The sequence below is a fragment of the Bacteroides gallinarum DSM 18171 = JCM 13658 genome (assembly GCF_000374365.1).
Lineage (GTDB): Bacteria > Bacteroidota > Bacteroidia > Bacteroidales > Bacteroidaceae > Bacteroides > Bacteroides gallinarum.
The window spans coordinates 1-42,514 of sequence record NZ_KB894150.1 but is presented as its reverse complement, the minus strand read 5'-3'; the positions used below and the strand labels follow the sequence as shown (position 1 = coordinate 42,514).

The 42,514-nt window shown below is 45.2% G+C and carries 41 protein-coding genes; 6 read left to right on the top strand and 35 right to left on the bottom strand.

All coding sequences use genetic code 11. The features are described from left to right. Positions 1-479 precede the first annotated feature (479 nt). The 19 genes from C233_RS0116675 to tsaD all read right to left on the bottom strand — a co-directional run bounded on the left by C233_RS0116675 (position 480) and on the right by tsaD (position 17,581). Entirely contained in the window at positions 480-1,610 is a 1,131-nt protein-coding gene (locus C233_RS0116675) for a universal stress protein (protein WP_018668693.1), read from the bottom strand. Positions 1,611-1,696: 86 nt separating this feature from the next. Beyond that, positions 1,697-1,978: a hypothetical protein gene (locus C233_RS0116670; RefSeq protein WP_018668692.1), complete on the bottom strand. Its 282-nt coding sequence runs from the start codon at positions 1,976-1,978 to the stop codon at positions 1,697-1,699. A gap of 199 nt (positions 1,979-2,177) precedes the next feature. Further along, positions 2,178-3,023 carry a tetratricopeptide repeat protein gene (locus C233_RS0116665; RefSeq protein ID WP_025069021.1) on the bottom strand — a complete coding sequence of 282 codons (846 nt, stop codon included), beginning with the start codon at positions 3,021-3,023 and terminating at the stop codon, positions 2,178-2,180. Between the two features lie 13 nt (positions 3,024-3,036). Next, entirely contained in the window at positions 3,037-4,878 is a 1,842-nt protein-coding gene (locus C233_RS0116660) for a BatD family protein (RefSeq protein WP_018668690.1), read from the bottom strand. Between the two features lie 22 nt (positions 4,879-4,900). Beyond that, the gene (locus C233_RS0116655; RefSeq protein ID WP_026314895.1) at positions 4,901-5,617 is read right to left on the bottom strand and encodes a tetratricopeptide repeat protein; all 717 of its coding nucleotides are present in this window, start codon (positions 5,615-5,617) and stop codon (positions 4,901-4,903) included. After that, positions 5,614-6,642, bottom strand: a complete 1,029-nt coding sequence (locus C233_RS0116650) for a VWA domain-containing protein (RefSeq protein ID WP_018668688.1) — start codon at positions 6,640-6,642, stop codon at positions 5,614-5,616. Before C233_RS0116650 ends, C233_RS0116655 begins: the two co-directional genes overlap by 4 nt. A gap of 87 nt (positions 6,643-6,729) precedes the next feature. Beyond that, complete coding sequence (locus tag C233_RS0116645; RefSeq protein WP_018668687.1) at positions 6,730-7,713, bottom strand: vWA domain-containing protein; 984 nt, start codon at positions 7,711-7,713, stop codon at positions 6,730-6,732. A 53-nt stretch (positions 7,714-7,766) separates the two neighbouring features. Then, positions 7,767-8,840, bottom strand: a complete 1,074-nt coding sequence (locus C233_RS0116640) for a BatD family protein (protein ID WP_018668686.1) — start codon at positions 8,838-8,840, stop codon at positions 7,767-7,769. Between the two features lie 7 nt (positions 8,841-8,847). Further along, positions 8,848-9,717, bottom strand: a complete 870-nt coding sequence (locus C233_RS0116635) for a DUF58 domain-containing protein (RefSeq protein ID WP_018668685.1) — start codon at positions 9,715-9,717, stop codon at positions 8,848-8,850. A gap of 179 nt (positions 9,718-9,896) precedes the next feature. Beyond that, a complete protein-coding gene (locus tag C233_RS0116630; protein WP_018668684.1) occupies positions 9,897-10,892 on the bottom strand; it encodes an AAA family ATPase in 996 nt (331 codons plus the stop codon). A 191-nt stretch (positions 10,893-11,083) separates the two neighbouring features. Continuing rightward, positions 11,084-12,514 (bottom strand): HU family DNA-binding protein, encoded by a 1,431-nt coding sequence (locus C233_RS0116625; RefSeq protein WP_018668683.1) that lies wholly within the window; start codon positions 12,512-12,514, stop codon positions 11,084-11,086. A 26-nt stretch (positions 12,515-12,540) separates the two neighbouring features. Then, positions 12,541-12,813: an HU family DNA-binding protein gene (locus tag C233_RS0116620; RefSeq protein WP_025069020.1), complete on the bottom strand. Its 273-nt coding sequence runs from the start codon at positions 12,811-12,813 to the stop codon at positions 12,541-12,543. 80 nt (positions 12,814-12,893) lie between these two features. Continuing rightward, the gene (gene rimO, locus C233_RS0116615; protein ID WP_018668680.1) at positions 12,894-14,192 is read right to left on the bottom strand and encodes a 30S ribosomal protein S12 methylthiotransferase RimO; all 1,299 of its coding nucleotides are present in this window, start codon (positions 14,190-14,192) and stop codon (positions 12,894-12,896) included. After that, on the bottom strand, positions 14,189-15,148 hold the full coding sequence (ftsY, locus tag C233_RS0116610; RefSeq protein WP_018668679.1) for a signal recognition particle-docking protein FtsY: 960 nt from the start codon (positions 15,146-15,148) through the stop codon (positions 14,189-14,191). The genes rimO and ftsY overlap by 4 nt, the downstream gene beginning before the upstream one ends. Positions 15,149-15,310: 162 nt before the next feature. Then, entirely contained in the window at positions 15,311-15,469 is a 159-nt protein-coding gene (locus C233_RS23760; protein ID WP_005777897.1) for a DUF4295 domain-containing protein, read from the bottom strand. Between the two features lie 13 nt (positions 15,470-15,482). Continuing rightward, complete coding sequence (gene rpmG, locus C233_RS0116600; RefSeq protein ID WP_002560155.1) at positions 15,483-15,671, bottom strand: 50S ribosomal protein L33; 189 nt, start codon at positions 15,669-15,671, stop codon at positions 15,483-15,485. 22 nt (positions 15,672-15,693) lie between these two features. Then, the gene (gene rpmB, locus C233_RS0116595; protein WP_004291052.1) at positions 15,694-15,954 is read right to left on the bottom strand and encodes a 50S ribosomal protein L28; all 261 of its coding nucleotides are present in this window, start codon (positions 15,952-15,954) and stop codon (positions 15,694-15,696) included. Between the two features lie 121 nt (positions 15,955-16,075). After that, positions 16,076-16,543, bottom strand: coding sequence for a CinA family protein (locus C233_RS0116590; protein ID WP_018668678.1), 468 nt, complete (start codon positions 16,541-16,543; stop codon positions 16,076-16,078). 18 nt (positions 16,544-16,561) lie between these two features. Continuing rightward, a complete protein-coding gene (tsaD, locus tag C233_RS0116585; RefSeq protein ID WP_018668677.1) occupies positions 16,562-17,581 on the bottom strand; it encodes a tRNA (adenosine(37)-N6)-threonylcarbamoyltransferase complex transferase subunit TsaD in 1,020 nt (339 codons plus the stop codon). A gap of 203 nt (positions 17,582-17,784) precedes the next feature. Here tsaD and C233_RS22805 point away from each other — a divergent pair, with 203 nt between their 5' ends. Next, the gene (locus C233_RS22805; RefSeq protein WP_051089653.1) at positions 17,785-22,242 is read left to right on the top strand and encodes a translocation/assembly module TamB domain-containing protein; all 4,458 of its coding nucleotides are present in this window, start codon (positions 17,785-17,787) and stop codon (positions 22,240-22,242) included. Between the two features lie 24 nt (positions 22,243-22,266). Here C233_RS22805 and C233_RS0116575 read toward each other — a convergent pair whose 3' ends face one another. The 4 genes from C233_RS0116575 to C233_RS0116560 form a co-directional block, all read right to left on the bottom strand. Beyond that, positions 22,267-23,184 carry a Ppx/GppA phosphatase family protein gene (locus C233_RS0116575; protein WP_018668675.1) on the bottom strand — a complete coding sequence of 306 codons (918 nt, stop codon included), beginning with the start codon at positions 23,182-23,184 and terminating at the stop codon, positions 22,267-22,269. 26 nt (positions 23,185-23,210) lie between these two features. After that, the gene (locus C233_RS0116570) at positions 23,211-25,259 is read right to left on the bottom strand and encodes an RNA degradosome polyphosphate kinase (RefSeq protein ID WP_018668674.1); all 2,049 of its coding nucleotides are present in this window, start codon (positions 25,257-25,259) and stop codon (positions 23,211-23,213) included. 47 nt (positions 25,260-25,306) lie between these two features. Then, positions 25,307-26,446, bottom strand: coding sequence for a glycosyltransferase family protein (locus tag C233_RS0116565; RefSeq protein WP_018668673.1), 1,140 nt, complete (start codon positions 26,444-26,446; stop codon positions 25,307-25,309). 214 nt (positions 26,447-26,660) lie between these two features. Beyond that, positions 26,661-26,843, bottom strand: coding sequence for a type II toxin-antitoxin system HicB family antitoxin (locus tag C233_RS0116560; RefSeq protein ID WP_018668672.1), 183 nt, complete (start codon positions 26,841-26,843; stop codon positions 26,661-26,663). Positions 26,844-27,759: 916 nt separating this feature from the next. Between C233_RS0116560 and C233_RS25180 the strand changes: the two genes are divergently transcribed. Further along, positions 27,760-27,879: a DUF6680 family protein gene (locus C233_RS25180; RefSeq protein WP_425248235.1), complete on the top strand. Its 120-nt coding sequence runs from the start codon at positions 27,760-27,762 to the stop codon at positions 27,877-27,879. A gap of 21 nt (positions 27,880-27,900) precedes the next feature. After that, the gene (locus tag C233_RS22800; RefSeq protein ID WP_018668670.1) at positions 27,901-28,299 is read left to right on the top strand and encodes a DUF6680 family protein; all 399 of its coding nucleotides are present in this window, start codon (positions 27,901-27,903) and stop codon (positions 28,297-28,299) included. 130 nt (positions 28,300-28,429) lie between these two features. Here the strand turns inward: C233_RS22800 and C233_RS24230 are convergent, their stop codons facing one another. Then, positions 28,430-28,606 (bottom strand): hypothetical protein, encoded by a 177-nt coding sequence (locus C233_RS24230; RefSeq protein WP_018668669.1) that lies wholly within the window; start codon positions 28,604-28,606, stop codon positions 28,430-28,432. Positions 28,607-28,790: 184 nt separating this feature from the next. Here C233_RS24230 and C233_RS24985 point away from each other — a divergent pair, with 184 nt between their 5' ends. Continuing rightward, a complete protein-coding gene (locus C233_RS24985; RefSeq protein ID WP_018668668.1) occupies positions 28,791-28,916 on the top strand; it encodes a hypothetical protein in 126 nt (41 codons plus the stop codon). Between the two features lie 123 nt (positions 28,917-29,039). Beyond that, entirely contained in the window at positions 29,040-29,987 is a 948-nt protein-coding gene (locus tag C233_RS0116540) for a hypothetical protein (protein WP_025069018.1), read from the top strand. Between the two features lie 677 nt (positions 29,988-30,664). On the opposite strand, the gene C233_RS0116530 is transcribed toward C233_RS0116540, so the two are convergent. The 11 genes from C233_RS0116530 to C233_RS0116475 form a co-directional block, all read right to left on the bottom strand. After that, on the bottom strand, positions 30,665-31,489 hold the full coding sequence (locus C233_RS0116530) for a helix-turn-helix domain-containing protein (protein WP_018668665.1): 825 nt from the start codon (positions 31,487-31,489) through the stop codon (positions 30,665-30,667). Between the two features lie 28 nt (positions 31,490-31,517). Next, positions 31,518-32,732, bottom strand: coding sequence for an ankyrin repeat domain-containing protein (locus C233_RS0116525; protein WP_018668664.1), 1,215 nt, complete (start codon positions 32,730-32,732; stop codon positions 31,518-31,520). Positions 32,733-32,854: 122 nt separating this feature from the next. Continuing rightward, complete coding sequence (locus tag C233_RS0116520; RefSeq protein WP_128081962.1) at positions 32,855-33,361, bottom strand: DUF6714 family protein; 507 nt, start codon at positions 33,359-33,361, stop codon at positions 32,855-32,857. 10 nt (positions 33,362-33,371) lie between these two features. Next, positions 33,372-34,142, bottom strand: coding sequence for a hypothetical protein (locus C233_RS0116515; RefSeq protein WP_025069016.1), 771 nt, complete (start codon positions 34,140-34,142; stop codon positions 33,372-33,374). Positions 34,143-34,160: 18 nt separating this feature from the next. After that, the gene (locus tag C233_RS0116510; protein ID WP_018668661.1) at positions 34,161-35,702 is read right to left on the bottom strand and encodes a hypothetical protein; all 1,542 of its coding nucleotides are present in this window, start codon (positions 35,700-35,702) and stop codon (positions 34,161-34,163) included. Between the two features lie 12 nt (positions 35,703-35,714). Further along, positions 35,715-35,984: a hypothetical protein gene (locus C233_RS24225; RefSeq protein ID WP_034778168.1), complete on the bottom strand. Its 270-nt coding sequence runs from the start codon at positions 35,982-35,984 to the stop codon at positions 35,715-35,717. Positions 35,985-36,068: 84 nt separating this feature from the next. Then, complete coding sequence (locus C233_RS0116500) at positions 36,069-36,575, bottom strand: hypothetical protein (protein ID WP_018668660.1); 507 nt, start codon at positions 36,573-36,575, stop codon at positions 36,069-36,071. A 158-nt stretch (positions 36,576-36,733) separates the two neighbouring features. Beyond that, positions 36,734-37,333: a TetR/AcrR family transcriptional regulator gene (locus C233_RS0116495; protein ID WP_018668659.1), complete on the bottom strand. Its 600-nt coding sequence runs from the start codon at positions 37,331-37,333 to the stop codon at positions 36,734-36,736. Between the two features lie 573 nt (positions 37,334-37,906). Next, complete coding sequence (locus tag C233_RS0116490; protein WP_025069014.1) at positions 37,907-38,980, bottom strand: alpha/beta hydrolase; 1,074 nt, start codon at positions 38,978-38,980, stop codon at positions 37,907-37,909. Between the two features lie 718 nt (positions 38,981-39,698). After that, complete coding sequence (gene proS, locus C233_RS0116480) at positions 39,699-41,192, bottom strand: proline--tRNA ligase (RefSeq protein WP_018668655.1); 1,494 nt, start codon at positions 41,190-41,192, stop codon at positions 39,699-39,701. A 302-nt stretch (positions 41,193-41,494) separates the two neighbouring features. After that, positions 41,495-42,055 (bottom strand): flavin reductase family protein, encoded by a 561-nt coding sequence (locus tag C233_RS0116475; protein ID WP_018668654.1) that lies wholly within the window; start codon positions 42,053-42,055, stop codon positions 41,495-41,497. A 231-nt stretch (positions 42,056-42,286) separates the two neighbouring features. Between C233_RS0116475 and C233_RS0116470 the strand changes: the two genes are divergently transcribed. Beyond that, positions 42,287-42,514: helix-turn-helix domain-containing protein (locus C233_RS0116470; protein ID WP_018667924.1), on the top strand; the 228-nt coding region annotated here is incomplete at its 3' end.

Below are 42,514 nucleotides of genomic sequence, written 5' to 3'. Positions count from 1 at the left end.
TCTTTGGAATACATACGGCAAATGCCGTACTGATGATAGACAAGATCAGGAACAGGACGGTGAAAGCGGCATGATATGATTTTACAGGCAGAGGCAGAAGATGTCTTCAGACTTCTTCCCGAGCGTCATGTCTTGTAGGGTAAGATTGTGTGAGAAATTACAGGAATAGGACTATAAAAATGGCATATGAAGTGAGTATGCTCTATCATCTTCATATGCCATCTTGATTTTTAGGGACATTTACTGAATATCCCTATATATCCTCAAAGCTTGAAGTTTATTAGTAATAGTTCAGGTACATTATACCGAAACTCAATTAGGGCATCCATAAATAACCGATAACAGTGTATCAGAATAGAAAATCATCTACCTCTAAAAGGAAAGAGTAGAGTTATATACTTTAAATGCGCTTATTATATTAAACATAATTTGCATATTATCAAAAGCAACTAAAAGAGCTAACAACCTTATACCGAAACTCAATTTGGGCGTCCATAAATAACCAATAACGGTGTATCGGAATGGAAAATCATCTTTCTGGCGATTCCGGGATTAAACAAACGGGAAAATATATTCCGTTTATATGATGTCAAAGTAATAATATCTATGTGATTGGTTTTAATATAATTATCCAAACTATTCAGAAAATCATCATTTTCCACAACATCGTAATGAATCTCTAATTGTGGATACTGTTTCTGGAAATACTCTTTAATACCACCTAATTTTATCTCGTTCCAAGTATCTTTTACATCGGCAAGATGAATTAAGGACACAGAGAAATGAAATGGTTTTAAGCTGTTTATCAAAGAATCGAAAGCAATTAAATCTCGCTGGTCAAAGTTCGTAATGAATGCAATACGTTTAACCTCACTGAACTGCTTGAACGGCGTATTCTCCGGAATAGCCAAGACGGGGATGCGGCTACGTTCGATAACCTCGGCCGTCACACTACCAATCAAGTCAATGTCCTTTTGGTTCTTGCCACGTGTTCCCATTACAATAATCCTCGGACGAACCTCTTTGGAATAGCGCAATATCTCCTCTTCCGGAATACCTTCCCTCAATACACAAGTATATTTTACATCAGGAAACTCCCCGGAAACCACTTTAGCTTTTACTTTATCGGATAAAGCATTTAAATCGGAATGCACCTTCTGCAATATATTCCTTACATTTTCCTCATCACTCAACTGATAGTTGAAAACATCACCGTAAGGCAATGACGTAGCATAAATAGGTGTAAAATACACATGCAGCAAAACAACCTCGGCATCTATATTTTTTGCGAAGTTGAAGCCGAATTCGCACGCTTTCAACGAGTAATTCGAAAAATCGACAGGAACTATAACCTTGTTACTCCCCTTCTCTATTTCCGGCGCCTTCCCCCCTACTACCTCTTCCGACAACCATGCCGAACTTTCGGTAATTTTCAAGGCATGAGGTAAATCACTTTCCTTAATACGGACACGCACACCGGAAGATACAACCGGCTGTATTTGATTTACATTATGAATGTAAGTCTCAATTCCTTCATTTTCGAGAACATTCTTCAGTATCTGTGCTTTTGCATACGTCAGAATCGCTAATGTCACTAATTTATCTTCCATACGAGTACCTAATTTATACGTTTATAAAAACAAACAAGAAATCCCAATTGTTTCTCGGCAATTGGGATTCTTTTTACTCTCTTTTCTTAAGCTCGAGCGGGTTCTGCAGGCTCACCCGCCATTTCGTCTAAAATCTTTAAAGCCCGGTCGAGCACCGTAGTATCGTCAATCATAACCAAACCGCCGTCCGGACCGGGTTCCAGGTGAATCCCTACGCTTTTGCCTTCCTTAAAGTTATGGCCACCGAAAAAATTTCTTACTGTGTCAACGTTAAGTCCGAGTTCGTCGGCTATTCTATGCATACTACCACTTGGTAATGAGTCTTTAATCTTACGAAGTTCATTAAATGTTATTGTTCTCATATTCATAAATTTAATGGTTAATACTCTGGATTCTCTTATCACGCTATAAACTTAAGGAAAAAAAAAGATAAAACAAACTATTTGCCGGTATTTTTCTACCGGATGTTTAACATTTCATAAATACCCAAAGAGCCCGTATGAATATGCGAGGACACCGGTTCTCCTCACATCTCATACGGGCTTCGTATTCAGTATTAAACTATTCTTAAATCACCTCGATTGCAGAAGTGGGAACCCACCCTACCTTACCGTCCTCCAAACGAATTTCTTTCCATTCGCGCATGGAATTATCCTTAATCTCTATTTTATGTCCTTCATGCAAGATAAACAAGCTCGTACCGCTCTCGCTCGGAGTACTCCGTACCGTGACACTAGGAGACAAGATAATGGCCTCGTTCCGATTCATCAGCTTACTTTTCTGCTCCGAAGCAAAAACATTGCTCACCACAACCAGAACCAGGCATATGAGTCCTGCTATAAACCCGCTTTTCTTCCACATAATCTGCTTGGAGAAGAAGAAAAAAGAAAAAGATACGAGCAAAAGAATAAAAAATGCCACTCCCAATTTAGCCCAGGCATCTACACTCAAGCAATTTATCAACGACTTAGTCCATGCAACAAAGAAGATATCAGGCACAGACACCACTTTGTCTATCGTTTTAGAACGCGCAATCTCTAAATTGGCACGAATGTCCGCATTACCCGGTTGTAACAACAAGGCACGCTCATAATTAAGAATCGCCTTGGCTATATCACCGGCCTTATAATAACTATTGCCCAAATTATAATAAACTTCGGCAGCCTCGCCCTTCTTCAACAAACTCTCGTAAATTTGAATGGCAGAAGCATAATCATTACGCACATATGCACTGTCGCCCTCCGCCTTCGTTACATTGTCATCCGACGATTTCGCCGCAGAAAACTCCGTATGCGAACCTATGGAAACAGAGTCTCCGGCAGTCCGGTTCAGGGAATCCGCACCAGCACCCTGCCCCCAGACAGCCACCGCCATTAACAGTACCAATGTAAAGGATATTATTTTCTTCATCATTATGTCCTCCCAATTAATGTTTTATAGAGTTTTCCATTTTACTGATTACCTCCAAAGAATCCGAATAAACCCTATCCATAGCCTGGTTATCATCTCCCGGAGCAAAACGGGCGAACTCACAGTTATTCAATGCATCGAGGAAATCCTTTATCAGCACATCATCCACACCGTAATTGCGAAGCGCCTCCTCTACATTATCCTTAGACAAACGGGAAACCGGAATATTCAGTTTATCGCTGATATACCCCCAAAGAGCCTTCAAGACTTCATCGTAGAATGCATCTTTCTTATTCTCCGCCAAAAGCTTACCCGCCAACTTCATACGTTTCACAGCTACCTTATTCGCCTTCTTCGTACGCATCCTGGCTACATTGGCATTGGCGGCAATCTGCTTGCGGTAGATGATAAAAAACAAAACAAATGCAACACCCGGTACAATATAGAACAACCAACAGAGCAAAGAACCGAAGAAGAAATCACCCTTCCGGGAAAGAATCACCTCATTCTGCTTGATATAGCGAATATCCTCATTCAGCACCTTCAAATCTTCCTTGTTGGTGAAGTTGGCAATGGTCTGTGCGGCATTACCGCTTCCCTTTTCCACACGAAGCACATATTCCTCCGTGGTTAAAGTCTTATACGTACGGGACTTGATATCGAAATAACTGAAATTCACCGCAGGAATCTTGTATGTTCCCGCATTGCGGGGAATAGCGAGATACTCGATTACCTGGCTACCGGAAAGCCCGGCATTCGTCAGTCGGAACTTATTATCCACTTTCGGGTCGTAGATTTCAAAATCCTCCGGAAATTTGACTTCCGGAGTAGAAATCAGCTTCAGATTACCCGTACCGGAAATGACGAGCTTCAACGTGACGGCATCGTTCGTCTTGACATCCGTACTGTTTATGGAAGAAGAAATGCTGAACTCTCCCACTCCGCCGGAGAACCCCGCAGGTTTACCCTCCGGCAATGCCTTCACATTGACCGTTAACTGAGGAGTAACCAGGGTTTTCTTTACCTCCACATAATTATTACCCCCATTGAAAAACGCCTCAAAAGGGTCGGCCACTTGGGTTACCCTGGCGATAGACGCATCGAAACGTGCCGCATCAATCGTCAGCTTTCCCGACTGTTGCGGAAACAGCACGAACTGGCGGTACACGGTTGTCTGGTAATTTCTCCCTTTGTAATGCTCAAGACTCCACTTGCGGTCATTAGGCAGCTCGACTTCCTGTGAATGAAACCCTTTGAAATCCGGAAGTTTCACATTATCGAAGCCACGCAAATCGACCAAGGTATATATCTTGTAAGTCAGCAAGAAAGCCTCCTGTTCGTACAAAGTAGTTTTATTGGCCGTAGCAGTAATAAACAAGTCGCTGTTCGAAACCGACGTCCCCGACGAAGCACGACTTGCCGAGCCGCCCCGTCTTCCATTGTTGCCGGAAGCCCCTCCGCTTGCCTGGTCTGCCGGGAGCACATTGACATGTACGGAATTGGAAACCATTTGATTACCCTCAGCCGTGATAGTAGCCCCGGGAATAGTAAAACTACCTTCGGCAGTAGCCATTAGGATATACGTAAATGTTATACTGCTGGTAGAAGTCGTTTGCCCGTTAATAATCTGCACGCTATTCTGCTGCGAACGGCTGGGCCCCATAAGCACGTCAAACCCTTTTATGGAAGGAGCCCGGAAATCCCTCACCTTCTGCGTAGTCACCGTATACGACAGCCTGAACTGGTCACCTACCGCCACGGCATCGGGGGCAGATGCAGTAAACGACACCTTGTCGTCCGCAAAGGCATGCATGCCCACTGCTATCAGCGCTATCCATAAGAAAATTATTTTTCTCATATATTATTTCCTATTATATTTGTTACCAATCCTTTTCCAGGCGACCGCCCTGGATAACCTGCAGTTTCTTCACCTTGTCCTGCACATCCTTCTCATCCTGCATTACAGAATTCAAAAGCTGCTCCGCATTCTCCTTAGACATCTCATTGTCTTTTTTCTGCTGCTGAGGAGGTTGTTGCTGTTCCTGGTTCTGTTGCTGGTCTTGATTTTGGTCTTTCTTATCCTGCTGCTCCTTGTCCTGCTGCTGTTGGTCATCCTGGTTCTGCTGCTGGTTCTGCTGATTTTGTTGCTGGTCTTTCAGCATTTTCTGGGCTAAGGCCAGGTTATAACGCGTTTCATCATCTTTCGGGTTGTTGCGCAATGACTGCTTGTATGCCTCCACCGCCTTCGCATAATCTTTCTGCGACTGGAAAATAACCCCCATATTATGATAAATCTGTGCCAGTCCGTCCTTGTCCTTCTCTATCTTCGTGGCAGCAACATACTGTTCCATAGCCTCCTGCAACTTATTTTGCTGCGCCAGCGTATTTCCGAGATTAAACATAGAAATCGTAAACTTGGGATTTACCTCCAGCGCCTTACGGTAATTCACCTCCGCATCCACATACACACTATCCTTGAAAAAACGGTTTCCCTTACGGATGAAATCGCGTTCGGCCTTCTGCGCCGAAACCGTAACCGCCGCCATTAGCAGCAATAAAACCATTCCTATATATTTCTTCTGTAACATACGCATCATTTCTTATTAGAAAACAAATGAATATTACGGAACAAAGGATTCTTGCGTTCCAATACCAGCATCTCGGCCAGCAACAGCAACAAAATAATCCATGCTACGGCCTGGAACTGCTCGTTGAACTCCGTATATACCTGTGTCTCCACATCCGCTTTCGCCATTTTATTGATTTCCTGGCTGATTGCCTTCTGAGCGGCATTCGTATTATCCACACGCACATAAATACCGTTGCCTGCCTTGGCGATTTCCTGGCACATCTGCTCGTTCAGACGGGTCACGATAACATTGCCGTCGCGGTCGCGGCGGTAATCATTGGTTCCTTCCGCCGGAATAGGCGCCCCCTCGGGCATACCCACACCGAGCACATTCACCTGGATGCCTTTCTCGGCGGCAGCCTTAGCCGCCTCTACCGCACCACCCTCATGGTTCTCACCGTCGGTTATGACAATGACCGCACGCCCCACACCCTCCTGCGGAGTAAAGCTGCGGGAAGCCAGGTTGACGGCCGCCCCGATTGCCGTACCCTGCTTGGAAATCAAGGAAGGGTCGATAGACTCCAGGAACATCTTTGCCGATATATAATCGCTCGTAATAGGAAGTTGCGTAAAGGCATCGCCCGCAAACACAATCATGCCCACCTTGTCATTCTCCATTTTATCCACTAACTGCGCCACCAGCCTTTTCGCCTTCTGCAAACGGCTAGGCTGTACATCCTGCGCCAGCATGGAGTTCGAAATATCCAGTGCAATCATCACTTCCACCCCCTGGCGCTTCACCGTTTCCAGCTTAGAGCCGAACTGGGGACGCGCCAACAGTACAGCAAACAGCCCGATAGCGGCAAATACCATCCAAAACTTCACATCCGGGCGATACCTGGATACATCCGGCATCAACTGTGCCATTAGTACCGGGTCGCCGAACTTGCGGATATCCCTCCGCCTCCGGTAATTGGAATACAAGTAGAAGGCCGCCAATAGAGGCAGCAACAGCAACAAGTACAAATATGCAGGTTCTTCAAATCGGAACATCTCTTTATTTACTATTTTACGATTTACTATTTACTATATCCGTGCGCGACAAGGCACATCCGGGAAAACACCCCGCACAATGGCGTATTACGGTATTTTCTTCAATACCGAGTTACGCAACAACACCTCTAACAGCACACACAAGAAAGCCGCCAAGGCAAACCAACGGTACTCTTCCTGGCGCTTGCTGTACTCCTTCACACTCAGTTTCGTTTTCTCCAGCTTGTCTATCTCGCCATACACCTCTTTCAGCTTCGAAGTACTCGTAGCACGGAAATAATTACCTTCTGTCGTTCCGGCAATCTGTGTCAGGGTCTTTTCGTCGATTTCCACCGGCATGCTTACATATTGCACCGTTCCGCCTACCGGATACGGATATGGAGCCATACCGTTAGTACCTACACCGATAGTATAGACACGGATACCGAAACTTTTCGCTATCTCGGCAGCCGTCAGCGGAGAAATATCTCCCCTGTTATTCGTACCGTCCGTCAAGAGGATAATTACCTTCGATTTTGCCTTACTGTCTTTCAACCGGGTAACCGCATTGGCAATACCCATACCCACCGCCGTACCGTCCTCGATAAGACCACACTTTACATCCTTTATCAAATTCAGAAGGACGGCGTGGTCTACCGTCAGCGGGCATTGCGTGAAGCTCTCCCCGGCAAACAGTGTGATACCGATATTATCATTCGGGCGTCCGTTAATGAACTCCGCCGCCACATCCTTAGCCGCTTCCAACCGGTTAGGTTTCAGGTCTTCGGCAAGCATACTGGTAGAAACGTCTATGGCAAGCATTATATCGATACCCTCAATCTCACTATTCTGCCAGCTATTGGTAGTTTGCGGCCGGGCTAAAACAAGGATAACCAGCGCCAGGGCGATAACCCGCAGTGCAAACGGTACATGCAGCAAATAGTTCTTATAGCTCTTTGGGGTATGCGCATACACACGGGCGTCCGAAATCTGAAGCGTAGCTTCGCTGTTCTTCCGCTTCATGATATACCATACTATATAAGGTATAAGCAACAGCAGCAAAAATAAATATTCAATATTGGCAAAAACCATGATATCTACAATTTTACGATTTACGATTTATGATTGAAGCGCACCTCCTGTCATCAGGCAAAATAGTTGTACAGCTCCAAACCTATATACACCAACGAGCCGATAAGAGCCGCCGCCAAAGCTGCGATTCCGGCACCGAGCAGTATCTTGGTACGCAAAGAGCGCTTCTCGATAATGGTAATCTCGGTGGGTTGCGGCTTGGCATTCTCGTCTTCCTTCTCCTTGGTATCATTGATAAAGTCGATTGCATTAATCAGATTGGCGTCATTCTCGTTCATCAGCGGGTTATGCTTGGCAAACTTCACCAAATCCGCAGTCTGGAACAAGGTACGCAAATCGGCTATCGCCTCCTTATCGTTCATTTCCAACAAATTATCAATAATTTCGGAGGAGGTCATTTCCAGTGCATTGAACCCGAAACGGTCTTTTATATACGTACGAATAGTATCCGTCAATTCCGTATAATATTCCTTCGGCTGTCCTTTCTGCCAAACCTTCTCGCTCTTGATACGCTCTATCTCCTGCATGGCCAACTGGTGCGGAGGCAGCTTGGGCTCCACCTTCACCTTGCGGATAATCGGCTTGTTATCGCGGATACGTTTCACGAGATAGATAAGCAGCAAGAGGAACGGCACGAACAGCACAGCGCAAGAGATAGACATATACCAGTCCTCCCATGCAAAGGGAGCCTTCATTACGGGCTTCGGGCCGAAAAACAAATCGGGATGCAGCGTATCTACCGGCATAGAATATACCTTCAAAGCCAAAGCCTTGGAGCGGTATGCCTTGTTATCGACAAGCACCTCCATGGGCGGCAAATAATAAAGCGCCGAGTCAAAAGAAGTAATGGTGTACTCCTGGGTTATCAACGACCGCCTGCCGTCGTTCAGCATCTGCGTATCCGGCTTGGCAATATCGATAATCTCCACTCCGCGTACCAGGGTGTCGGCATAGGCAGGAAAAATGGCACGCTTATCAGCGTCCAGCGACACCTGGAGCTTAATTTTTGCCTGCTCTCCGATAAGGATTTGCAAGGAGTCGATTGTAGCATCCACCGTCACCGACTGGGCGGTTGCCCTACCTGCCAGTGCTGCCAGCAGCGTTATCAGAAATAAATATCTTTTCATTTTCCGATTAATTTCGTTTCGCAAACAAATTCATCAATGCCTTTACATAATCCTGATCGGTACGTACCGACACGTTATCGACATTGCTTTTGGTAAACGTTTCGTTCAGTTCCGCCTGCTTGTCCACCCACCAGTCATGGTGAGCGCGGCGCACGGCGCGGGAAGAAGTGTCAATCCACTGCTCATGCCCGGTTTCCGCATCCTTTATCTTCATCAGGCCTACGGCAGGCAATTCCTCCACACGGCGGTCATAAACCTGTATCGCCACCACATCATGCTTGCGGTTGGCAATGGTCATGGCATTTTTAAAGCTCTCCCGGTCGATGAAGTCCGACAGGACGAAAGCGGTACAACGGCGCTTCATAACATTCGTAAGATACTCCAGGCCGAGGCGGATATTAGTCCGGCGGCTTTCCGGATGAAAGTCAATCAACTCACGGATGATGTACAATATATGCTTACGCCCCTTCTTGGGCGGGATAAACTTCTCTATCCGGTCTGAAAAGAAGATGACACCGATTTTATCATTATTCTGTATGGCGGAAAAAGCCAGCGTAGCGGCAATTTCCGTCACCATATCTTTCTTCATCTGCTTCACCGTACCGAATTCCAAACTGCCGGAAACATCTACCAGCAACATCACGGTCAGTTCGCGTTCTTCCTCGAACACTTTCACAAAGGGTTTGTGGAAACGCGCCGTCACATTCCAGTCTATATCACGTATATCGTCGCCAAACTGATATTCGCGCACTTCGGAAAATGCCATACCCCTACCCTTGAAAGCCGAATGATACTGGCCTGCAAAGATATTATTGGATAATCCGCGCGTCTTGATTTCAATCTGACGGACTTTTTTTAATAAATCAGTAGTTTCCATTCAGTGATACATGCATGTTTAATAAACAATTACTCAGCGCCCGCAAAAACGTTTTACTAAATCTTTCCCGCCCTTTTACTAAAACTCCGGTACAGATTTAGTAAATCTCTTCCTGCGTTTCAGTAAAAGGCAGGCACATCGTTCCACTATCGTTTTCCGGTACGATATTAACCGGACGGTTAAGGCACTTCGACCTTATTCAGTATCCTGCTGACGATTTCGTCCGAGGTCATATTGCTTGCTTCCGCCTCGTAGGTCAGGCCGATACGGTGGCGTAACACATCGTGTGCCACAGCGCGTACGTCCTCAGGAATAACGTAGCCGCGACGCTTGATAAAGGCGTAGCTGCGGGCTGCCAATGCCAGATTGATAGAAGCACGGGGAGAACCACCAAATCCAATCATGTCTTTCAGCTCTTTCAAATCGTACTTCTCCGGATAACGGGTGGCGAATACGATATCGACAATGTATTTCTCAATCTTCTCGTCCAGATATACCTGGCGCACGACCTTGCGCGCCTCGATAATCTCATCGGCTTTCAAGATAGGCTTCACATTCAATTTCTCGCCGTTTATATTCTGGCGTATAATTAGCTTTTCTTCTTCCAGCTTGGGATAATCGATAACCACTTTCAGCATGAAACGGTCTACCTGCGCTTCCGGCAACGGATACGTACCTTCCTGCTCGATAGGGTTCTGGGTTGCAAGTACCAGGAAAGGTTCGGGCAGCTTGAATGTCTCCTTGCCTATCGTGACCTGGCGCTCCTGCATGGCTTCCAGCAAGGCGCTCTGAACTTTCGCCGGAGCACGGTTTATTTCGTCCGCCAATACGAAATTAGCGAATATGGGGCCTTTCTTTACCTGGAAACTCTCGTCTTTCTGGCTGTAAACCATCGTACCGATAACGTCGGCAGGCAGCAAGTCCGGCGTAAACTGAATGCGGCTGTATTGCGCATCAATCAATGAAGCCAGCGTCTTGATAGCCAGGGTCTTTGCCAAACCGGGCACACCTTCCAGCAATACGTGTCCGTCGGACAGCAAACCGATTAACAACGACTCTACCAGGTGCTTTTGTCCTACAATAACCTGGTCCATGCCCGTAGTAAGATTGGTAACGAAAGCACTTTGTCTTTCAATCCGCTCGTTCAGTTCGCGGATATCAATTGTTTCAGCCATAAATCAATATATTTTTAATGTTCAATTTTCATGTTAACCCGGTCGGATACCGGCAATTATGTTTTCGCTCCCAAAAGTACGGGAATAAATTAACCATAGCAACTAATTTTTATTAAAAAACTATGCGAAACCTTTAGATTAAACTACTTTCATAGAGTTTAGTATTTAACAAAAAAAGAAGCAGTAATATTTTACTGCTTCTTTACTAATTTCGGTATCTTTATCGTCGTACCTGCGGGTACGTTATTCGGTTTCTTGATAATATCCCGGTTATGCTTTACGATATACGGATAAAGCGCCTTTGTGCCATAGAAGCGAAGGGAAACCCTGGTCAGTGTCTCTCCCGGCTTAATCGTGTATTTCGTCTCCGTTCCCGTAATCGTATAACTGGTAGAATCGGGCACGTATGCGGCTTCAACCTGTTTCCGGGGACGGGACGCCGGTGCGGTATGAGCCGGAACGGGAGCAGGTTGCTTGGCAACGGCAGGCGCATCCGGTTTCTTTGCCACGGGTTCGGCAACGGTTTTCTTCGACACCGTATCTGCCTTGGCAATAGCTGTGGTATCTTTGGCAGCGGTAGTATCGGCTGCAACCGTATTATTTACCGGTTTATCCGGCATGGCAGCGGCCACTTCTTTCTTTACAGGGGGCTCGGAAGATAGATTATCGAATAAATCCGGACAATATAAATAGGTCACGGCTCCCGCGCATAACAGTACCACGAACACGACGATACTTATGAAATATTTCATTGTGGAAGAATCGGCGGGCGGCGGTACGTCTGCCTTCTCCGGTTTTGCTTCTCCCGAAGGCGTTATTTCTTTTTCCAGGGGTTCCGCCTCTTTCGGATTCTCCGCTTCTTTTTCTTTCGGAGCTTCTTTTTCTTTCGTAGCCGCTGTTTCTGCCGGAAGTTCGATTTCCCTCGGAGTTTCCGGTTCTCTTGGGGCTTCCGGTTCTTTCAAATGTTCCGTCTCTTTCGAAATCTCCGGTGCTTTCAAAGGCTCTGTTTCCACCAGAGGTTCCGTTTCCGTCAATACCTCGGTTTGCTCAGGATACCCGGTTTTATCCGAAGCCGCCGCTTCCTCCGAAGCCACTGCTTCTTCCGAAGATACCGCTTTTTCCGGTAACACCGTTTCCGTCAACGTCACGGCCGGTTCCGGTGTCTCCGTTTCTCCCAGCATACCGGTTTCTTCGAATGCAATAACTTCCTCGGACGTACCGGCAACTGCTTCTACCCTTTGCTCCGTATCTTCTTCGTCCTCATTGCCGCTATCTATGGGGGTGTCTTCCAAAACCGTGTTGTCATTGAGCACAACCGTTTCAAAATGCGAGAACGGTTTATTGATAATATCTTTCAGGGCAGGTTCGGGAGTAAACGAAACTTTCGTATGCCCTTGTATTTCAAATCTCTCTCCAGTATTTACATTGACGCTTTCGCGGCTTTCTACATCAATCAGTTTAAAAGCTCCCAATCCTTTTATCTTCACATATTTGTCTTTTTCCAGCGCTTCTTCAATCAACTGGAAAAATTCCTTCACGAAACTATCAGCATTTCTCTTGCTCATGCCGTGCTTTTCAGCCAGCAGTTCAATCAAGTTCTGTATGTTCAGCTTCTCATTCATATACTATGGAAGATTTAAAAGAAAGATTACTTAAACTTATCTTTTAACAACGTACTGGGTTTGTAAGTCAGCACCAGCTTAGGCGGAACCAGCATACGCTGTCTGGTCGTAGGATTTACAGAGATACGTTCCGCTTTTTTTTTCACCTCGAATGTTCCAAAGCCTTGCACGGAAATCGTATTTCCGTCTTCCAACTGCCGCGTCATGTCCGACAACAAAAAGGTAATCAGTTCCGAGGTATCCTTTACGGTGTACCCCAACCTCCGTGACAATTCAGAAGTAAATTCTTTGTTATTCAAAATTCAAGCTTTAAAATTGTGAACTACGGTGCTATATTAGCAAATCTTCCCCATATATACAAGGAGTTCGGGAAAAATATTTAAATAATCCGGCCAAAAAGGTCGAAATCATCGGAGTTTATTATCTCTACCTGGTAAAAGTTACCGATATTCAGCACCTTATCCCCGCGTTCAATCAGTACTTCAGGGTCTACCTCCGGAGAATCGAATTCCGTACGTCCGACATAGTAATCACCCTCCAGGCGGTCTATAATCACCTTCATCCGCCTGCCCACTTTCACCGCACTCAATTCTGCCGAAATGCCCTGCTGAATAGACATCAATTCGTCCAAGCGCGCCTGTTTCGTTTCCTGCGGAATGGTGTCCTCATAATGAGCCGCCGCATATGTCCCCTCTTCCTCGGAATACGCAAATGCCCCCATTCTATCGAAACGCACCTTGCGGACGAACTCTTTCAGCTCTTCAAAGTCGGCCTCCGTTTCTCCCGGATGCCCCACCATAAGCGTGGTACGCAGATGAATTCCGGGGACTTCCTCACGGAATTTCTCTATCAAACGGTAGGTTTCTTCCTTGGTTACATGCCGGCGCATTTTATCCAGCATATTGTCGCTGATGTGCTGCAAGGCAATATCCATATACTTGCACACATTAGGACGCTCGCGCATCACACGGAATAAATCCACAGGAAAATGAGCGGGATAAGCATAATGCAGGCGTATCCACTCTACTCCCGGAATTTCGGAGATTTTCTCGATTAATTCGGGCAACATCTGCTTTTTGTACAAATCGACGCCATAGTACGTCAGCTCCTGGGCTATTACCTGGAACTCTTTTACCCCGCGGGCTACGAGATACTTCACCTCGTCCAGGATTTCTTCTATCGGACGCGACACGTGCCGCCCCGTAATAATGGGGATTGCGCAATACGAACACTTGCGGTCGCACCCTTCGGATATTTTCAGGTACGCATAATGTCCGGGGGTAGTGAGCGTGCGTTCTATATGAAGCTCGTCACGGTATGCCTTGCCCAAATCCTGCAACAGCTCTTTCCAGTTGAACTTACCATAAAACTTGTCAACCTGAGGGATTTCAATCGCCAGCTCCTTCAGATAACGTTCCGACAGGCAGCCCATGACGTAGAGTTTCTCCAAACTTCCTTCTTCCTTTGCCTGCGCAAACTCCAGAATCATATTTATGGATTCTTCCTTTGCATCACCGATGAAACCGCAGGTATTGATTACCGCAATCTGTCCCTCCGGACGTTCGGCATCATGCGTCACACAGTAACCGGCTTCCTCCAATTGGCGCATCAAATGCTCCGAATCCACTAAATTTTTAGAACAACCTAATGTTATTATATCAATGGTTTTCCGTTTCATGCATTCTCCCCGAACAATGAATCAACAAATTCTTTCTTGCGGAAAACCTGCAAATCTTCCATGCCTTCTCCCAGGCCGATATATTTTACAGGAATTCTGAACTGGTCGGAAATACCTATTACGACACCACCCTTGGCCGTACCGTCCAGCTTGGTTACAGCCATTGCCGTAACTTCCGTAGCCAGTGTGAATTGCTTGGCCTGCTCAAACGCATTTTGCCCCGTAGAGCCGTCCAGCACGAGCAGCACTTCATCAGGTGCATCCGGTACTACCTTTTTCATCACATTCTTGATTTTAGTCAGCTCGTTCATTAAGCCTACTTTGTTATGCAGGCGTCCGGCCGTATCGATAATCACCACATCGGCATCATTGGCAACCGCCGAATTCAGCGTATCGAATGCCACGGAGGCAGGGTCTGCCCCCATTTTCTGTTTTATGACGGGCACGCCTACGCGGTCGCCCCATATCATCAACTGCTCTACGGCTGCCGCACGGAAGGTATCGGCCGCACCCAGATATACGGTTTTGCCGGCTTTCTTAAACTGATAAGCCAGCTTGCCTATAGTAGTGGTCTTGCCCACTCCATTTACGCCGACTACCATGATAACATAAGGTTTCTTCGTGACAGGAGTTTCGAAGTCCTCTACATCGTCCGAATTGTTCTCCGTCAGCAAAGCTGCGATTTCATCGCGCAAAATCATGTTCAGCTCCTGCGCATTCATATATTTTTCGTCAGCAGCGCGCTTCTCGATGCGTTCGATAATTTTCAAGGTCGTCTCCACGCCTACATCCGAAGTTATCAGCACTTCTTCCAGATTATCCAGAACTTCGTCGTCTACCTTCGACTTACCTGCCACGGCACGGGCTATCTTGCCGAACACACTTTCTTTCGTCTTAGATAATCCCTTATCTAATGTTTCTTTCTTTTCTTTAGAGAAAAAGCTAAAAAATCCCATAGTCTACCTTTTTGTACAATACATTATGCTACAAAGATATAATAAAACCGACAAATAATAAAAACCGGAGCTATTTAATAGCAAAAAAAATCCCCTCGCCGGATTATCCCGGTGAGAGGAACTTTATAAGTCGTCAGCGCTTCACAGCAACTGCATTTATCTTTATTTCTTGAAAAAGTCCTGTACTTTTTCGTTAGGAACCATTTGTTCATCGAAGATGTAAGCGCCGGTTTTAGGAGACTTCACCATCTTGATAACCTTCGTATAAGCACGACCTTCCTTAGAACCTTCGTGCAAACTTGCTACTGTTTTCTTTGCCATGGGTTATACTATATTATTTGATTTCTTTATGTACTGTCACTCTCTTCAGAATCGGGTTGTATTTCTTCAACTCCAGTCTTTCGGTAGTATTCTTTCTGTTCTTCGTCGTAATATAACGAGAAGTTCCCGGCATACCGCTATCCTTGTGTTCCGTGCATTCCAGAATCACCTGTACTCTGTTACCTTTTGCTTTCTTTGCCATAATCAGTATTCTCCTCTACTTTTTAGCCAATTACTTTAATGCTTTTCCAATCACAATAACCCTTGGCTACTGCATCCTTCAAAGCAGCATCCAGACCTTTTTTGTTAATGATGCGCAGGCCGTTAGCGCAAATGCTCAGACTGATCCAGCAGTCCTGTTCTACATAATAGAACTTCTTGTTAAACAAGTTCAAATCAAAGGTTCTTTTGGTTCTTCTCTTTGAGTGTGAAACATTGTTGCCAATCATGGCTTTCTTTCCGGTAATTTGACAAATCTTCGACATTTCTATCTTTATTTTATAGTTTTTATCTATACTTATTTCAAACAGAGCGCAAAGTAAGCACTTTTATCGTTACAAAACAAGTTTTTCCTAAAATAATTCGCTGTGCGATAATATTTTTTCCTCATTTCAGCCTGTCACAAAGCATCAGCAGGGCGTTTCGGACGGCTTTCCGTACATTTCCCGCCCTTCCGCAGTCTCCCTCCTGCTTCATGGCTGTAATTTCATTTTTATAAGCAACGGCTATCCATACCGTACCTACCGGCTTTTCCGGCGTACCGCCACCGGGACCCGCAATGCCCGAGGTAGCTATTGCGCAATCCGTTTTCAGCGTTTTCATCGCACCTTTCGCCATTTCCACCACGGTTTCCCGGCTCACCGCACCATGTTTTGCCAGCGTTTCGGCAGAAACATGCAGCAAAGCTTCCTTCACCTCGTTGGAATATGCCACGATACCGCCCTTGAAATACTCCGAGCTTCCCGGAACGGAAGTTATCGAGGCGGCTATCCCGCCGCCGGTACAACTTTCGGCGGTGGAAAGGGACAATTTCTTCGCTTTCAGCAGTTCTCCTATCTCCTCTTCCAACTTCATACCTTATACCTTATTATATTATAGGGTGACACGCGAGTAGGCAGGTGCCTCTATCGGGCAAAAATCCTTGTCCAAGTACTTGAAATACCCGGTAATGGCAATCATCGCAGCATTATCCGTAGTATAGCTGAATTTAGGAATGAATATGTTCCAGCCATACTTTCCGGCATGCTCCCGGAAAGAGTTGCGCAAGCCGTTATTGGCGGATACGCCTCCTGCAACGGCGACTTCCCTGATATTATACTGTTTTGCCGCCTTACGCAGCTTATCCATTAGAATATCGACAACGGTAGCTTCCAGCGAAGCAGCCAAGTCTGCCTTATGATGCTCGATGAAATCGGGGTCATCCTTCATCCAGTCCCGCAAAGAATACAAGAACGATGTTTTCAGCCCGCTGAAACTGTAATCCAGCCCCGGAATATGCGGCTTGCTGAAAGTAAAGGCTTTCGGATTGCCCTGGCGTGCGAGTTTGTCGATAATAGGCCCGCCGGGATAGCCCAACCCCATTACTTTGGAGCACTTATCGATAGCCTCGCCAGCGGCATCGTCTATCGTCTGCCCCAGTATTTCCATATCATTGTATGCTTTTACCAGGATAATCTGGGAATTTCCACCGGAAACCAACAGGCAAAGGAAAGGAAAACCGGGCTGGGCGTTATCTTCACCTTCCGCTTTAATGAAATGAGCTAACACATGTCCTGTCAAGTGGTTAACATCAATCATTGGGATACCTAAGGAACGGGCGAAACCTTTGGCGAACGACACACCTACCAGCAGAGAGCCCATTAGTCCCGGACCGCGTGTAAACGCCACTGCACTCAGCTCCTCTTTCGTTACTCCGGCACGCTTCAAGGCTTCATGCACCACCGGCACGATGTTCTGCTGATGCGCCCGCGAAGCCAGTTCGGGCACTACCCCTCCGTATGCCTCATGCACTGCCTGGCTTGCCACCACGTTCGACAGCAGATAGCCGTCCCTGATGACTGCCGCGGAAGTGTCATCGCATGAAGATTCTATTCCTAAGATTATTGTACTCATAGTGTTTATTTACGTTTAAACGCTGCAAAAGTAGTGATAAAAGTAGTATCCATAACGTATTATTTCATATTTTTGTTGGCTGAACAAAAAATTAACTGCCTATCAGAACGCTTAAAACGACAGTACGCTGGATAATCGGTATAGTATTGGGGCTCTATATCGGAGTAATTTTATTGCTGAACGTTCCTTACGTCCAGCACCGGATGTCCGTACTCGTAGCCGACGAATTAAGTTCCGTATTAGGCAGCAAGCTCACTATCGGGCGGATAAACATAGGATTGCTGAACCGCATCATTATCGACGACCTGATACTGGACGACCGCTCGGGAAAGGAGCTGTTGAAGATAGGACGCCTCTCGGTGAAATTCGAGATACTCCCCCTGTTCAACGGGAAAATATCTATCGGCAACGTGCAATTATTCAGCTTCAACGCCAACCTGGAACGCCCAGACCCCAAGGCGAAAACCAACTTCCAGTTCGTACTCGATGCTTTTGCCTCCCAAGATACCGTCAAGAAAAAGAGCAACTTAGACCTCCGCATCAACTCGCTGCTGATACGGCGCGGAAGGGTGTCGTACGATGTGCTGTCGGCGGACAAGACGCCGGGAAAGTTCAATCCGCAGCACATCCGCCTGTCTAACATCCTTGCCAACATATCTTTGAAGGCGTTGCAAAACGACTCGATTAACGCCGCCATTAAGCGAATGAGCGTCGAAGAGGAACACTCCGGTTTCGAACTGAAAAAGCTGAGCCTCAAGATAGTTGCCAACGACCGCAAGATGCGGATAGAGAACTTTGCTATCGACCTGCCCAACACATCCGTAGCAATGGATACGATTCGTCTGGAGTACGACAGCCTGAAAGCCCTCGGCAACTTTACCCGCGATGTGCGCTTCGCATTCCACCTGCTGCCTTCGGAAGTGGGGCTTCAAGACTTATCGGCTTTCGTGCCCGCCTTCGAATCTTTCAAAGAGAACGTACGGCTGGAAATGGAAGCCAGCGGAACGGTAGACCAGCTTGACTGCACGAAACTGCTAATCTCCGCCGGTAACCACTTCCTGCTGAGAGGCGACGTATCCTTACAGGACTTGTCGCGTCCCCAGGATGCCTATATCTTCGGCAACCTGTCCAATCTATATGCCGACTCGGAGGGCATCGCATTCTTCGCCCGCAACCTGAGCAAAGAGTATAAGGGGCTTCCGCCGGTAGTGCAGCACCTGGGCACGGTGTCGTTCCGGGGACAAATCTCGGGCTACTTCACCGATTTGGTGACCTACGGCGAGGTGCGTACGGACATAGGCAGCATACAGACGGACGTCAAGCTCAGCTCCGACAAGGAAAAGGGGCACTTCTCCTACTCCGGTGCAGTGAAAACGGCCGGTTTCGAACTGGGCAAATTACTGGACAACAATAAATTCAAGAGAGTGACGTTCAATATGGACGTCCAGGGCAACCACTACCGGACGGGCTACCCTTCCATTACGATGAAAGGGCTAATCGCATCTATCGATTACAGCGACTATACCTACGAGAACATCGCACTGGACGGAGAATACAAGCAGGGCGGCTTCAACGGAAACGTAGCCTTCGACGATACGAACGGGGCGGTACAACTGAACGGCGCCGTCAATACCACCGGGCAGACTCCCACGTTCAATTTCCGCGCGGCTATCGAACATTTCCGCCCGAATGCCCTCCACCTGACCCCCAAATACAAGGACACGGAGATATCGGTAAAGATAAAAGCCGATTTCACCGGCAGTTCCATAAACGACATGAACGGTGAAATCAACATCGACAGCCTGCAATACACCGCCCCCGAGCAGGATTTCTTTATGGACAACCTGCGGATTGCAGCCACCCAAGACAGCGAGTACCGGAAACGGCTCACCGTAAACTCCGGCTTTCTGCGGGGTAGCATCGAAGGCGATTATTCCTACCAGACCCTGCCTGCCAGCGTACTCAACATCATGCGGCGCTACATCCCCGCCCTGATACTGCCGGACAAGAAACCCCGGAAAACGGAAAACAACTTCCACTTCGACTTCCACATCTACGACGTGGAGCTGCTATCCACCATATTCCAGATACCGCTGAAAATATACACCCACTCCACGCTGAAGGGCTACTTCAACGACAAGGCGCAACGGCTGCGCGTAGAAGGCTACTTTCCGCGGCTGAGCTATGGAGAAAAGTTCTTCGAATCGGGCGTAATTCTCTGCGAGAACCCCGGCGAGCAGTTCCAGGCGAAAGTCCGCTTCACCAACCGGAAACCTACCGGTGCGGTAAACGTAGCCTTAGAGGCCAAAGCCAAGGACGACCGGATACAAACCGTATTCAACTGGGGAAACAGCAGCGCCGTAACTTACAGCGGTAAGCTGGCAACCATGACCCGGTTTATCCGCGAGTCTCTGCCGCAAATACCGGAGGACAACCGGCAGCAGCATACGGCAAGCGCTGCCCGCAAAGGCAGGAAGAAAAGTATCCCCGCCCTGAAAACGATTGTCGACGTACAAGAAACGAACGTCATCCTCAACGATACCGTCTGGAAGATACACCCCTCGCAAATCGTGGTGGACTCGGGCAAGATACACGTGGACAACTTCTACTTCAGCCACGAGGAACGCCACCTGCTGATAAACGGAACCGTGTCCGACCAGCCCCAGGACACGGTGCACCTGAACCTGAAAGAGATAAACATAGGTTATGTATTCGACATTGCCAACCTGGGGGTCAATTTCAAGGGTGAAGCCACCGGTCCGGCATATGCCAGCGGCGTGCTTAAAAAGCCGGTAATGAGTACCGACCTATTCATCCGCAACCTCGGCCTGAACGAAGGGCTGTTGGGCGACGCCCGCATACACGGCGAATGGCATCACGACGTAAAAGGCATCTACCTGGATGCGCATATCCGCGAGAAAGACATTGCAAGGAGCCATGTGTACGGCTACATCTATCCGATAAAGCCCACCAGCTCGCTCGACTTGCAGATTGAGGCCGACAGTACCAACCTGAAATTCATCCACCACTATATGCAAAGCATCACCCCGGAATTCAACGGGCGTGCCAGCGGCCGTGTGCATTTCTACGGCAAGTTCAAGGCGCTGACAATGGAGGGGCGCGTATTCGGCGACGCTTCCATGAAAGTGGATGTGCTCAACACTACCTTCTCCCTGAAAGACAGCATCCTTATCGAACCGGGCGGGCTCACCTTCCGTAACAACCGCATCTTCGACACGCAAGGACACCAGGGACGGGCCAACGGCTACCTGCACTACCGCCACTTCAAGAACCTGGAGTACCGCTTCCAGTTCGATGTGAACGACATGCTGCTGATGAACACCAAAGAATCTCCCGACTTCCCCTTCTACGGAACTGTATACGGCACGGGCAATGCCACCATTGCCGGCAACGCGGCAGACGGGGTGAACATCGACGTGGCAATGACCACCAACCGTAACACCAACTTCACCTACATGAAGGAGGGCGTTGCCTCGGCAGTCAGCAACCAGTTCATCCGGTTCGTAGACAAGACGCCGCGCCGTGTACTGCAAGACTCCGTTGTGCTTATTTCGGAATACGAGCAGGCGCAGAGGGAAATCTTGGAGAAAGAAAGCGATACCGACATCCGCCTGAACCTCCTGATAGACGCCACCCCGGATGCCACCATGAAAATCATCATGGACCCCATTGCCGGCGACTACATCAGCGGGAAAGGCACGGGCAACATCCGTACCGAGTTCTATAATAAAGGAGATGTGAAGATGTTCGGCAGCTACCGTATCAGCCAGGGAGTCTATAAATTCAGCCTACAGGAAGTAATCCGCAAGGACTTCATCATCAAAGACGGAAGCACCATTACCTTCAACGGCCCGCCGCTCGACGCTACTCTCGACATTCAGGCAAGCTACCTCGTAAGCTCCGCTTCGCTGAACGACCTGATTCCCGATGCCAGCAGCTACGTCAACCAGACCAGTATCAAGGTAAACTGCCTCATGGCACTGACCGGGCAGCTCACCTCGCCGGATATCAAGATGAGCCTGGAACTGCCCAACGAGCGCGACGAGGTGCAGGCGTTGGTGCGGAACTACATCCCCACGGACGAACAGATGAACCTACAGATACTCTACCTGCTGGGTATCGGCAAATTCTATACTCCGGAGAATGTGGACGCCACGAGCAACTCCAACATGATGTCGAGCGTACTGTCCTCCACCCTTTCCGGGCAGTTGAACAATGCGCTCTCGCAGATTATCGACAGCAACAACTGGAACTTCGGAACCAACTTCAGTACCGGCGAAAAGGGCTGGACAGACATGGAATTCGAAACCATGCTTTCCGGGCAGTTGCTGAACAACCGCCTGCTTATCAACGGCAACTTCGGCTACCGCGACAACCCTATGGCAAACACGAACTTCGTGGGTGACTTCCAGGCCGAATGGCTCGTAAACCGTTCCGGCGACATACGCCTGAAAGCATACAACGAAACCAACGACCGGTATTACACCAAAACCAACCTTACCACCCAGGGCATAGGTATCGTTTTCAAGAAAGACTTCAACAAGTGGAACGAGCTGCTTTTCTGGAACAAGTGGAAACTGAAAAGGCTGAAAGCTTCCCGCCCGGCGGAAACGCAATCCGGGCGGAAAAAGAAACAGTAAGCGCACGTCTTGCCGGAAAACGCCTCAACGCACCTCACCGGCGGGCGGCAGGCTCTTGGCGTACAAGCTGTCGATGATGCCGTCTGCCAGCCCTATAACGGGCACATGTATATACTCCGCTTTCACAATCCCGGCAATCGTGAGGAATATCTCCGCAGCAGGCACGATTACATCCGCACGGTCGGCTTTCAGACCGAAAGCTTCCATGCGCTGTTCGGGGGTAAGCGGCTTCAACTCGTCGTACAAAGCCTGCAAAGTAGGAACGGGCAGGCGCAATTTCTTCTTGTCCTTTTTACCGGCAAGGCGGTACAGCTTGTTGATGTTTCCGCCCGAACCAATGATGTTGACCTCCTGGAAACCGGCGGTCAGGCGTTGCAAATCGTCTTTCATCTGCTGCCAGGTTTCTTCCCTGACGGCATTGCTCAGCATGCGCACCGTACCTATATTATAGGAAAGGGACTGTACCAGCTCACCGTTGGCAAGCAGGTTGATTTCCGTGCTGCCGCCGCCCACATCCACGTATATATAGTTGCCCGTGCGGTCTTCCAGGCATTCTATATGGTTATTGTATATCATCCGCGCTTCTTCCTGTCCGTCGATGACCTCGATATCGATGCCCGTATCTTTCAGAATTCTCTTGATAATGGCTTTCCCGTTCTTCGCATCGCGCATGGCGGAGGTGGCGCAGGCACGGTAATCTGTCACCTCGTATATCTTCATCAACTGGCGGAAAGCCTTCATCAGCCGGCGTAACTTCACGGCTTTCACATCGGAAACCTCGCCCAAAGCGAACACATCGAAACCCAGCCGTAACGGTACACGCAGGAGAATCGCCTTGACAAGACGCCTGCTTACCAGGTTCTCGTCCTCTTTTACTTTCTTAATAAGCAGCCGCACGGCATTGGAGCCGATATCGATAGCGGCATAACATTTACCATTCATCCTTTTCACTTGTTTTTTAAAATGCTTTATCCTTTGTAGCTCTTATAAAGTTCCTCCTGCGAGCGGAACGGGGCATCGTCCTCTGCAATCCAGGGACGGTTCTCGCCGCTTCCGTCGACGATGCTCCCCTGGCAGTTGTCGCGAAGGCCGAATTCGATGACCTTGCGTAAGTCGGCTTTTATCCGCGGGTCGTACACGGGCGCCACCACTTCCACCCGGTTGTCCAGGTTGCGCGGCATCCAGTCGGCAGAACCGATGAAAGTCTTGTCCTCTCCTCCCGCCGCGAAAATAAAGATGCGCGAGTGTTCCAGGTAGCGGTCTATGATGCCGTTGATACGTATCGTATCGCTCACGCCCGGAATGCCCGTCGTCAAAGAGCAGTTACCGCGTACCAGCAGGCTCACGGGGACACCGTTGGCAGAGGCCTCGTAGAGTTTCCTCACCATAGTCATGTCCGTAATATGGTTTATCTTGACGAGGATGTAAGCCGGCTTGCCCGCCTGCCTGTTCTTGATTTCGTCGTTTATCAGCTTGACGAATTTCCGCTTCATCTCATTGGGCGAAACCAGCAGCCCCTTGAAGTGCACGGGCAAATAAGGCTTCTCGATGAATGTAAACACGGAATCGACGTCGTGCACCACATTGCGGGCAGCAGTCATCAGCATATAATCGGTGTACATGCGCGCATTACCTTCGTGGAAATTTCCCGTACTGATGCAGGCGATGTCGCTCCCTTTCTTCATGCCGATATGGGTAATCTTGGAATGTACTTTCAAGCCTTCCACCCCGAAGATGACATGGATGCCCGCATCCTGCATCTTTTTAGACCACCCGATGTTCGACGCCTCGTCGAAACGTGCCAGCAGCTCGATAACCACCGTCACCTTCTTCCCGTTGCGGGCAGCGCAGATAAGAGCCTTCACCACTTTGGAATCTTTGGCGAGGCGGTAAAGTGTCGTCTTGATACTTTTTACTTCCTTGCTGACCGCCGCCTCCTGCAACACACGGATATAATAATCGAAACTGTGGTACGGCACATGGATAAACCGGTCGCCTTTCCGTATGAGTTTCAGCAGGCTCTCATCGCTGTCCAGCTCCGGCTTTGCAACGGGTTCCCATACGGGATATTTCAGGTCGCTGCGGCCGCAGTCCGGAAACGACATCAGGTCTTTGTGGTTGTGATAGCGTCCGCCTCCCAGCACCGTATCCAGCTTGTCCAGGTTCAGCTTGTCCAGAACCCGCTTCAACAAGTCTTTCGGCATGGAGGCATCATGAATTACCCGCAGGGCATCGCCTTTCCTGCGGCTCTTTACCCCTTTGGATATCTTTTGCAGCATGCCGTTCCGCAGGTCGTTGTCTATCTCCATTTCCGCGTCTTTCGTGAACTTGAAGGCATAGGCCTTGAAGGAAACATAGTCCAGCCCGGAGAAAATCATTGGCAGGCAGTAGCGGATTACATCGTCCAGGTACATCAGATAATTCCTGCCTTCCTTATCCGGCAAGCGCACGAAGCGTCCGCATTCGGCCACGGGCAGGGCAATCAGCGCATAGTCGGAACTTTTCCGGCTCCGTGCCTGCAACTTAACGGCCAGGTAAATGTTCTCGTCCGTCTCATCGGTCAGTTGCCGGACTGCCGAGAGCCATACGGGGCTGATGAAACCGCTCAGCTTCCGGCGGTAGAACCGGCGTACGAATTGCTGCTGCTCCTCGTCCAGCTCGTCTTCTTTCAGCAGGAAGATATTCTCCTCGCGCAGCCGGCGGGTTACCTCGTGGATAGCGTGTTCGTACTCCCGGGCATACTTGTTGTTCAGCTTATTGATGTGCTTGATGAGCTGCCGGGCATGCTCCCGTTCCGAACGCAGGCTCTTGTCGCCGCACTCGGCTATGCGGCCGAGCGTTGCCATGCGGACACGAAAAAACTCATCGAGGTTATTGGAATAAATGCCGAGAAAGCTCAGCCGTTCCAATAAGGGAACCTGCGGCTTGACAGCCTCCTGCAAGATGCGCCGGTTGAAGTACATCCAGCTCAAATCGCGGTCTACATACGCTTCGGATAGTGTCTTTTTACTAATCATCTGTGTACATTTATCAATGATTCGCCGGCAAAAGTATGCAACACATATTACAATACTATGTCTGGCGTGTTACAATACGGATAAGGGAAAGCCTCGCCTGGGTAGTGCGGTGCAGGCATTCCCGTTTCTATGAGGTGCATGATTCGCCAGTCGCAGCTCCGCACCCAATAACGGAAACACATGTCCGGCCGATAAGTTTCGGAAAAGTCTAGCAATTGCTGTAAGTCGAAGTCGTCGGAAACGATGCCCGCCCCCGCACGGACTGCATCGTACGCATTGCAATCCTGCTCGATATGTGCAGGAACCATTAGCATCGGCTTGCCCAGGTACATCGCTTCGCAAACGGATTCGAAACCCGCTGTCGTAGCATAGGCCTTACATCCTGCCATGTAACGGAGGAATTTCACATCGTCAATCCGGTGAAAGCTCAGGGTATCGTCCATCCTGCATACTTCCGCCTCGTCCTGCTTGTCCCAGAAGAAATGGAGCGGGACCTGCGGATGCTCGCCGTGCCATGCCTCGATGCTGTTGCCGAAACCGGCATTCACCATGTATCCATGCAAATAATTGCCCTCCGTACTTTCGCAGGAGAGTACCTCATGGCGGAGCAGCGGTGGCATGACACGGATACGGGCTCGTTCGTCATCCTCCATTTCACGGAACGAGAGTGCAAATTTCCAGGCCGCACCAATACAGGTAAGCCGGGTAAAAAGGCGCAGAAGCCACAGGTTATACCATTTCTTGTCGGGAAACTCGAAATCACGGTGCAGAAAAAGGTATTGGTGTCCGATGCTGATTTGGGGTACGGACGGACGAAACAGCAGGTAGGTCAGTCCGGTCAGGAGTTCGTAAAAGTTGATAACCAGCTCGGCGCCGGTTTCCTCGATACGCCGGCGGATGTAACGCATGCTGCGCAGATAGACGGGTATCCGTACCATATTATATGCCACGCTGCGCGAAAGGCTCGCCCGTTTGTTGGCAGGTGTCGGCAGGAAATTGGGGCTGAGGAAACGCTTTACCGGAGCCTGAATGCTGCGGTTGAAGAAACCGGGCAAATGGCGGGAATTGCTTTTCCCTACCAGCACTTCCACTACTTCATACCCGTTGCGGCGCAGGAGCCTTTCCATGCTAATGGCTTGGGTAAGATGCCCCCGCCCTTCTCCCTGGACAATAAAAAGAACTTTCATCGATGTATGGGTTTAATCCGAAATACTATAATTTATGATAATCGTGCTCTTAACCGATACAAATGTCGCTTTCCAATGTTACGGAAAGGTGTAAGGAGTGTGACATTCAGAATAAAAAAGCCATACCGGTATCGCACAGGTATGGCTTCTCCAAGAGAATTTATGGAATTATTATACGTAAAAAAGGATGAAATATCTTCGTATCGACATGCATTCATACGAATTCCTCGACCATATACATGTCGCTGACGAAATCGTCTACAACCCGTTCCAGGTTTTCGCAGGCCTCGTCCGGCGTATCGCCGTAAGCGCTGCACAAGAGGTTATTCATAAAATAAGCGTAAAAACCACCGCCGGCTGCCGCCTCTACGGTATAATCGTTTCTATTCAGTTTCATATTCGTATCTCCTTTCTTTTGACGATACAAAAATGCCCCGAAACTATTTCAGAAGTATGTGGAAAGGGTTACATTTTTATCTCATAAATAGGGATTAGGCGTAAAGCAAAGTTTAGCTTAAAAACAAGTAGGTTTAGTATGGAAAATAAAGTCTTGATTTTTTCAAACTCTCTCTATAACTCATTTTTCATATAACTTAGAATGAAAAAGAGCAAAAAAATTTCTTCATCAAATAAAATTCCGTACTTTCGTATATATCAAATTTACTCTAAATAAGTATATCTATGATTCTCCCTGCCCAAAATATAATTGACGCTGTTGATTTAACACCAGCAGATGCTCTTCTACCAATCTATGAATCAGTAGTAAACTCTATAATAAGTTAAAAAAAAAGTCGATACTCAAGATAAAAAAATTGAAGTTTTGATTGAGCGTGGAGATTTGCCTTCTCAACCTAATTTAAAAGGAACTAAAACGATTAAGAATGTTACTATTATAGAAATGGTGAAGGTTTTACAGAAAAAAAATGCAACTAATATACTTTATTGTATCAATGATTGTGTATAATGACTGGTTAGACTTTAATGTACCAATCTGCGACTTAGTATATTAGCATTGTTAAAAGTCACATCAGTCATTTTTTTAATTATTTTCTTTGTGGTTTCATTGTAGTATTCAGTAATTCTTCTAATATTTTCTAACAAAAAGTTTCCATGTTTTCTGTTTCAAGATAAGCAACCTGACTTTTTGTCAGATATATTCTGTTTAATATCCATTAAAAAGAAATAATATTACATATAAAGATACATTTTCTATTTTGGTATACCATTTGATATTTGATAATTATCAGACGACATATTTTCTTAATATCTGAAACAAAATAGAATTTTATAAAAAACTAAATGAGATGAACAACATGGAGAAGTTACAACTTTTAATCGGTATTGGACAGATTATAGCTGTAGCTATAATACCAATTATAGTATGGGTATTAGGTATAAAATATCAAGATCGGAGAACTAAGAAAGATGCTTAACTTAATCTGTTTTTAACATTGATGGCGAATAGAAAATCTAATCCTATAACAAAAGAATGGATTGATGCTTTAAATACTATAGATGTTGTTTTTCAAGATAATATAAAAGTTAGGCATGCTTGGAGAGAATATCTTGATAGTTTAAATAACAAATCACCACATTTTGAAACAAGTAATTCATTTCTACTTGATTTACTTTCTGAGATGTCTATGGCTGTAGGATATGGAAATTTGAAGCAGACTGAGATAGACAGATTCTATCTTCCTGTATATTTTACTAATCAATTGAAAGCAAGTGAAGATCTGACACAATCTTTTCAAAAAACATTAAACTATATAAATCAGTCTTTTGCTCAAAAAGAAATAAAAATGAAAGAAAATCCTATCCAAGCAAATGGAACATCTTCCAATAAAGAATAAATTATGTAATACTATCTGTGTTACTTATATTTATAGCATGAATCATATGTTTTACAAAAAATAATAGGGCATGCCAGTTTTCCAGCATGCCCTACTAATGCTTGATATGTAATTCAAGAACTATGGAAATTTATATTGCGCAAACTCCATAGAGTGTATTAGTGGCATCTAACTGTTCAGGAGATGACCAATTAAGCCCATCATCCAAGGTTATAATATATCCACCACCGTTATAAGTTCCGCATCCCACTACGATAAATTTTCTATTGCCGTATGCAACAGCATACCACGCATTTCCGTCATTCATAAGCTGTTTCGGTGTAGTCCAATTGTTTCCATCAGTAAAAGTTGCTATATAGCAATTACTCCCAACTGCGACAATTTTCCCATTTCCATAGGCTACATATACCACCACGAATTTTGCCCAACTATCATAAATTCATTTTTAAAGTTAATAATACCATCTTAATGTTAATCAAGAATATACAGATATGAAAACTCTTACAGAAACTCTAAATGAAACTTTAGAGAACACCTTGCAACTGGAAATTACTAAAATAATGAGTGATGAACAAGAGGATGAACAAACAAACAAACAAATAAATAAAAAGGAATGAACTTCTTTTATGATTGAACATTCATAGTATTTAGTGATGTGATACACTATTTTTTGACCTTTGTTTTTGCCTCTATTAAATAACTTAGTATATTTGTGATTTAACACTTAACAAATTAATACTATGCCAAGAAATGATAATGAAGTAGAAATGAAGACGATTAAGATTCCAGCATATATTTCGGAACCTTTAACTGAACCTACTAATGTAGTAAGTACCTATTTAGAAATGGTCAATAATATGAGAAATATTATAGATGCTTATAATAATAGGGAAGAAGACTCTAAAATTTCAAATGTTTTAAGAGGAAAAAGTATAATAAAGGAGATTTACCACATTGATTATGACCAATATTTTGATGGTGATAAACCTGTTCTTTTATTACGTATTTCTGAGAAAAAACAAGGATTTACAGATTTAGCTGTTGAAGGAGTTAATACCTCAGTTGTAAAACAGGATGATAAATTGGCAACTCAATATAATTGTGCTGTTTTATATCCTAATATTGATACAAGAGGTACTGAAGTCTCAAATAACTGGATTACTTTTGTTTATATAGACCCTGGTAAGACAGATGTAGACGTAATCAGCACTGTCAAAATGGTTTTAAAACGTATTTTGAAGCTCAAAATAAAGAATGTCAAATCACATACGGCAAATGAACTTATACGCAGAGAAAGTTTAATTCCAAAGTTAGTTGCTCAATATGTTATTGTTACTAATAATGAAAATGAACGATTAGACATCAGAGGTGTCCAAGTTAAGTCCACAATAAAGGAAGTTAAAAAATTCGAATATCATGATATACCAGCCGAAGATGTCGAAGAATATGTTAATAATCAAAATGATAAGCCATATTTGGAACGCAAAATTGTAGTTTCATTTGTTGATAACCAAGAGTTGAAATATGTTCATAAGCAGAATAAAGAACAAACACTGAAAGATGCTATTGAACAAATCTACAACTATGAAACAAATATGTTATTATCTGATTTCCCAAGAATGTATAATTCGGATTTTATTTTAGAGAAAGTTCGTGGAGCAGCACGCCAATTTTATAGTAATGAATGATGTTATAATAGTAATATTGAAAAATATCGGTACATTTGCTTTAACTATGTTCGGTGTTGAAATGACTATCTTTACAGTAGTCTATTCATTCATTGTATCCAAGCGTGGCTATTTTAAAGCAATAACTCATGAAGCAAAGATACAGGAAAAGCCCTCTACTTATTTGAATACAGAGCAAAAGTTTGCTATTGAGTATATGAATAAACTAAAATACTTGAATAGACATATTATCATACTTGCCATTGTTTCTTTAGTTTTGTATTTTGTTACACTATTTATTCCATATAACAATGAAGATATAATTAGAGCCAAACATTATATCATAGGAGGGATATCCGCTTTATACATATTATATACATTATATATTTTGGTGAGATATCTGATTATATATACCAAAGAAATTAAATATTAAATTTTTGAAGTGCATAATAATATTGGATTCAATCAAATGTAAACTTGAGTACGGAAATACATTTATTTGAATCCAATATTATTTAATCAGTTGGTATATACAATCGTTGGTACAATAAAGTATATAGTTGCTACAAAGTTACCGGCAATCCGAACATTACTTTTTCCGTCCGCTCTTTTTCGATAATCGCCCAACTACAAGAAAAGTTATCAATTTTTCCGTATCTCACCCGGACTTGCCCCGAAATTCATCTGGCAGAACTCCGTCAGGTACGATTGCGACACAAACCGCATACCTCTGCCACTTCCAGCAGCGGCAAGTCTGTTTGTGTGAGCAGGTTCTTCACCTTGTCTTTCCGCAGTCCTTTCAGCCATTCATGGGGAGTAGTACGGAACTCTTCACGGAACAGCCGCCGGAAAGTGCTTAGGCTGTACCCGCAAAGGTCAGCCAGATGTCCCGTGTTCTTAGCCTTCGTGTAGTGCTTCGTAACCTTCTCCACGAGCCTTTTATTCTTTACCATTCCCAGATACACCTCTGCCTGCAACAACTCTTCACCCGTCATTTCCTTTACCTTCGCACGGGCAACAGGTACTTCCAGTTCCGTTGCACCTTTCGGCAATTCCTCGCTCTTGGTACAATGCGGACGTTTCCGTTTCATTTGCTGCACATACTGCGCCAGTCGGTTATACACTCCGTGCAGATACCCTCGTTCCGGATAGAGGGACAGTATTCTGCACAAATATAGCAGTTCCCTGTTGCACCCGTAGTTGATATACCAACTCGATAACCGGAACACATACCGCAGTGCCGCATCTTCTTGTGACAGGGTAACCAACATCACATACGCTTCGAAATCCTTGTCGCTGTACGTTACCGCTTCCGGCAACTTATTCAGCGTATCTAACACGAACCGCATCACCAGTCCGTCCTCGGCAAACTGTTCCAACCCGGCAAATTCCCCGGCATCCTGCTTGCTTCGTATCATTCCTTCCATTGTTTCCACCAGAGCTTGCATCCTCTCCGCAATCTCTGGTTCTGCCGCCACCGCTGCTCGCAGCAGTTCTTGGCTTAATGTTGATGTTGTTTCCATATTCGTTTTCGTTATTTTGCGAACTATTCTATTCGGATAAACAATGAACAACACCTTTCTCTGTAGCTATCTCATGGAGTGTTTTACCATTCGGATATGTTCTAGTTAATATCGCCCCTGATTTTACAAGCAGTTTTATTCTATCTTCAGCATAAGAGCCACATTGGGTGATATTGTAGATAGCATCATGCCCGTATTTATCAAGAATATCTACATCTGCACCACTTCTGATAAGAGCTTCGGCAACAGTTATATCTTTATTATAATCAAGTGCTTTCATAAGAGCTGTTTCACCTATGTTATCTACTGCGTTTACAGTGGCTCCACTCTTAAGCAGTAATTCTACCACCTCCTTATTCGCCCTGCTTGCACAGAATGTCAGCGGTGTGCCTACCTTTGTTGTGCCGAGTATGTTTATATCAACCCCTTTTGCTAATAACTGTTTCACCATAACTATATTGTTTTTCCACGCAGCAACAGCAATTGGAGAGATGCTGCCGGGTATATTAAGGTCAATCCCTTTGTCAAGAAGAAATTGAGCACTCCTATTATCTTCATATAGCAATGTTATATTGAGACTGTTACCTTTCATCTCTTCTGAGCTGATAGCGTTAATATCACACCCTTTCGAAAGTAGAAATTCAATTTGGTCAAGGCGGGTGGTATCTTGCTGTTCTCTTGATTGGTATGCACGACTAAGATACTCCGTCATATTGTAATCACGGATATTAAACCCTTCTTCGATTGCTTTGTCAGCAAAATCAAACCGTTTGTTATACAGAAGTTGAAAGAAGATTCCATTATCTGCTGTAAGTTTCTCAAAAAAACGGTATCGCTTTACATTTAAATCATACTCAATCTGCTTGACTATCAACCGAAACTCTTCCCACGAAGTTGATTTATCCTTTACTACTCTGTAAAATTCTTCCTCTAAGGCAGCCTTTGCCTGTCTTTGTTTAATGTCTATTGCTGCACTTATCGGATGGATAGAGTACAACAGTATCGTAATGCCCCATATAACACCTAACGACACCATCGAGGAGCATTTAAATACGGACACAATTAATATTGCTGCAAAACATAGTGTTGCAATAACTAACACAACAATATAAAAAAGTACACCTATACCATCATTCATGCCTATTTCTACTGAAATAGACATCGACCTATTCAATGCACAAAACACCACTACCGTCAAAATAATGGCGATTATAACCAATGCTATTTTCATCTTTTTATTCATTTAATTACTGTTTATTCGATTTCCATATCTTGTTTTTCTTGTTTCATTTGTACATTAATGTCAGACTAAATATTTCACTTCCTAATTATCAAATTACAGGAGTTTTTAATGTTATAAACTTTCTAATTAGTTATTCCAAAGCACTTCCACCATCTTTCAATCGCCCTGCGTGGAGTAGCCGAACACCAATCGCCCACACATATATCCGTAAAATCTTCCGCATGGCATTGTTCCAGATATTCCAAAAAGTATAGTACAGCCTTCCTTTGTTCCTCACTGAACAGCACCAGCCTTTCCCGTACAAACTCGTATAGCTCCGTTCCGGCATCCGGTAATGTCAGCGAATGAACAATGCTTTCGGGTATCATGTCCGCACCCTCATAATCTTCCACTGTGAACAACATATACGCTGGAAGATAGAATCTGAACCCCTGTGGAGCAAATAAAGGCAACGCATCCCGTTCCTGCAGGAGCAATTCACGGGGTACATCCTGCCAGTTCTCATAACCGCTGAACTCTTCTTTTATCTGCTTTCGTTCCAAATCATTCCCTTCCAAGTCATTCGCTATACACTCCGTACCCGGATAAGGCATATCACCAAAAGCTGTTTTTATTTCCTGTGTAATCATCTTTTTGTATTTAATTATATTCAAGTATATAACGAGATTCGTCTATAATAGAACCATCTTTACCGCTGATTGTAAATACTGAATCTTGTGCCATTGCGAATATTGAATCTTTTTGCGGGTCTAATGAATACCATACCTCATATCCGGGTTGCTCAGGGTCTAAATGTTTACGTATTTTATAATGCGTGTCAATATAACCATTTACCAATTTAGCCCCCTTGGGAATATTTATCCCTTTCTTTTTTAAAAGGTGCATTAGTTCCTCAATAGTGAAAGAATAACCTTCGTCCTCGTTTACTTCTTCCTTCAATTTTCCGTTTATGGAATAATAACGAGAAGTACCGACATACATATCACCATATATTATTCGAGTTCTTTCCGATTTGATATTACCATTCCCGTAGTATTCATTTTCATAGCACAAATAAGAGTCTTTAGGATAATCTATCAAATAAAATGCCGTATCAGAATAAATGTACTTGCCTCTTTCTTTTAGAGTACCATTGGGTAATCTTGTAAAAGAAGAACCATTATCAAAATCATTACAATACCGATAAAAGGCTTCAATATCAATCCTTTTATTATATGCTCCAATAGTGTCATTATCCTTGTTAGAACAGCCAGTATCGGTAGGCAGCGTATCAGTGTCAAAACAAGAACTATCTTTCTTCATCTTGACTTCCTTTAGGATTGATTGTTTCTCTTCTGTTGAATTTTCCTTTCTGTTTGTACAGGAAGAGAATATCCCCAATATTCCCATAACGATAATCAGTATTTTCATATTTTGCATGTTCTATTCTCAATCAACGATATAATATTCTGTACTCGTTTCGTGTTGCGGACTATAAAGCCAAATTGAATCCACTCTACAACCAACATAGAATTTCTTTTCCGGAAACGAAGAATCATCGTGATATAATCGGTAGCCACAGTTGCTTGGTCTGAATATCTTGTCATCACGAACCAGATAAATCTCCCAATGATAAATCTTTTCTTCATCCGCTGCGGCAAGTTTTATTGTGAATCCTTTATTGAACCTAACCAGTTGAAAATCCACACCGTCAAGATTCAACGTAGTACCGACATCTTTACGGGTAAGCTGGATATGCGGATAGTCCGGCTCGCCTTCGCTTTCCCACGGCAATTCCAATACACTATACCCTTTGACAATGGGATTGTAATTGTCTTCATCCGAATCCGATATAACCCTGCGTTCAAAATAAGCGGGATTAGACGAATCTGCATTATACCGGGCAAGAAACTCATCATATTTATCACCCGGATTCCACTTCCGTTCATTCTCCTTTTGAAAATATTCCTTCCAGTTATTCACCCATTTTTGAAAATGCTCCATTTTTCGGGTACTGTCAGAATCCGTCGCCACCTGCTGCTTCATGGTTAGCGTTTGGTTAATTATCCGGTCAGCCTGCTTCACTTGGTCAAGACGGTACTTACAATGATACCCTGCCAGATACATACCGCAATCAATACAATGCATTGCATCCCCGGAAAATTCAGATTGTTCCGTTTCCTTCTTGAATCCGGTGTAATCACCTGCTGCTATTTGTTCCTGATAGCGTAAACCGATTTCATATCCTTGCCGCAAATAGTGTGCGTAGTCCCGTTCATATATCACTGTGTCTGTAAAACTTAAACCATTGGCACACACAACCGCTGCACTGTACACATACGCTTTTGCATCAGTTGTATTTGCGCCGGGGTAAGCACCGAACTTGTATAACGGTAATATATCATCCAGCATCCGGTCAATTTCCTGCTGTGAATAATCTTCCCATTTTTCAGTCCATTTTTCCAAGCTATTTAGTGTTGCATACATATCATCCTCACTTATATTGTCGGTAATTTCGTGAAGAATCCCAAGTACATGAACAACGGCATGATTCACGTCCTCGATGTTGAAGAGCGGAAAACGGAAATAATCCCACAAAGCCAATCCGGAACTTATATAAATCCGTTCGTCCGCTTCGTATTCATTTTCCATTTTTTCCAGTTCCTTAATGGCTGCCCTACTGTCGCCAGCCAAAAGTTCTTCCTTGTGTTGCATACCTAAGTCATATCCTTGTTTTAAGTAACCGGCATACGTCTCTCTGTATATCGGGGCATCCACATCCCCTAGAATATCATGCGTGAGTGCTACACCTATGGCATAGTTAAAAGCTGAAATACCGTCCACGTCTTTTCCCGGTTCAGGCAATTTTTTCAGAACCTCTTGATTCCTTACTCTGTTTGCTTTATTTTCTCCCGCCATAATCTTTGTATTTTGCGCTCCGCAAGCAAGCCCGAAACTTGCAAGCAAAACAATTATTACTATCCGTTTCATGATTCATATATTTTATATTTCATTAGTAACAAGTCTGCACCATCTTTCAATCGCCCTGCGTGGAGTAGCCAAACACCAATCATCCACACATATATCCGTAAAATCTTCCGCATGGCATCGTTCCAGATATTCCAAAAAGTGTAGTACAGCCTTCCTTTGTTCCTCACTGAACAGCACCAGCCTTTCCCGTACAAACTCGTATAGCTCCGTTCCGACGTCCGGTAATGTCAGCGAATGAACAATGCTTTCGGGTATCATGTCCGCACCCTCATAATCTTCCACTGTGAACAACTATTCCAATGGCGACAAAGATACCCTGTCACCTCATATATCCTTTTTCGCTTCCTATCCATTCTTTTTCGATAGCTACTCATTAGAGCAATATTTCTTGATAATGGCATCCACTTTCTTTTTCCATTTATTAGAGAGTGAAACACTTGTAACGTCTGTCATGTAAAAATGACCATTCTTATAAGGAAGTTCTTTGGTTTTTCCAACAAATATGTAGTAAGTCTTGGGAGGAAGATCTGCTTGCACTGATATGCTTTCTATCATACCATATTCTATTATTTCCCCGGCTTCATTTTTAACATCATCATGTTTTATCACACTTGTATCATCAAACGCTCCGCTTTTAAAGGCTTTAATAATGTCTCGTGTTTCCTTTCGGGTTAAAGGGATTATCGAAGTAGAATCTGAAACGTTCCACCATGCGTCCACATACTTCTTATCAATCAAGCCCAATGAATCAGAATCTCCGATAAAATGGTATAGGAAGTCCTTCTTTTCTATTTCACCGTAATCGTATTGTTGTGCATTGGTATTTAATCCTAAACTCAGTAATTCCATTATCAATACTATTTTAAGTTTCATGTTATTTCATCATTATTGTTTCCCCAAATATAGTACAAACTTTCAGAAATACAGTGCTTACTGTATTTTATTTCGTGCAGACACAAAAAAAGCACCCCGAAAGGTGCTTCACATATCACATAAAAGATTGAATGATACTCAGTTTCAGTTCAAAAGAATCATTTCAGTAGTTTATATACAGCATCAAATTGCCGTTTCAATCGTTCGGTATCAAGTCCCGTGGTAAAAGCCAGCACGTAGGACATTCCCAAATGTGCCATTCGGAACATATCGACGACCTCTTCCGTGGCAATATCCTTTCTGATTTCCCCCGTTGCGATTGCCCGGTCAATTATCTTTCGCCACATTTGCTGGTCTTTCTCAAAAATAGCATCCATTTTATCCACAAAGTTCGGATAATACTTGTACGCTTGGAACAAGAACTGAAAATAACATTTGGCACATTCCTTTCTATCCACTCCCAGTTCATTGCTTAGATAATCCATTGTCCTTTCCACCCCTTCGATATAGGTTTGCAGGAAGTCCCGCAATGAAATATCTTCCGCAAACACGAACTTGTTTTCCACCTTGTGCGGTTCAAAGATATAAGTATCTACAACAGCCTTGAACAGTCCCAATTTATCCTTCGTATGATGGTAGATACCCCGGCACGACAATCCGATAGCTTTCTCCAGTTTTACCACCGTCACCTTCTCGTAATTGTCCTGTAAGAACAGCCGGAATGCATTTCTATATATTTCAGCCTTATTCGTTTTCATATCAGCGCAGCATATAATTATCTTTGGTTTTCACGAAGATAATACATTTCTTCCGAACAGCCATAACCCCACTCGTAAAACCTCACATACACCCTCTTTTTAAGACAAGTCATAGGGCACGTGCAGGGTACAGCTATATATAGCTGTACCCTGCACCTATAAAATACACCTTGAATATCAGCGTTTTACAATCTCACAAAAAAAATGCACAGTGCAATCCTCTTTTTGCACCCTTTTCATTTTCCGTCCACCCATTTACCCTCAAAAATCCCCTCTATAAAAAAACACCGCATTTATTTCCTATTTTCAGTCTATTTTTGTACATCCGTACCAAGTTATCAGCGCAGAGCGAAGAAACTCAAAGAATCCCGCACCGTTACCAATTCGTTACCTGTTACCTAACTTTCTACTCTTTACGTCTTGACATAACGTTAATTAAACTTTTCCCGCAGTTTTTATAAAGTCAAGGGACTTTTCCGTGGAAGGAAAAGCATCTCATAAGGATACAATCCGGTTGGGAAAGGAAGCGGCAGCGGAAAAGCGGGGAGGTTACGGCAAACTGTCTCTGCCCCTCTACTTGAGATGTTTCCGGAAAAACTGTTCTATCCGGTCGAAGGGAATTACTTTCAGGTTGTCGTACAAATCCACATGGTTAGCGCCCGGGATAATCAGCAGTTCCTTGTTGACGCCCTTCAGTTTCTTGAAAGCATCTTCGCTGAAATAACGGGAATGTGCCTGCTCGCCGTGAATCATCAATACCGCGCTGCGGATTTCATCGCTGTATGCCAGAATGGGCATATTGATGAACGACAAAGCAGATGTCTTATTCCACCCCTCGTTTGAGTTGAGCGAGCGTTCGTGATAGCCGCGTTCCGTCTTATAATAGGCATGGTAGTCTTTAACGAACTGCGGAGCATCGGCAGGCAATGGGTCTACGACACCTCCCGCCAAGGCATACGAACCTTTTCTCGCATCTTCCGTACGCTGGGCATTGAGTTGGCAGCGGAGTTCATAACGTGCATCAGCATCCATAGCGTCGAAATAGCCGTTGGCGTTCACCCGGCTCATATCGTACATCGTCGCTGTGACGGTTGCCTTGATACGGGTATCCATAGCCGCCGCATTGAGCGCCATGCCGCCCCAACCGCAGATACCGAGGATACCGATTCGCCCGGCATTGACATCGTCGCGTGTGGAAAGGTAATCGACCGCCGCACAGAAATCTTCCGTATTGATGTCGGGCGAAGCCACATAACGGGGTTCGCCGCCGCTTTCGCCGGTGTACGAGGGGTCGAATGCGATAGTCAGGAAACCGCGCTCTGCCAATGTCTGGGCATACAGACCCGAAGCCTGCTCCTTGACCGCACCGAACGGACCGCTCACGGCAATGGCGGGCAACTTGCCTCCAGCATCTTCGGGGATATACATATCGGCAACGAGCGTGATGCCGTAACGGTTGCGGAAGGTTACCTTCGAATGATTTACCTTGTCACTTTTCGGAAATACTTTGTCCCACCCGGGGGACTGGTTCGATTGCTTGTCCATAATGTTGTTGTTATTAGAGTTACTGTCTGTTGCATACAGATTTGCCGCAACGCAAAAGCACATGGCCGTTGCTGCACAAAAGCTTTTCAATAATTTTTTCATCGGCGTAATTTATTAAGTAAAACAAGAAATGTATCATCCGTTCCGGGATGATGCAAATGTAGCCACATCCGGCACTACTCTTTGTAGACGAATTACGGCATTTATAACCTCAATTACTGATTTCGTGTAATGAGGAAATTGTTGGAAGTCCGAGGGGGGTGAGGAAGATTATCTTACGGGAATAAAGGGGAAGTATCTTATGAGGATAAAAAAGAAAGCATTTCACAAGGTAAAAAACATCTCACGGAATATAAGAGAAAGTATATTATGAGAGTAAAAGGAAAGCATTTCACAAAGTAAAAAACGTCTCACGGAATATAAGAAAAGTATATTATGAGAGTAAAAAAGAAAGCATTTCACAAGGTAAAAAACATCTCACGGAATATAAGAAAAGTATATTATGAGAGTAAAAGGAAAGCATTTCACAAAGTAAAAGAAAGAGTGATTATATACTATCTTACAGCAAAACCTTTTATAAACGATTATACGATTTATAGAGAGTTTATATTCTTATATATCCTACTGTTTAACAGAGTCTCACATTGTAAGGCAATTTATAGTTATCAAAGAAAAAACATCTTACGGTACATTAAGACAAAGCATCTCATGAGATAAAAAAAAGCATCCCGCGAGATGAATTTATTCTTCTCACGGGATGAATTTATTTGTTTCGCGGGCTGGAAAAATCCGTCCCGCGGAAAGAAAAGCCTTACCTATTTTAATAGGAACGTGCAAATATCACACGGCATGCCGACGGCTTACCGGTAACCATGCACTTGCCCGGTTCTTTGTCGCCCGGCACGAACGAATCGAACGGAATGCAACGGATAGTGGCTTTGGTTTCTTCCTTAATCTTCTCCTCGGTTTCGGTCGTTCCGTCCCAGTGAGCCAGGATGAAACCGCCTTCCTCAATCTTTTCCTTGAACTCGTCGTAACTGTCTACCGTTGTAATGCGGCTGTTGCGGTAATCCAGCGCTTTCTTGTAGATATTCGCCTGGATTTCTTCGAGCAGGTCTTTCACGTATTCCTCGATACCGTCGCAAGAGCGGGTTTCCTTTTCCAGCGTATCGCGGCGCATCACTTCCATTGTATTGTTCTCCAGGTCGCGGCCACCCATTACCAGACGGACGGGAACGCCTTTCACCTCGTAATCGGCGAACTTGAAGCCCGGACGCTTGTTGTCGGCATTGTCATACTTCACGGAGATACCCAGCGATTTCAGCTTGGCTACGATACCTGCCACCTTTTCGTCAATCTTGGCAAGCATTTCAGCATTCTTGTAGATAGGCACGATAACTACTTGTATCGGAGCCAGATGCGGCGGAAGTACCAGGCCGTTATCATCGGAATGCGTCATGATAAGCGCCCCCATAAGGCGGGTAGACACTCCCCAGGAAGTAGCCCAAACGTATTCCAGCTTGTTTTCTTTATTTACGAACTGCACATCAAAAGCTTTGGCGAAATTCTGTCCCAGGAAGTGGGAAGTACCGCTTTGCAGGGCTTTGCCGTCCTGCATCATCGCCTCAATGGTATAGGTGTTGAGGGCGCCGGCAAAACGTTCGTTGGCAGATTTCACACCCTTAACCACGGGTACTGCCATGTATTTCTCGGCAAACTCGCCGTACACGTTCAGCATCCGTACAGCTTCCTCCTCAGCCTCTTCGCGGGTGGCGTGTGCCGTGTGGCCTTCCTGCCACAAGAATTCGGCAGTACGCAGGAACAGACGGGTACGCATTTCCCAACGGAATACGTTGGCCCACTGGTTGCACAGGATAGGCAGGTCGCGGTAAGAGTTTATCCAGTTCTTATAGGTGTTCCAGATGATAGTTTCCGATGTAGGACGGATAATGAGCTCCTCCTCCAGCTTCGCAGCAGGGTCTACCACCACGCCGCCGCCATTGGGGTCGTTCTTCAAACGATAGTGCGTAACTACGGCGCATTCTTTGGCAAAGCCTTCTACGTGTTCCGCTTCGCGGCTGAGGAATGATTTGGGGATAAGCAACGGGAAATAAGCGTTTACATGTCCCGTTTCCTTGAACATATCGTCCAACTGACGCTGCATCTTCTCCCAAATTGCGTATCCGTAGGGCTTGATTACCATACATCCGCGCACAGCCGACTGTTCTGCCAAATCGGCTTTTACCACCAACTCGTTGTACCATTGAGAATAATTCTCGCTACGTTTGGTAAGGTCTTTCAATTCTACTGCCATTCTATTTCGTTTTTAAAGTTTTCTATTCGAGTTCGTTAACGGAGTGCAAAAGTACAAATTTCCGTGCGAAAAGTGTTTATTATACAATCACTATTTTTTGCAGACTTTATAAACGAAGGGCTTCTTCTTGTCGTATTCCGTCGTAATTGGGCGCTTACAACAAGTTAATATATGTATCGGCAGGATATTAACTTATTAGGGTGCAATAAGTTAACATCCCGCCGATACGAAGTTAACATCATACGGAGTACGATGTTAACTTCCTGCAAAGCTCCGGGCTGCGCCCGGCTACCCGTATCTCATTACTTCAATGCCTTACCGTCCGAGAAGGCATTGCCCACCTTCTCGCCAACTTTCAGGTAATCGTTGTTGAACGGGTCGAAAATGATAGGAGACACTTTGGAAGCGTCTACTTTTCCGTTTTCGTCGAGCACACGCTCGTCTACGCTTACATTGACTATCTCGCCGCGCAAAATGCAGGTTTCGGGATTGTAGTCTATCAGCCTGCACTCTACGGCTACGGAAAGTTCGTCAATCAGCGGTGCGTCCACGAACTCCGAACGGATGGCGTGGAAACCTGCACGAGCAAACTTGTCCGCCACCTTATTGCCGGAAACGACACCTACGTAATCGCAGGCAACCACTTGTCCGGCTTCCGCCATACTCACCGTGAACGCCTTGCGTTTCAGTATATTGGCAGTCGTCTTATGCCCTGCACTGATGCAGATGCTGATTTCCTTCATCTCGCTGATACCGCCCCAAGCAGCGTTCATGGCATTGGGAGTTCCGTTTTCGTCGTAAGCAGCAATGATAAACACCGGCTGCGGATAGGTAAAGGGCTTTGCCCCGAAATTCTTTCTCATACTATTGTTCTTCGTTAATTATAATTGCGGTTTATATTACAATGGTACAAAATTACGGAATGCGAACCACCACTCATGTAGATAAATTACAGTTTCTTTAACACGAATTACAGATAAGAGAGGAAAACGGAAAATCCAATTGCGATGTATGCCTTAAAGTGAATTAGTCAAGACTTAATCTGACAGTTACGCATAAAAAGAATAATTTTGTAATAGAAAACAGATTGAGTTATGACAACATCAGAAAAGGTCATCAAGAACAAACTGGGATTGCTTGAGCTCTCCCAACAATTAGGAAACGTGTCACGTGCCTGTAAGATTATGGGCTACAGCCGTGACAGTTTCTATCGTTTCAAAGAGTTGTATGAACAAGGAGGCGAAGTCGCCTTGCAGGAGATTTCTCGCCGTAAGCCTATCATAAAGAACCGTGTGGAGGAACATATCGAGCAGGCAGTCGTG

What these genes read in the sequence shown, in the direction of transcription:
- ftsY (WP_018668679.1), bottom strand. Translation starts at nt 15,148, where the DNA reads ATGGGATTTTTTAGCTTTTTCTCTAAAGAAAAGAAAGAAACATTAGAT.
- C233_RS0116675 (WP_018668693.1), bottom strand. Translation starts at nt 1,610, where the DNA reads ATGGAAGATAAATTAGTGACATTAGCGATTCTGACGTATGCAAAAGCA.
- C233_RS0116630 (WP_018668684.1), bottom strand. Translation starts at nt 10,892, where the DNA reads ATGGCTGAAACAATTGATATCCGCGAACTGAACGAGCGGATTGAAAGA.
- C233_RS0116625 (WP_018668683.1), bottom strand. Translation starts at nt 12,514, where the DNA reads ATGAATGAGAAGCTGAACATACAGAACTTGATTGAACTGCTGGCTGAA.
- C233_RS25180 (WP_425248235.1), top strand. Translation starts at nt 27,760, where the DNA reads ATGGAGAAGTTACAACTTTTAATCGGTATTGGACAGATTATAGCTGTA.
- C233_RS0116540 (WP_025069018.1), top strand. Translation starts at nt 29,040, where the DNA reads ATGCCAAGAAATGATAATGAAGTAGAAATGAAGACGATTAAGATTCCA.
- C233_RS24985 (WP_018668668.1), top strand. Translation starts at nt 28,791, where the DNA reads ATGAAAACTCTTACAGAAACTCTAAATGAAACTTTAGAGAACACCTTG.
- C233_RS23760 (WP_005777897.1), bottom strand. Translation starts at nt 15,469, where the DNA reads ATGGCAAAGAAAACAGTAGCAAGTTTGCACGAAGGTTCTAAGGAAGGT.
- rpmB (WP_004291052.1), bottom strand. Translation starts at nt 15,954, where the DNA reads ATGTCGAAGATTTGTCAAATTACCGGAAAGAAAGCCATGATTGGCAAC.
- C233_RS0116670 (WP_018668692.1), bottom strand. Translation starts at nt 1,978, where the DNA reads ATGAATATGAGAACAATAACATTTAATGAACTTCGTAAGATTAAAGAC.
- C233_RS0116490 (WP_025069014.1), bottom strand. Translation starts at nt 38,980, where the DNA reads ATGAAAAAATTATTGAAAAGCTTTTGTGCAGCAACGGCCATGTGCTTT.
- C233_RS0116650 (WP_018668688.1), bottom strand. Translation starts at nt 6,642, where the DNA reads ATGTTCCGATTTGAAGAACCTGCATATTTGTACTTGTTGCTGTTGCTG.
- C233_RS0116635 (WP_018668685.1), bottom strand. Translation starts at nt 9,717, where the DNA reads ATGGAAACTACTGATTTATTAAAAAAAGTCCGTCAGATTGAAATCAAG.
- C233_RS0116495 (WP_018668659.1), bottom strand. Translation starts at nt 37,333, where the DNA reads ATGAAAACGAATAAGGCTGAAATATATAGAAATGCATTCCGGCTGTTC.
- C233_RS0116565 (WP_018668673.1), bottom strand. Translation starts at nt 26,446, where the DNA reads ATGAAAGTTCTTTTTATTGTCCAGGGAGAAGGGCGGGGGCATCTTACC.
- C233_RS0116525 (WP_018668664.1), bottom strand. Translation starts at nt 32,732, where the DNA reads ATGAATAAAAAGATGAAAATAGCATTGGTTATAATCGCCATTATTTTG.
- C233_RS0116570 (WP_018668674.1), bottom strand. Translation starts at nt 25,259, where the DNA reads ATGATTAGTAAAAAGACACTATCCGAAGCGTATGTAGACCGCGATTTG.
- C233_RS0116530 (WP_018668665.1), bottom strand. Translation starts at nt 31,489, where the DNA reads ATGGAAACAACATCAACATTAAGCCAAGAACTGCTGCGAGCAGCGGTG.
- proS (WP_018668655.1), bottom strand. Translation starts at nt 41,192, where the DNA reads ATGGCAGTAGAATTGAAAGACCTTACCAAACGTAGCGAGAATTATTCT.
- C233_RS0116475 (WP_018668654.1), bottom strand. Translation starts at nt 42,055, where the DNA reads ATGAGAAAGAATTTCGGGGCAAAGCCCTTTACCTATCCGCAGCCGGTG.
- C233_RS22800 (WP_018668670.1), top strand. Translation starts at nt 27,901, where the DNA reads ATGGCGAATAGAAAATCTAATCCTATAACAAAAGAATGGATTGATGCT.
- C233_RS0116640 (WP_018668686.1), bottom strand. Translation starts at nt 8,840, where the DNA reads ATGAAAAGATATTTATTTCTGATAACGCTGCTGGCAGCACTGGCAGGT.
- C233_RS0116655 (WP_026314895.1), bottom strand. Translation starts at nt 5,617, where the DNA reads ATGATGCGTATGTTACAGAAGAAATATATAGGAATGGTTTTATTGCTG.
- C233_RS0116645 (WP_018668687.1), bottom strand. Translation starts at nt 7,713, where the DNA reads ATGGTTTTTGCCAATATTGAATATTTATTTTTGCTGCTGTTGCTTATA.
- C233_RS0116515 (WP_025069016.1), bottom strand. Translation starts at nt 34,142, where the DNA reads ATGAAAATACTGATTATCGTTATGGGAATATTGGGGATATTCTCTTCC.
- C233_RS0116500 (WP_018668660.1), bottom strand. Translation starts at nt 36,575, where the DNA reads ATGAAACTTAAAATAGTATTGATAATGGAATTACTGAGTTTAGGATTA.
- C233_RS0116520 (WP_128081962.1), bottom strand. Translation starts at nt 33,361, where the DNA reads ATGATTACACAGGAAATAAAAACAGCTTTTGGTGATATGCCTTATCCG.
- C233_RS0116665 (WP_025069021.1), bottom strand. Translation starts at nt 3,023, where the DNA reads ATGATGAAGAAAATAATATCCTTTACATTGGTACTGTTAATGGCGGTG.
- rimO (WP_018668680.1), bottom strand. Translation starts at nt 14,192, where the DNA reads ATGAAACGGAAAACCATTGATATAATAACATTAGGTTGTTCTAAAAAT.
- C233_RS24230 (WP_018668669.1), bottom strand. Translation starts at nt 28,606, where the DNA reads ATGAATGACGGAAATGCGTGGTATGCTGTTGCATACGGCAATAGAAAA.
- C233_RS0116660 (WP_018668690.1), bottom strand. Translation starts at nt 4,878, where the DNA reads ATGAGAAAAATAATTTTCTTATGGATAGCGCTGATAGCAGTGGGCATG.
- C233_RS22805 (WP_051089653.1), top strand. Translation starts at nt 17,785, where the DNA reads ATGTCCGTACTCGTAGCCGACGAATTAAGTTCCGTATTAGGCAGCAAG.
- C233_RS0116560 (WP_018668672.1), bottom strand. Translation starts at nt 26,843, where the DNA reads ATGAAACTGAATAGAAACGATTATACCGTAGAGGCGGCAGCCGGCGGT.
- tsaD (WP_018668677.1), bottom strand. Translation starts at nt 17,581, where the DNA reads ATGAGTACAATAATCTTAGGAATAGAATCTTCATGCGATGACACTTCC.
- C233_RS0116590 (WP_018668678.1), bottom strand. Translation starts at nt 16,543, where the DNA reads ATGAAGTTGGAAGAGGAGATAGGAGAACTGCTGAAAGCGAAGAAATTG.
- C233_RS0116575 (WP_018668675.1), bottom strand. Translation starts at nt 23,184, where the DNA reads ATGAATGGTAAATGTTATGCCGCTATCGATATCGGCTCCAATGCCGTG.
- C233_RS0116510 (WP_018668661.1), bottom strand. Translation starts at nt 35,702, where the DNA reads ATGAAACGGATAGTAATAATTGTTTTGCTTGCAAGTTTCGGGCTTGCT.
- rpmG (WP_002560155.1), bottom strand. Translation starts at nt 15,671, where the DNA reads ATGGCAAAGAAAGCAAAAGGTAACAGAGTACAGGTGATTCTGGAATGC.